Origin of the sequence: Rathayibacter sp. AY1F3, assembly GCF_002931975.1 — a bacterium.
GTDB lineage: Bacteria > Actinomycetota > Actinomycetes > Actinomycetales > Microbacteriaceae > Rathayibacter.
In genome coordinates this window covers 1-54,700 of sequence record NZ_PSVF01000018.1, presented here as the reverse complement: position 1 = coordinate 54,700, position 54,700 = coordinate 1, and the positions used below count along the sequence as shown (strand labels likewise).

Here is a 54,700-nt window from a genome sequence, read left to right as displayed (position 1 = left end):
GACCGGAGCCGGCGTGTCCTCCGGCTCCTCCTCGACCGGGGTCGTCTCCTCGGGAGCCGGGGCGGTGGTCTCGGCCGGCGCCGGCTCCGAGGCTCCCGCGATCAGGGCCTCGAGGTCGGCGCGGACGACGTCGACCTGCGCCTGCACCGTCGCTGCGCGGTCGGAGCTGACGGAGTCCTCGGCGAGCGCGGCGTCCAGCGCCGACTGCAGCGAGGCGAGCTCGGTGAGAGCGCCCTGGTAGTCGTCGGCCGAGGCCTTCTCGGCGACGGCCACCACCGCGTCGTCGAGGGTCTGGGCGGTGCCCTCGTCGATGCCCTGCGGCGCGGAGGAGCATCCGCTCAGCAGCAGGACCGAGGCGAGCACGGCGCCGGCGGCGCGCAGTCGGAGGCCCCTCACGAGCGGATGCTCTCGCGCAGCTGACGGAGGTGGTCGCCCAGCTCGCCGTCCACCTGCGGCAGAGGCGACTGGGGACCGTCGATCAGGATGATCGCGAGCCCGACGGCGACCGCGACCAGCGCGAGCACCAGCACGATCAGCCACGGGCTCGGGCCGCGGCGCCGCGGAGGGGCCGCCGCGGGGCGGAGCGGAGCCGTGCGCGGCGACGGAGCGGTCTGCGGCGCCGGAGCGGTCCGCGGTGCCGGTGCGATCCGCTCGGTCGCGGTGAAGCGCTGCGTCGGAGCGATCGCCTCCGTGGCCGGGTACGCGTCGGCCGCGAGCCGGCGGGTCGGGTCGAGCGCCTCCGTCCGCGTGATCGGCTCGGTCTCGGCGAGCGGCTCCGTCGACATCACCCGGGTGGCGGGGACGTCGGGGACGACGATGGCCGCCGGCGGGGAGTCGCGCCGCGGATCGATCAGGCGGCGCGCCGACTCCGCCACCTGCAGCGCGGCGGGACGCTCGCCGGGCTCGCGCCGCGTCATCGCGGTCAGGAGCGAGGTCCAGCCGCTGCCGAGCGACTCCGACACCTCGGGGTCGCGGAGCAGACGGGCGAGCGTGACCTCGATCGCCGAGCCCGTGAACGGGCGGCGGCCGGTCAGCGACTCCAGGAGCACCAGGCCGAGGGAGTAGATGTCGCTCGCCGAGGTGACCGGGTCGCCGTGCGCCTGCTCGGGGCTGAGGTAGGCGGCGGTGCCGATGAGGGTGCCGGGCGCGGTGATCCGCGTCGCGTCGATGAGGGAGGCGATGCCGAAGTCGGCCAGCTTCGGGCGGAACTCGCGGCTCGTCAGCGGGCTCGGGACGAGCAGCACGTTCGACGGCTTCACGTCGCGGTGCACGACTCCGGCCGCATGGACCGTGTGCAGGGCCTCGCCGAGGTCGCCCGCCATCGAGGCGACGTCGTTCGGCGCGACCGGGCCCTCGGCGAGCCGCTCGGACAGGCTCGGGCCCTCGGCGAGCTCCATCACCATGTAGGCCTGGCCGTTGGTGTCGTCGCCGCCGTCGTGCGCGTCGTAGAGGGTGACGAGGGCGGGGTGATTGAGCGCCGCGAGCAGCCGGATCTCGGACGCCTTGCGCTGCAGGTCCTGCGCGTCGTCGATGCCGGGGGCGAACATCTTCAGCGCGACGGAGCGGCCGAGGACGCCGTCTCGCGCCCGGTAGACCGTGGCCATGCCGCCGCGGCCGATGAGCTCCTCGATCGTGTACCGGCCGTCGACCGTCGTCCCGACGATGCGGGTGTCGCCTGTCCGGTGGGATGCCACGGGTCCTCCTCGCGGTCGGCGGCGGGTGTGCCGCGCCCCCCGGTGCGACCGTCGACCCAGGGTAGTACGTCGACCCTGCACGCCGCCCTCCCCCGGCCGGGCTGTCAAGCGGGTGCCCCCGCGCGCGCCCCGACGTAGCGTCGGAGGTCCCGACGAAAGGCGACGACATGGACCAGGACCGCACGGAGCAGGACGACCAGGGCTCGACCATCGGCAAGCCGGACGGGGCGGCGCCCGCCACCTCCTCCGAGAGCGAGACCATCGAGAAGGACATCTCGGAGTCGCCCGGCAGCGAGCGCGAGACCGAGGCCAAGCAGGACTCGGATCCGGCGGAGAGCCGCACCGAGGTCTCCGGCTCCGCCGAGGTGAAGGCCGTGCCCGGCACGGGCGGCCCGGACGACGTGGGCGACGTCGAGGTCGACCCCGACGAGGTCTCGCTGAACGGCAAGCCGTTCCCGGGTCACGCCGGCACGAAGTAGGACGCCCGGGAGGGGCGGGGCCGCGGCTCCGCCCCTCCCGTGCTCTCCGGTCCACCCACCACCGGTCGTCCGCCCTTTCCGGAGGTTCCGCGGACCGCGCGGATCGTCCCGCGCCTGTCAGGCGAGCGGCGTCAGGCGATCGGCGTCAGCAGGCCCGGGTCGCGGCGGTCGACGGTGCGGGAGTTGTTCACGCGGCGGTCGACCGGGTGGGCCGTGACGGTCGAGGCCATCGCGACGGACGCCCGGTCGAGGGTGGCGAGCATCTCCTCGGCGGAGGCGAGCGGAGCCGGGTCGAGCCAGGAGTCGCGCACGTCGGGCGTGAGGAACACGGGCATCCGGTCGTGCACCTCGCCGGAGGCGTCGCGCGCCTCGCGGGTGATGATCGTGAAGGAGACGCGCCAGTCGTCGCCCTCCTTGCGGGCCGTGTAGAGGCCGGCCGCGGCGAGGATCGGCTCCTCGCCCTGCAGGAACCAGGGCTGCTTGCCGTCGGCGCGGGTCTCCCACTCGTAGTACCCGCGCATCGGCACGATCGCGCGCTGCTTGGCGAACGCCCCGCGGAACAGGCCGTTCGTCGCGACCGACTCGAGGCGCGCGTTGATCGGCGAGGGCCCCCTGCCCTTCGACCAGGACGGGGTGAAGCCCCAGGACGCGAGCTCCAGCTCGCGCTCCCGCTCGCCGTCGTGGAGCCGCTCGCGCACGATCGGCGCGACATCGGTGGGAGCGACGCTGTAGTCGGGCGCCCAGTCCTCGGCGCGCCCGCCCGCGGCGACGAACTCGCGGATCAGCTCATCGGTCTCGGAGTCCATCGCGAAGCGGCCGCACATGCGGGACAGGCTACGCCGCACCTCCGACGCCGCGCGAGGCGCCCGGTCCGACCACCCGGGACTTCGCGGACCAGAAGCGCATCAGCGCGCCGGCGAGGATCGAGCCCAGCGCACCGGCGGCGAGATCCCCGAGCGTGTCCTCGTAGCCGACGAAGATCGAGGAGTCGATGAAGCGGTGCCCCGCCCACTCGCCCCACTCCCACAGGACGCCCGCCGTCGTCCCGAAGCAGGCGCAGAGCACGACCGCCGGGAGCAGCGGCCCGCGATCGCCCGCGACGGCCGGCACGACTCCGGCCCGCGCGGCGACGATGTAGGCCACCGCGGCGATCAGCCCGTTGAGCACGCAGTGCACGACCAGGTCCCACTGCGGCCACGCCTCGTACAGGCCGAGGACGCTGCTCCAGGACGCCACGAGCAGCGCGAGCCCGAAGAGGGCGTCGAGCGCCGGACGGATGCCGAGGAAGCGCGGCAGAACCAGCCCGATCGCCGCGAGCGCGAGCACCGCCACATCCACCAGGTCCCAGCCGATCGCGGCCGCCACGATGCTCGCCGCCCCGATCGCGCGGATGCCGTCGGCCGTCCACTCCCCGCGGGTGCGCGGGGGCTCGAGGAAGGTCTCGACGAGGGCGGAGCCGCTCACGGGTTCGTGAAGCGCAGCACGGCCTGGACCGGCTCGTGGTCGGAGGGCGCCGCTCCCCCGTAGCGGACGGCGTTGATCCCCGCGGAGACGACCTCGAAGGCGCCCTCGCTGACGAGCAGCCAGTCGATCCGCTTGCCCGGCGCCGGCGCGCGGTAGTTCGAGAAGGTGCTCCACGAGTGGGTGAGGTGCTTCTCCGCCGTCTCCCACGCGTCCGCGAGGCGGCCCTCCTCGAGGATCGTCCGGTAGGGGACGGTGTCGACGTCGGTGTTGGTGTCGCCCATCACGATCGCGGGGCGTCCGAGCTCGAGGACGCGGCGGGCGATCAGCTCGGCGGAGCGCTGGCGCGAGCGCCGCGAGATGTGGTCGAAGTGGGTCGAGACCACGGTGAGCTCGCGGCTGGTCGCGTGATCGGTCAGCTCCGCGATCACGGCGGTGCGCGGGATGCGGTTGCCCCAGCTGCGCGAGCCGGCGACGTCCGGGGTGTCCGAGAGGGCGATCTGGGTCCAGTGCCGGACGGCGTAGCGGCTGCGGTCGACGAAGAGCATCACGCGCTCGCCGCCGCGGTCCGCGTCCCGGCCGAAGCCCATCGCCTCGAAGGAGGAGCCCAGCGCCTCGTGCACGGCGGCCGACTGGTCCGGCAGCGCCTCCTGCACGGCGAGGATCGAGGGGCGCTCCTGCTCCAGCACCCGCTGGACGAGCGGGCGGCGCCGGTCCCACTGGTCGACGGCGCGGGAGGTGAGGCGCGGCATGCGGCGGCGGATGTTGTAGGTCATCACGTGCAGATCGGGCGCCTCGGTCGGGCCGATCAGAGGCGTCGCGTCGGTCATCACTCCACCCTACGGGGGCGGATCGAGGTGCCACGGAGGCTTGCGGTGACCGCTCCCGGCCGCTCTACTTCGGACATGCCCCTCTCCCAGGACCTCACCGCTCTCGCCGACGAGCGCTTCGTCTCGCTCACCACGTTCCGGAAGTCCGGGGACGCCGTCTCGACCCCGGTCTGGATCGCCCGCGACGGCGACGAGCTGATCGTCACCACTCCCCGCCGCAGCGGCAAGGTGAAGCGCCTCCGCAACGACGCGCGGGTGACCCTCGTCCCGTGCGACCGCCGCGGCCGCGTCTCCGACTACGCGGTGCCGGTCGAGGCCGCCGCGGAGATCGACGCCGACCCCGGCGAGGTCGAGCGCCTGGGCCGCGTGTTCCTGGCGAAGTACCGGCTCGAGTACCGCGTGTTCCTCCTGATCGAGGGCCTGGTCACCCGGGCCGACCGCACCCGCGTGATGCTCCGCGTCTCCGACCGCTGACCCGGCTCCGCCCTACACCCCCGGAGGCTCCCGCCGGAAGGCCTGGGGGCCGCCGGACCCGGGGTCTACCGTGGGGCGATCGCCGGTGCCCCTGCGCGCTTCCCGCGCGCGCTCCGGCGGCAGTCAGAAGGAGCACGCAATGAGCATCGGAGCAGGGATCTTCCTCCTCGTCGTCGGCGCGGTCCTCGCCTTCGCGGTGGACGTGCAGGTGTCCGGGATCGACCTGAAGCTGGTCGGCTACATCCTCATGGCGGCCGGAGCGGTCGGCCTGATCCTCGGGCTGGTCCTGCTGACGCGCCGCCGCCAGGCCGTCTCGACCACGCGCTCGGCCGTCGACCCGGCCAGCGGCGAGCAGGTCACCCGCCGCTCGAGTGAGAGCGACGGCCCGCTGATCTGATCGGCGGAACGACGAAGGGCGGGACCTCGCGGTCCCGCCCTTCGTCGTTCACGGCCCTACTCGGCGGGCTCGTCCGGCTCGCCGCCGGAGACGGTGTCGGTGTCGCCGCCACCGGAGGAGGTGTCCGTCCCGGTGCCGTCGGGGAGGTCCTCGGTCTTCTCGGTGTCCTCACCCGTGGTGCGGTCGGTGCTCATGGCGCTCTCCCTTCGCGTCGGCGACCTGCCGACCCTCCCACTCTGCTCCGCCCGCGCCTCGCGGGGCAGGGGGTAGCGGAGGCGGAGGGCGGCGTGGAAGGCGCCTACTCCTCGACGACGATGGTGGTGATGACCGGGTTCCGGCGGTGGCGGCGGGTCAGCCAGCGGCCGAGGGTGCGCGTGATCAGCGCCTCCATGGCCTCGAGCTCGACCGGCTTGCCCGCGGCCTGCAGGACGGCGTCGTCGATCGCCTTGCTCGCGTTGGCCTTCCAGCCCGGCTCCTCGACGAAGCCGCGGGTGAAGAACTCGACCGGCTCGCCGAGCGTGCCGCGGTCGAGGTCGGCGATGGCGAGGACCGTGATGGCCCCCTCCTCGGCGAGGACGATGCGGTCGTTCATCGCGTCCTCGGTGGCGACGCCCATCGTGGTGCCGTCGACCAGGATCTGGTCGGCCGGGATGCGCCCGCTGATGCGCGAACGGCCCTTCACCAGGTCGATCGAGACGCCGTCCTCGATGACGAAGACGTCCTTCTCGTCGATCCCGGTGCGCGTCGCGATCGCCGCGTTCGCGGTGAGGTGGCGCCACTCGCCGTGCACGGGGAGCACCGCGGTGGGGCGCAGGATGTTGTAGCAGTAGGCGAGCTCGCCCGCGCTGGCGTGACCCGAGACGTGCACCTTGGCGTTGCCCTTGTGCACGACGGTGGCGCCCCAGCGGGTGAAGGCGTTGATGATCCGGTAGATCGCGTTCTCGTTGCCGGGGATCAGCGAGCTGGCCAGCAGCACGGTGTCGCCGGGGCCGATGTCGATGATGTGGTCCTTGTTGGCCATGCGCGAGAGCGCCGCCATCGGCTCGCCCTGCGAACCGGTGCAGATCATCACGATCTCGGTCGCGGGGAGCTTCTCGAGCACCTTCATGTCGACGACGAGGCCGGCCGGGATCTTGAGGTAGCCCAGGTCGGCGGCGATGCCCATGTTGCGGACCATCGAGCGGCCGACGAAGGCGACCTTGCGGCCGTGGCGCTGCGCGGCGTCGAGGACCTGCTGGATGCGGTGCACGTGGCTCGCGAAGCTGGACACGACGATGCGGCGCGGCGCGGTGCGGAACACCTGGTCGATCGCGGGGGCGAGGTCGCCCTCCGAGATCGCGAAGCCGGGGACGTCGGCGTTCGTGGAGTCGACCAGGAACAGGTCGACGCCCTCGTCGCCGAGGCGCGCGAAGCCGGGGAGGTCGGTGGTGCGCCCGTCGAGCGGGAACTGGTCCATCTTGAAGTCGCCCGTGTGCAGCACGAGGCCGGCCTCGGTGCGGATCGCGACGGCGAGCCCGTCCGGGATGGAGTGGTTCACGGCGAGGAACTCGAGGTCGAAGACGCCGGCGTCGATCCGGTCGCCCTCCTTCACCGGGCGCGTGCGCGGCGTGATGCGGTGCTCCTGCAGCTTCGCGCTGATCAGCGCGAGGGTGAAGGTCGAGGCGATGATCGGGATGTCGCCGCGCTCCTTGAGGAGGTACGGCACGCCGCCGATGTGGTCCTCGTGGCCGTGGGTGAGGACGATGGCCTCGATGTCCTTCAGGCGCGAGCGGATCGCGGCGAAGTCGGGGAGGATCACGTCGATGCCGGGCTGGTTCTCCTCGGGGAAGAGGACGCCGCAGTCGACGATGAGCAGCTTGCCCTTGTGCTCGAAGACGGTCATGTTGCGGCCGATCTCGCCGAGGCCGCCGAGCGGAGTGATCCGCATGGCGCCCTTCTCGAGGGGCTTGGGCTTGGGGAGCTCGAGGTGGTGGCGGGCGGGCTTGGCGGTTCTGGCGTTTCTCATGCGGTTCTTCCGGGAGGGAGTGGCTGGACGCGGGCGCGCGGCTCAGGGTCCGACCGCGCGCCCGGTCGGGCCGCGGTGATGTGTCGCTCCGGCGCTGTGAGCGCTGTCGGGAGCGGGTGGAGGTGTGCGGGACGGGGCCGGGCGGGGCCGCTCTCAGCGGGCGGTGCCGTCCGTGCGGCGCGCTCTCGCGCACCGACCGTCCCGTACATCCTGCCAGCGTTCCCTGGGTCGCGGGTCCAGGAGGCGGGATCCGGGCCTCGCAGGCGCTCAGGCGCGCGCGTCCTCCGGGGTCTCGGCGGCCTCCTCCGCCGCGCGGAGCACGCGCAGGGTGTTGCGTCCGGCGAGGTCGAGCAGCTCCGCGTCGCTCCAGCCGCGGTCGGCCAGCTCGGCCAGCAGGCGCGGGTAGCCCGAGACGTCGCCGAGCCCCTCGGGCAGGTCGGCGACGCCGTCGAAGTCGCTGCCGAGGCCGACGTGCCGGGACCCGACGGCCTCGCGGGCGGCGTCGACGTGGTCGGCGACCTGCGCGACGGTGACGAGCGGCGCCGGATGCGCGCGGCGCCACTGCTCGAAGGCGGCGAGCGCGGCGGGCTCGGCCACCGGGAACGCGGCCCGGTTCGCCCGCGCGGCGTCCTCGGGCGCCTCGGCGGGGCGGGGGGCGCGGGGCCAGGGCATCGACGTGGTGATCCCGAGCCCGGCGCGGGCGGCGTCGGCCTCGGCCGACCAGTCGGCGAAGGCGCGCGAGACGAACTGCGCGACGAAGGCGATCTGCAGCACTCCTCCGTTCGCGGCGAGCGCCGCGAGGGCCCGGGCGGAGACGTTGCGCGGATGCGCGGCGACGTCCGCGACTCCGGAGTGGGAGTAGAGGACGGGAGCGGAGGTGGCGGCGAGCGCGGCGAGCTGGGTGCGCTCGGAGGTGTGCGAGAGGTCGACGACGACGCCGAGCCGGTTCAGCTCGTGGACGACGGCCACCCCGTCCGCCGTGAGCCCGCCCTCGACCGGGGTGCCGGTGGCGGCCTCCGCCCAGTCGAGGGAGCTGTTGTGCGTGAGCGTCATCGTCCGCACGCCCAGCCGGGCGAGCATCCGGAGCACGCCGAGGGAGGAGGCGACGGAGTGGCCGCCCTCGATCCCGAGGAAGGAGGCGATCCGGCCGGAGGCGACCGCCTGCTCCGCCTCCCGCACCGTGGTCACGATGCGCAGGTCGCGCGGGTGGGCGGCGGCGAACCGGTACGCGGCGTCGATCTGCTCCAGCGTCGCGGCCACCGCGTCGCCCTCGCTCTGCAGCGCCGAGACGAAGACCGACCAGACCTGCGCCGAGACGCCTCCCGCGCGCAGCCGCGGCAGGTCGGTGTGGAACTCCGGGCGGGGCCGGTCGAAGCCCTCGACGCGGTACCCCTCGTAGCGCCGCAGCCCGCAGAGCAGGTCGTTGTGCGTGTCGAGCAGCACCTCGCCCTCGAGGAGCCGGCGGAGGCGCTCGGCGCTCACGCGTCGTCGTCGGTGGGGATCGGCCCGACGCCGCGCCAGCGGGAGAACACCAGGGTCGTGTAGGTGTCGGCGACCACCGGGTCGGAGGTGACGCAGTCGAGGACGAAGTCGCTCAGCTCGTCGGGGCTCGCGGCGACCACCTCGATCAGGTAGTCGTCCTCGCCCGCGACCAGCCACAGGTTCACCACCTGGGGCAGCTTCGACATCGCCTCGGCGAAGCGGGCGTTCTCGGCTCGGGAGTGCTCGCGCAGCTGGACGCGGAGGATCGCGCGGATGCCCTTGCCGAGCAGGCGCGCGTCGACCTCGGCGTGGAAGCCCGAGATGACTCCGCTCTCGATCAGCGCCCGCACCCGGGCCAGCGAGGAGGAGGGCGCGAGGCCGATCCGGTCGGCCAGCTCCTTGTTCGGGATGCGCCCGTCCTGCACCAGGACGTTGATGATCGCGCGGTCGACCTCGTCGAGCCGGACCGGCCTAATTATGTTCGGCAAGGGAGACACCTTTCGCGGGGGTGAGCCGCTTCTGTGCGGCCAGAGTAGGAATCGCTGTACAGGATACAGACCGTTTGCCTCAACGGGCATCGACGTGCAGACTTTCTGCGAGATCACCGAACGCATGCGCCAGTCCCCTCGATGACGCCGCACCCTCCCGACTCCCCCGAGTCTCCCGATGCACCACACACGAAGGGGTACCTCCTCCCATGAAACGGCTCCCGAAGCTCCTGATGGCGGCGGTCGCGATGACCGCGGCCGTCGGCCTGCTGTCCGCCTGCGGCACCGACGCGACGTCGTCGAGTCAGGCCGGCACGTCCTCCCACGTCCTCACCGTCGGCAAGCTGCTCCCCCTGCAGGCCGTCGATCCGCACAAGGTGAACGACGGCATGTCGAACGAGGTGCTCACCGCCGTCTTCGACGGCCTCTACACGCTCGACGCAGACGGTCAGATCGACCCGCTGATGGCGGAGAGCGTCGAGAAGTCCGACGACGGCCTGACCTACACCTTCACGATCCGCGACGCGTCGTGGAGCAACGGGACGCCGGTCACCGCGCAGGACTTCGAGTACTCGTGGAAGCGCCTGGTGAACCCGGCCACCGCGGCCCCGAACAGCAACGAGGCGGTCGCCGCGGGCATCAAGAACGCGAACGAGATCGTCAACGAGGGGATGGACTACACCCAGCTCGGCGTCACGGCGCTCGACGACAAGACCCTGCAGGTGCAGCTCGCCGCGGACGTGCCCTACTTCCAGGCGCTGCTGGTGCGGCCGGCGTTCCTCCCGGTGAACCAGGCCTACCTGGAGAGCGTGGGCGACACCTACGGCCAGACCCCCGAGACGACGATCTACAACGGGCCCTTCGTCTGGGACTCGTGGGACTTCGCGAACAACTTCTCGGTCGCCAAGAACGCCGACTACTGGAACGCCTCCGGCATCGACCTGGACGCGATCAAGTGGCAGGTCGTGAAGGACTCGCAGACCGCGGCGCTCCTCCAGGAGAGCGGCGACCTCGACTTCACCGAGATCTCCGGAAGCCTGATCGACCGCTACACCGACTCCCCCGAGCTGACCACGGCGCTCGAGGTGCACATGTGGTACTTCTACCCCAACCTCCAGAACCCGGCGCTCGCGAACGAGGACATCCGCACCGCGCTGGCCACCTCCTTCGACAAGGAGGCGCTCGCCGACGAGGTGCTGAAGAACGGCGCCCAGCCGGCCGACTACTTCGTCGGTCAGAACCTGGCGGTCGGACCCGACGGGAAGCAGTTCCGCGACACGGGCGGCAGCTACCTCGCCTACGACCTCGACGCGGCGCAGGCCGCCTGGACGAAGGGCCTCGCCGCCCTGGGCACCGACTCCGTGAGCCTCACGCTCTCGTACTGGGACGACGAGGCCTCGATCGCGCAGGCCGAGTACGTCGCCTCGCAGTGGGAGGCGAACCTGCCCGGTCTGAGCATCGAGCTCACCAGCCAGCCCAAGGCGACGGCGAACGAGCAGGCCACGGCCGGCGACTTCGACCTCTACCTCTTCCGCTGGGGCCCCGACTACAAGGATCCGATGGCGTTCCTGGAGCTGCTGTCCTCCACCTCCGCCCGCGACTTCGGCGGCTACGCGAACCCGGAGTACGACTCGATCATCGCCGCGGCCCGCACCGCCGACATGCTCTCCCAGCCGGAGGCGCGCTGGCAGAGCCTGCACGACGCGGAGGACATCCTGATGGGCGACGTGGCGGTGATCCCGACCGTGCAGAACGGCATCGCGATGCTGATCAACCCCGCCGTGCAGGGCATGGAGGTCCGCAACGTGAGCCTGACCTGGAACTACCGCCTCGTCACGAAGGACGACTGATGCGCACCACCCCCCGAGAGGAGACGGCACGATGACCGCGACGAGGACCCTGCGCGAGCTGATGGAGTCCGGGAGCGTCCTGGCCCCCTGCGTCTTCGACTGCTCCTCCGCCCGAGCGGTCGAGCTGGCCGGCTTCGAGGCGATGCTGCTGAGCGGATCGGAGGTGTCGATGTCGATGAAGGGCATCCCCGACCTCGGACTGCTCTCGCTGGAGGAGCTCCTCTGGGCGGTGGAGCGGATCGTCGACATGTCGCCGCTGCCGCTCGCGGTCGACATCGAGGACGGCTTCGGCGCCAGTCCCCTGCAGGTCTACGAGACCTGCAGGCGGGTGGCCAAGGCCGGCGCGATGGCGGTGCTGATGGAGGACGAGTTCGAGCCCGGCTACGCCCGGGACGTCTCGGCCGACAACATGATCCCCCGCGAGGAGTACTACGCGAAGGTGCGGGCCGCCGTCCGCGCCGTCGAGGGCACCGACTGCATGGTGATCGCGCGCAGCAACTACGGCAGCGCGAACCTGGAGGAGGGCATCCAGCGGATGATCGACTGCGTCGCCCTCGGAGCGCACGCGACGGTCGTGGTCAACGTCACGACCCTCGCGGACGCCGCCGAGGTGGCCCGCCGGGTGCCGGGGCTGAAGATGTTCGCCGACATCAACGCCAAGCGCGGCCTCGAGCAGATGTCGTTCGCGCAGCTGGCGGAGCTGGGCTTCCAGCTGGTCACGATGCACTTCACGATGAAGGCGTCCATGGCCGGGATGATCGAGGCCGGCCGGGCGAACCTCGCCGAGATGGGCAACACCTACTCGAACGAGCTGATGCCGGAGGAATACCCGGGCCACAGCGGCATGGCGTTCTTCGCCGCGCAGGAGCTGCTCGACCTCGAGTCGGAGTTCTCGGGCCGCGTCCAGTCGTTCAACGACCCGCGGACCGTGCACACGGCCCCGGCCGGCTGAGCGCGCCCGCACCACTGCAGGGCCGTCCGCCCGCGCCTCGAGCGCGGCGGGCGGCCCTTCGTCGTGCGCGGGACGCGCGGGGCGCGGCGCCGAACATCGTTCGGCCGAGAGCCCTCACTGCCGCACGCGGCCGAATCCGCTTCGGTAGCAGCGTTGCTCTGGCGCTTCTGTTCGGCTGACTTGCCGCTCACCCGCGTTCTATGCAGACTTAAGCCACTACCACCGAACGACCGAGGCTCCGAAGCCGGATCAACGAAAGAGACTCACTCCCATGACTGAACTGGCACAGACGAGCGGAACCGCCACGATCGGCTCCTCTCAGCCCGACTTCGTCGAGATCGACGGCTTCACGCTCACGATCGAGGACATCGCCCTCGTCGCCCGCGGGCTCTCGGACGGCACGTTCCCCGAGGTCGTCCTCAGCGACGAGGCCCGCCGGGTCACGAACGAGGCCCGCGCCTACGTCGACGAGCACTTCCTCGCCCCCGACGCCCCCGCCATCTACGGCATCAACACCGGGCTCGGCCGGCTGATGGACGTCCGCGTCCCGGCCGAGGACCAGGCCCGCTTCCAGCGCCTGGTCATCAACTCCCACTCCGCCGGCGTCGGCGAGCCGCTCCCTCTCGACGAGACCCGCGCGCTCCTGCTGCTGCGCACCAACGCGATCGCCAAGGGCATGTCGGGCGTGCGGATCGAGTGCATCGACCGCCTGATCGCGATGCTCAACGCCGACGTCCTCCCGGTCATCCCGGGCCAGGGCTCGGTCGGCGCCTCGGGCGACCTCGCCCCCCTCGCGCACATGGTCAGCGTGATGGTCGGCCACGAGAAGGCCGAGGCCTACCACCGCGGCGTGCGGATGCCCGCCGTCGAGGCCCTCACGGCCGCCGGGCTCGCCACCGAGTTCGAGCTCAAGCCCAAGGACGTCCTCGCCCTGATCAACGGCTCGACCATCTCGCTCGCCACTGCCTGCCTCGCCCTGCACGACGCGTGGAGCCTCACCCGCCAGGCGGACGTGGCCCTCTCGCTCTCGCTCGAGGCGATCCGCGGCGAGCTCGACGCGTTCGACGAGCGCATCCACCTCGCCCGCAACGCCCCCGGCCAGGTCGACGTGGCCGCGAACGTCCGCGCCCTCACCGCGGGCAGCGAGCGCACCGTCGAGGAGGCGCGCCGCCTCCGCCTCCCGGACGAGCAGCGCGTCGGCGGCGTCTACAAGCCGCGCGTGCAGGACGCCTACTCGCTGCGCTGCGCGCCGCAGGTGCACGGCACGACCCGCGAGTCGCTCCTGTTCGCGCAGACGCTGCTGGTGCGCGAGGCCAACGCCGCGACCGACAACCCGCTGGTGCTCCCGGACGGCGAGGGCGGCTACGACGTCCTCTCCGGCGGCAACTTCCACGGTGAGCCGATCGGCGTCGCGGCCGACCTCATCGCGATCGCGGTCGCCGAGATCGGCGCCATCTCGGAGCGCCGCTCGTTCCGCCTCACCGATCCCAACCTCAGCTACGGCCTGCCGCTCAACCTCGTCGGCGGCCAGCTCGGCCTCAACACGGGCTTCTCGATCGTGCACTGCGCGGCGGCCGCCATCGCCTCCGAGAACAAGGTGCTGTGCTTCCCCTCCGTCGTCGACTCGATCCCGACGAAGGCGAACCAGGAGGACCACGTCTCGATGTGCACCTTCTCCTCGCGGAAGGCGCGCAGCATCATCCACAACACGCAGGTGATCCTCGGAGTGGAGTTCATCCTCGCTACCCAGGGCATCGACCTCGCGTCGCCGCACCTGGAGGACCGGGCGCTCGGCGAGGGCAGCACGGCCGCCTACGAGGCGGTCCGCTCGATCGTGCCGATGACCCGCGAGGACATCTACCAGTCGGAGCAGATGATCAACGCGCAGGCGATGGTCGTGCTCGGCACCGTCCTCACCGCCGTCGAGGCGCGCATCGGAGCCGTGCGGTGACCGCGGGCGGGACGGTCGTCCACGGCCGCGTCGTCACGCCGGGCGCCGTGATCGAGGACGGGGCGGTGGTCGTCGAGGACGGCCGTATCGCCGCCGTGCTCGGCGGACGCGAAGCGGCGCGCGCCCTCGCGGAGGCCTCGGTCGTGATCGGCGGCGCGGGGATGCTCGTCCTGCCCGGCGCGGTCGACGCGCACGTCCACGCCTTCTCGGAGCCGGCCGAGACGTTCACCGGCGCGACCTCGGCCGCCGCCGCGGGCGGGGTGACCACGATCCTCGACATGCCCTACGACGCGGGCAGCCCGGTGAACACGGCCGCCGCCGTCGTCGCCAAGCGCGAGCGCCTCGAGCGCGAGGCCGTCGTCGACGTCGCCCTGCACGGCACGGTCCGCCCCGGGGACGGCGCGCGGGATGTGGCCGGGATGATCGACGAGGGCGTCTGCGGATTCAAGGTCTCGCTGTTCGAGACCGACCCGATCCGCTTCCCCCGCATCCCCTCCGACCAGCTGCTCGAGGCCTTCGCGATCATGGCCGAGCGCGGCGTCCGCGTCGGCGTGCACGCGGAGGACGGCGAGATCATCGGCGCGCTCGTCGCGGCGGCGAGGGCCGCGGGCCGCACCGCCCCCCTCGACCACGTCCGCAGCCGCCCGCCCGTGTCCGAGACCTCCTCGGTGGCGCTCGGGCTCGAGCTCGCCTCGGCGGCCGGCGTGCCCTTCCACATCTTCCACGCGAGCCTCCCCGGCACCGTCGAGCTCGTGACGGCGAGCGCCGCCCGCGGGCTCGACGCGACGCTGGAGACCTGCCCGCACTACCTCGTCCTCACCGAGGACGACATGGAGCGGCTCGGCGCCCTCGGCAAGATCAACCCGCCGCTGCGCACCGCCGAGCACGCCCGCGGGATGTGGGAGGCGCTCGCCGACGGCCGCATCGGCCTGGTGACCTCCGACCACGCGCCGTGGCCGCTGGCGAAGAAGAGCGCCGACGTGATCTTCGACAACGCCTCCGGAGCGCCCGGCGTGCAGACCCTGCTGCCGATCGTGATCGGCGCCGGCTACCTCGGCGGCCGCCTCTCGCTGCTGCGCGCCGCCGAGGTCCTCGCGACGAACCCCGCCCGCGCGTTCGGTCTCGGGCACCGCAAGGGCGCGATCGAGGCGGGCCTGGACGCGGACTTCGCCGTCGTCGACCCGTCCGGCACGACCGTGATCGACGACACCCCGATGCTCTCGACCGCCACCTGGAGCCCCTACGCCGGGATGTCCTTCCCCGGCCGCCTCGAGACCACCGTCGTCCGCGGCACCCCCGTCTTCAGCCGGGCAGAGGGCCTGCTCGCGGAGCCGGGCGACGGACGCTTCGTCGCGAGGGCCGCCTGATGGGCGAGCAGTCCCTCCGCGCCTTCGTCGACGCGCTGCCCGCCGACGAGCTCGTCACCCTCGAGCGCACCGTCGACGCCCGCTTCGAGCTGGCGAGCGTGCTCGCGCTGCTGGACCGCGGCCCGGCCGTGCGCCTGACCTCGGTCGCCGGCTCGGCCCACCCGGTCGTCGGCAACGTGCTCTCCAGCCGCGAGCGGATCGCCCGCGCCGTCGGCTGCCGCGTCGACGAGCTGCTCGACCGGCTCACCGCCGCGGTCGCCGACCGCACCCCGGTGCGCGTGGTCGAGGACGCTCCGGTGCAGGCCGTGCGCCTGCCCGCCGCGTCCGTGTGGGAGGAGGTCGTCGCTCCGGTCTGGTTCGAGAAGGACTCCGGCGGCTACCTCACCGCCGGGCTCATCGTGGCGTTCGACCCGGTGACCGGGCACCGCAACGCCTCCTACGCGCGGATCAAGCCGCTCGACGCGACCACCGGCTTCGTCGGGATCGCGCCGAACCACCACCTCACCGCGCTCTCGCGCTCGGCCGCGGCCGTCGGCGGGCTCCCCGTCGCCGTGGTCCTCGGCGCGCACCCGGCCGTGCAGCTCGCCGCCTGCTGCTACCTCGCCCTGGGGGACGACGAGCTGGAGCACGCCGCCCACCTGCTCGGCGAGGAGGTGCGGGTCGCGCGGGCCACGACGAGCGACGTGCTCGTCCCCGCCGATGCGGAGATCGTGATCGAGGGGATCCTGCACGCCGACCGGCCGGTGCACGAGGGCCTCGTGAACGAGTACCACGGCATGTACGAGGACTACGGCGACGGGATCACCCTCGAGGTCACCGCCGTGACCCGCCGCGAGTCCCCCGAGGTCCAGGTGATCCTGCCCGGCCTCTCCTCGGAGCACAGCTACATCGCGGCGCTGCCCATCGCCGCCGGCATCCGGCACGCGCTGCGGAACGTCGGCTGCGACATCGTCGACGTGGCGGTCACGCACTCCGGCGGCGGCCGGGTCGACGTGGTGGTCGCGATCGCGAACGGCCGTCCGGGCACCGCCAAGCGCGTGATGTTCGGCGCTTTCGCGGCCGTCAGCATGGTCAAGCAGGTCACCGTCGTCGACTCCGACGTGGACGCCTGGGACATGGAGCACGTGCACTGGGCCCGGACGAGCCGGATGCGGTGGGACCGCGACCTGATGCTGGTCGACGGGGTCGCCACCGACCGCAACGTGCCGATGCAGGTCGGCGGCACCGTGACGAAGGTCGGGATGGACGCGACCCGCAAGGAGGGCGACCGCGCCCTCGGCGCCGAGCTGGCCGTCCCGCCCGGGGGCGTCCTCCGCCGCGTGCGCGACGCCCTCGTCGCCGACGGAGTCGCCCTCCGCCCCGCCGTCGTCGTGCACGGCTCCCTGGCCGACGACGGGGAGGACCCGCGATGACCCCCGACGTGCGCTTCCCCGACACCGGGCGGCTGGCCCTCGACCTCGACGAGATCGCCGGCCTCGTCGACTCCTCGCGCCCCGGCTGGAGCCGCGTGGCGATGACCGAGGTCGACACCGACTCCCGGCACTGGGTCGCCGAGCGGATGCGCTCCGCGGGCCTGGAGGTCCGGATCGACGGGATCGGCAACGTGATCGGCACCCTCGCCGGCACGGGAGCCGCCCGCCGCGCGATCGTGATCGGCTCGCACACGGACACGGTGGACGGCGGCGGGCGCTACGACGGCGTCGTCGGCGTGCTGGGCGCGATCGAGGTGGCGCGCCTGCTGCAGGAGTCGGGGATCCGGCTCCACCACGACCTGCGCGTCGTCGACTTCTACAACGAGGAGGCCAACCGCTTCGAGCTCTCCTGCCTGGGCAGCCGCGCGCTGGCCGGCTCCCTCACGGGCGAGCACCTCTCGGCGACCGACGACACCGGGCGCACCCTCGGCGCCGCCCTCGAAGCCGCCGGCTGGTCCGACCCGCTCTCGGGCACCCGCTGGAGCCCCGACGAAGTGCTCGGCTTCCTCGAGCTGCACATCGAGCAGGGCCCGGTCCTCGAGCGTGAGGGGCTGCCGCTCGGAGTCGTCACCTCGATCGCGGGCATCTCGCGGTTCCGCACCCTCTTCTCGGGCCGCCGCGACCACGCGGGCACCATGCCGATGGCGCTGCGGCACGACGCCGGCTGCGCCGCGGCCGGCGTGGTCCTCGCGGTCGAGCGCATCGCCTCCCGGGCCGCGGAGGCGGTCGGCACTGTCGGCTCCGTCACCTTCACTCCGGAGGCGACCAGCGTCGTCACGGAGAGCGCCCTGGTCACCGCGGAGTTCCGCAGCCCCGACCCCGGCTGGTTCACCCTGGCCCGCGAGCAGATCGCCGAGGCCGCGGTCTCCGAGGCGGCGGCGCGCGGCCTCGGCCACGAGGTGACGTGGCTGCCCTGGGAGCGCCCGACGGCCATCGACCCCCGCCTCGCGGACGGCATCGGCCGCTCCATCGAGCGCCTCGGCCACCCCGCCGCCCGCCTCTACAGCGGAGCCGGGCACGACGGGGTGCAGATGGCGAGACTGGGACCCATCGGCATGATCTTCATCCCCTCGCAGGACGGGCGCAGCCACTGCCCGGAGGAGTACACCGGGATCACGGACATCGCGGTGGGCGTGCACGCGCTCGCGCAGTCCGTGCTCACCCTCGACAAGGAAGGCCTCGCATGAACCGCACCCGCCAGGAGCCCCCCGGCCGCGTGATCGTCGCCATCACCGGCGCCTCCGGAGTCGGGATCGGGGTCCGCATCCTCGAGCTGCTGCGGATGGATCCGGGGCTGCGCAGCGACGTCATCGTCTCGAAGGCGGGCGCGATGACGCTCGACCAGGAGTGCGGCCTGACCCAGAAGCAGGTGGAGGCGCTCGCCGACACGGCCCACCGGCCCGCGCACATCGGCGCCTCCATCGCGTCGGGGTCCACGCCCGCCACGGCGATGGTGATCGCGCCCTGCACGATCAAGACCCTGAGCGGCATCGCCTACGGCCTCGCCGACAACCTGATCACGCGGGCGGCCGACGTCTGCCTGAAGGAGGGCGTGCCGACGCTCCTGATGGTGCGGGAGTCGCCGCTGCACCGCGGCCACCTCGCCGCGATGGACGCGGTGGCCCGCTCGGGCGGCATCATCGCGCCGCCGGTCCCCGCCTTCTACACGCGGCCCGCCTCGGTGGAGGAGATCATCGACTCCCTCGCCCGCCGCGCCCTGGTGCGCGTGGGGCTGACCCAGTTCCACGCCCGCTCCTGGGCCGGCATCCCCGAGGACGGCGAGCGCGCCGTGCTCGCCGAGGGGTCGAGCCGGTGACGAAATACGTCGCCACCCGGCTGCTCACCTCGGTCTTCACGATCGTCGCGATCGCGATCGTGATGTTCGCGCTGCTGCAGCTGCTCCCGGGCTCGCCCTTCAACAGCGAGAAGCTCGACGCGGTGCAGAAGGCGCTCCTCACGCAGAAGTACGGGCTCGACGAGCCGGTGCTGCTGCGGCTGGGCACCTACCTGGTGAACCTCGCCCGCGGCGACTTCGGCATCTCGTACAACCTCATCCCGGACTTCCCCGTCTCGGAGATGCTCGGCAGCCGGCTGCCCGTCACGATCCGCATCGGCCTGCAGGCCCTCGTCCTCGGCGTGGTGCTGGGCCTGCTGATCGGCATCGTCTCGGCGATCCGCCCGCGCGGCTGGTTCGACAACCTCTCGACGTTCGTCTCGGTGATCGCCTTCAGCGTCCCGTCGTTCGTCATCGCGCTGCTGCTGGTCTACTTCGTCGGCTTCGAGTGGAAGCTGCTGCCGATCCGGTACTCCGAGTCGGACCCCTTCACCTCGAGCGTGCTGCCGACGATCTCGCTCGCCGCCTACGTGATGGCGGTGACCGCACGCTACGCCCGCTCCGAGATGCTCGACTGCCTCGAGAGCGACTACATCCTCCTGGCGAAGGCGAAGGGCATCGGCCCCTCCAAGGTGATCGGCCGGCACGCGCTGCGCAACACCCTGGTCTCGATCATCACGGTGCTCTCGCCGCTGCTGATCGGCCTGATCACCGGCTCCGTCGTCATCGAGCAGATCTTCGGAGCGCCGGGCCTGGGCCAGCTGCTGCTCACGGCGATCCAGAACGTCGACTACAACATCGTCATCGCGATCAGCCTCGTCTACAGCATCATCTACATCCTCGTGATGCTGCTCGTCGACGTGCTCTACGGACTGATCGACCCCCGCATCCGACTGGCAGGACAGGCAGCATGAGCGACCGCGTCTCCCCCACGGCCGGCCTCGACGCCGGCGTCCCGCCCGAGGGCCTGCGCCTCGTCTCGCCGGGCGACCGGCCCGCCGGCCCGCCGACCACCTCCACCCGCATCATCCGCGGCGGCGGCCGCGACATCGTCCGGCGCTTCCGCGGCAACTGGCCCGCGATGGTCGGCCTGGTGCTGCTCGTGGTCATCGTCGTGCTGAGCCTGGTGGTCCCCTTCTTCCCCGCGGCCGGAGGAGGCGCGGACGTCGGCTCGCGCTTCCTCCCGCCGCGCGTGCCGCTGCTCGAGGGCCTCGGGATCCTCGACGGCACCCGCGACGGCCAGGACGCGTACGCCGCGGCGGGCCTGCCGCCCGGCACCTACTTCCTCTTCGGCACCGACGAGCTGGGCCGCGACGTGTGGTCGCGGGTCTGGAGCGGCACCCGCGTCTCGCTCCTGATCGCCGTGATCGCCTTCGCGATCGACGTGGTCATCGGCATGACCTACGGCCTGGTCTCGGGCTACTTCGGCGGTCGCACCGACTCGGCGATGCAGCGCGTGGTCGAGGTGCTCTCCGGCATCCCGCAGCTGGTGATCGTGACGCTCTTCGTGGTCGCCGTCGGGCCGGGCATCGGCGCCATCGTCTTCGGCCTGCTGCTGAGCAACTGGCTGGCGATGAGCCGCGTCAGCCGCGCGCAGGCGCTGCGCCAGAAGACGGAGGAGTACGTGCTCGCCTCGCGCACCCTCGGAGCGCGGGACAGCCGGATCGTGTTCGTCGAGATCCTCCCGAACATCATCGGCCCGATCGTGACGATGAGCATGTTCTCGATCCCGTCGGCGATCTTCACCGAGTCGTACCTGTCGTTCGTGGGCCTGGGCGTCCAGGCGCCGATGGCCTCGCTCGGCTCGCTCGTCAGCGTCGGCTACAAGTCGTTCCTCTCCTATCCGTTCCTCGTGATCGTCCCCGTGGTCGTGCTGGGCCTGCTCATGGTGGCGTTCACGCTCGTCGCCGACGGGCTGAAAGAGGCCACCGATCCGCGACTGTCCCACTCGAGAGGCCACTGACATGACCGAGAGCAGCACGGGCACGACCCGTCAGGACACGGCCGGACCGGAGCGCGGCAGGGTCCTCCTGTCGGTGCGCGATCTGGCGATCTCGTTCGACAACGAGGGCGGCAGCGTCGAGGCGATCCGCGGACTGGGCTTCGACCTGCACGAGGGCGAGGTGGTCGCGATCGTCGGCGAGTCCGGCAGCGGCAAGTCGGTGACGGCGCGCGCGATCCTCGGCCTGATGGCCCGCAACCAGCGGATCACCGCGGGCAGCATCGAGTTCTCGCACCGGAGCGACGACGGCACGGTGACCACGAAGGACATCGCGGCGATGCCCGAGTCGGCGATCCGCCGTGAGATCTGCGGGCGCCGCATCGCGATGGTGTTCCAGGACGCCCTGACCTGCCTCGACCCGACGATGTCGGTCGGCAAGCAGGTGATGGAGGGGATCCAGGAGCACTTCGGGTTCGGCCGTCGCGAGGCGCGCGCCCGGGCCGTGGAGCTGCTCGGCGAGGTCGGCATCGACGATCCGGAGCGGCGGTTCAAGCAGTACCCCCATCAGCTCTCCGGAGGCATGTGCCAGCGGGTCAACATCGCCATCGCGCTGTCGTGCAACCCGGACGTGCTGATCTGCGACGAGCCGACGACCGCGCTCGACGTGACGATCCAGCTGCGGATCCTCGAGCTGCTGAAGCGCCTGCAGGCGGACCGCGGGCTCTCGGTGATCTTCATCACCCACGACCTCGGAGTCGTCGCGACCGTCGCCGACCACGTCAGCGTGATGTACGCCGGACGGATCATCGAGCAGGGCACCGCCGAGCAGGTCTTCTACGACCCGCGGCACCCCTACACCTGGGGCCTGCTCTCCGCGATGCCGGACCTGACCACCGACTCCCCCGAGCTGTTCGCCATCCCCGGCAGCCCGGCGAGCCTGGTGAACCGCGCGCCGGGCGACCCCTTCGCTCCGAGGAACCCGTTCGCGCTCGAGATCGACTTCGTCGAGGAGCCGCCCCTCTTCGACGTGGGCGGCGGACACCGGGTCGCCTCGTGGCTCTGCCACCCCTCCGCTCCCCCGGTCGAGATGCCGGCGCCGCTGCGCGCCAAGATCGACGCCATGCTCGCCCCCAGTGAAGGACCGACCCCGTGACCGCACTCGCTCCGACGCCCGACTCCGCGCCCGCCCTGCTCTCGGTGCGCGGCCTCACCCAGGTGTTCCGGCTGGGCCGGCGGCACCACGTGACCGCGATCGGCGGCGTCGACTTCGAGATCCGGCGCGGCGAGACCTTCGGGCTGGTCGGCGAGTCCGGCAGCGGCAAGTCCACGATCGGCCGCTCGATCATCCGGCTGATCGACCCGACCGACGGCCAGGTCGTGCTCGCGGGCCGCACGATCAGCGGCCGGCTCGACGCCGCCCAGCGCGACCACCTGCGCTCCAGCATCCAGATGATCTTCCAGAACCCGATGTCGAGCCTCAATCCGCGGAAGACCGTCTTCGACATCGTCGCGCAGGGACTCACCACCCAGCGCCGGTACTCCTCGGCGGCCGAGCGCGACGAGAAGGTCTACGCGATCCTCGAGAAGGTCGGCCTCGACCGCTCCCACGCCGACCGCTACCCGCACCAGTTCTCGGGCGGCCAGCGGCAGCGCATCGGCATCGCCCGCGCGCTCGTGATGCAGCCCGACCTCGTGATCGCGGACGAGTGCGTCTCGGCGCTCGACGTCTCGATCCAGGCGCAGGTCGTGAACCTGATGCGCGCGCTCCAGGAGGAGCTCGGCACCGCGTACCTCTTCATCGCCCACGACCTCGCGATGGTGAAGTACATCTCCGACCGGATCGGCGTCATGCACAAGGGCCACCTGGTCGAGACGGGCACGACCGCCGAGATCTTCTCCGGCCCCGTGCACCCCTACACCCGCTCGCTGCTGCGCGCCGTGCTCTCGGCGGACCCGCGCGCGATGCGCCGCCGCGCCCCCTCCGAGCCGTACGACCCGGTCGCGCTCAGGATCGACTACTCGGCCGGGAGCGTCCACGAGCTCTCGCCGACCCACCGCGTCCTGGCGACCCCGGAGGAGCTGGCGGCCTGGCGCGCGTGACGGCCGCCCGGCGTCAGGACTCGTCGGCCTCGAACCGCAGGGGCCGGTCGGCCACCGGCAGCCCGGAGTCGCGCACGGCCGCCTCGATCGCGGCGTGCCCGCCGTCGGGCGCGACGATCCGCAGGCCGTCCTCGGTCGCCCAGTAGGCGGTGACGCCGTGCTCCCCGACGAGGGTCGTGAGCAGCGCGGCAATCCGCTCCTGCTCGCCGGGACCGACGGTGATCGCGGCCCACGGGCCGGAGATCTCGACCGGGGCGCCCCGCTCCGCGCCCGCAGCGTCCCGCAGGTCCTCCGCCGCCCGGACGATCGGGAGCAGCGCGGGCAGCCCGCCGGAGACGTCCTCGAAGGAGTCGAGGGCGAAGGACCCCTCGCGGAGCGACGCGTGCAGCTCCAGGTCGCGGCCGAGCCCGTCGATCCGCTCGAGCAGGGCCGACGCGTCGACGGCGGGAGCGGGGCACGCGGCGGTCGGCTCCTCCGCGCCCGCGAAGGAGAGGGTGTTCCCGCCTGCGGACGTCGCCCGGAACGACCACAGCACCGGATCCGCGTACTCGGTCGCGCAGGCCGCCGCGAGGGCGTCGGCGAGCGCCGGCTCCTCGACCGCGACCCCGACCCAGGAGGTCGGCGGGCCGAACGCCGGCGCCTCGACCCAGCGCTCGGCGCCGTCGAGGGAGACTCCGGGCACCGCGGCGACCTCGCTCGTCAGACGGTCGAAGCCGGCGTCGGGCCGTGCGAACGGCGTCTCGTCGATCGTCCAGACGAGGAGCGTCAGCCCGCCGGCGGCGAGGGCCGCGGCGAGGACGCCGGCGACGGGGAGGAGGAGGCGACGGGACACGCCCCCATCCTCGCTCCCCTCCTCCGCGGCGTCACGTGGACATCGGGTGAACGGACGGTGCGCCGGCGACGACGGCTCCCGCCCGCGGCCCGGCCCGCGCCGCTACTGCCCGGCGCCCATCCCGCCGTCGATCCGGTACTGGGCGCCCGTGATGAACGAGCTCTCGTCCGAGGCGAGGAAGAGCACCAGCGCGGCGATGTCCGAGGCCTCGGCGTAGCGTCCGAGCGGGATCCCGGCCTCGTAGGCGGCACGCTGCTTCTCGGCGTCGCCGCCGCCCGCCTCGATCGAGCGCATCATCCGCGTGTTCACGGGCGACGGGTGGATCGAGTTGACCCGGACGCCGGTGCCCGCGACCTCGAGGGCCGCGCTCTTGGTGAGCCCGGCGACCCCGTGCTTCGAGGCGACGTAGGGGCTGAGGCCCGGGGCGCCGTCGAGCCCGGCGACGGAGGAGGTGTTGATCACGCTGCCCCGCCCCTGCTCGATCATCCGCGGCAGCACGGAGCGGAGCCCGAGGAAGGCACCGCGCAGGTTGATGCCGATGACGCGGTCGAAGTCCTCGGGGGCCGTGTCGACGATCGACGCCACCTTCCCCTCGATGCCGGCGTTGTTGAAGAAGACGTCGATCCCGCCGAAGGCGTCGACGGTCGCGCTCACGTAGCGGTCGACGTCGTCGGGGTCGGAGACGTCGGCGCGGACGGTGAGGACGCGCCCCTCCGCCTCGAGGCCCGCGGCCGCCTCGTCGAGCGCCGACTGGTCGATGTCGACCAGCACGACGCGGGCTCCGGCGTCCAGGAGCGCGCGGGCGGTCGCGAGGCCGATGCCCCCGGCGCCGCCGGTGATGATCGCGGTGCGGTCGGTGAAGTCGGTCATGGTGATTCCCTTCGTCGTCCGTGGTGCGGGGCGGCGGCGGTGCCGGCCCGCTCCCAGCACGCTAGGCGGCGGCCGACCGCCTGCCACGGGGGTCGACCTCCGCGGGGGTCAGGGGTTAACGGCGCAGTCCCGAGACGAGCGCGAGGAGCCCGTCCATCGACTCGACGACGAGGGGCGGGAGGTCGCCGCGCTCGGCGACGAAGGCGATCGGGGTGGTCGCGACGACGTGCCCGGCGAGCTCGCCGTCGACGTGCACGACCAGGAGGCCCGCCCCCTCGGCCTCGGGGGTGCCGACCACGACCTCCCGCTCGCCGAGGAAGCCGGTGCGCGGTTCCCTCCGGGCGGTGCGGATCCACGCGGGCAGCGGCTCCTCGGCGACGTACCTCGAGAGCGCATCCTCGAGCGACGGGCAGGTCACGTCCTCCTGCGGCAGCCCGAGGCGGTGCGCCTCGAAGCCGCCGTCGACCGGCGTGATGAAGCCGAGCACGGCCTCCGGCTCCCGCGGGTCCTCGGTGCGGGCGCGGACCCGCCAGCCGTCGTCGCCGACCGGGTCGAGCTCCACGTCGTCGACGGTCGCGGGCAGTGCTGTGCGGATCACGGGTGGTCCTTCCTCGAGGGACCGTCCAGTCCACCGGACGGCGGAGGGCGCGTCACCGGGGTTGACGACGGTCGCACCACCCGCATCGAGCACGCCCGCTCCGGACGCGTCCGACTGCTCCCGCTCCGGCACAAGGCCCAGCGCGCGGGCCGCCGTCTCCGCTTGACTGGGGGCGACGCGCCGACCCTCGGCGCACCCGGGAGGCGACATGGCGAACCACCGTTTCGAGCTGCGGTCCGGCCGCGGGATGGGCGTCTCGGCGGCGGGCGATCCCGTCGCCGACCGGCTGGTGGTGTTCTGCCACCCCACTCCCGGAGCGGGCGGCTTCGACCCCGACCCGACCGTCACCGGTCCGTGGGGCCTGCACCTGCTGATCCTCGACCGCCCCGGCTACGGCGCCTCGGACCCGGTCGACGCCGCTCACGGCCGCGTCGAGGACCGCGCGGACGACCTCGCCGAGTACCTGCGCCGCTCCGAGCGCACCGCCCGCATGGTCGAGGGCGCCCGCTTCGGCAGCGTCGGCGTGGTCGGCTGGGGCTCCGGCGGCGCGTTCGCGCTCTCGCTCGCGGCACGGCACCCCGACCTCGTGGACCGCCTCGCGCTGGTCGGCACCCCCGCGCCCCCGCAGGCCGGCGTGATCGTGCACCCCACCAGCGCGTGGGAGCGGCGCGAGACCCTCCGCGGGGAGGACGCCGACGCGATCGCCGCCGCCCTCCCGCAGACGCAGCCGGGCCTGGACGCGCTCGGGATCGACTCCGACGACCCGGTGCTCGCCACCCACGGCGGACTGCGCAACCGGCTGGAGCGGATGCTCTCCGAGGGCTGGCGGCAGGGCCCGAGCGGCGCCGCGACCGACCTCGCGGCGCTCCGCGACGGCTCCTGGGCCGACGACCTCGACCGGGTGACCGCCGAGACGCTCCTGGTCCACGGCGACGCGGACCCGGTGGCGAGCGCCGAGGACGGCCGCTGGTACCGCGGCCGCCTCGCGCGGGCGCGCACCGTGACCGTCGACGGAGCCGGCCGGCTGGCGCTCGTGCGCGAGTGGCGCCGGATCCTCGACCACGTCGCTCCGCTCGAGCGCGGGGCGGAGGGCCGATGAGCCGCCTGGGCGCGGGCCCGCTCGTGCTCGTGTCGGCGATGGCGGTCTCGGGAGTCGTGCACCTGGTGCACCCGCGGACCTTCGACGCGGTCGTCCCGCGGGGGATGCCCGGCTCGGCGCGCGGATGGGTCCTCGTCTCGGGAGCGGCGGAGCTGGTCTGCGCGGCCGCGACGCTGCACCCGCGGACCCGCGCGGCCGGCGGTCTCGCCTCCGCCGCCCTGATGGCCGCCGTCCTCCCCGGCAACGTGCAGATGGCGCGGGACGCCCGTCGGCCGCGGACCCGGGCGATCACGCTGCTGCGCCTCCCGCTCCAGATCCCGCTCGTGCTCTGGGGTCTCCAGGCGGCGCGCGGCCGCTGACGCAAGCCCGCGCGGGCGCCGATCGCCCGCTGCTACCGTCCAGGCATGACCGACCAGAGCGCGGACGACCGCCACGACCAGCTGACCAGCGCCCCGAAGGCGACGGAGGCCGACGCGGCCCCCCGCATCGAGGTCTCGACCACCGAGGCCGGCGATACCCGCATCGACATCCGCGAGGACGCCGCCGTGCGACCGGGCCGTGTCGACGAGAACGGCGACGAGCTCGACGAGAGCCGCGACGATGCCTGAGCGCCGCCGTGCCGCGCTCGTCTACAACCCCGTCAAGGTCGACCTGGAGTCGGTGAAGGCCGCGGTGAAGCGCGCCGAGGAGGCCGCCGGCTGGGAGGAGACGCTCTGGTACGAGACCTCCGTCGAGGACCCCGGGGCCGGTCAGACGAAGGAGGCCCTCGCCGCGGGCGCCGACGTCGTGATCGCGGCCGGCGGCGACGGGACGGTCCGCGTCGTGGCGGAGGCCCTCCGAGGCTCCAACGCCTCGCTCGCGCTGCTGCCCTCCGGCACCGGCAACCTGCTCGCGCGCAACCTGAACCTCACGCTCGACGACATCGACAACTCCCTGACCGTCGCGTTCTCCGGACAGGACCGGGCGATCGACGTCGGGATGATCGACATCGAGACCTCCACGGGCCGCGACCGCCACGCCTACGTCGTGATGGCGGGCCTCGGGATCGACGCGAAGATGCTCGCCAACACCGACGACGACCTCAAGAAGCGGGCCGGCTGGCTCGCCTACGTGGACGCGCTGCGGAAGGCCCTGCTCGACAAGAACCAGCTCGAGTTCCGCTACCGCCTCGACGGCTCGAAGACCCGCAAGGTGCGCGCGCACACGATCATCGTGGGCAACTGCGGCGCCCTGCCGGCGAACATCCTCCTGCTGCCGGACGCGGCCGTCGACGACGGCGAGTTCGACATCGTCCTGCTGCGCCCCGAGGGCTTCTTCGGCTGGGTGCAGATCATCTTCAAGGTGGTGTGGGAGAACGGCGTGCTCCGCCGCAGCGGCATCGTCGGCAAGAAGCTGATGGGCCTGACCAAGGAGGTGTCGGCCCTGCGGTACGTGAAGGGCCGCGACCTCACGGTCCGCCTCGAGCACGCGCAGGAGATCGAGCTCGACGGCGACCCGTTCGGCTCGACCTCGGCGTTCCGCACCTGGATCGAGCCCGGCGGGCTGACGGTGCGCGTCCCGGCCTAGCGCCGGCGGCGGCCGGGCGGATCCGCCCGGTCCGCCTCCCGCCGGGAGAGAGGATCGTCATCCCTCCCGGCGGAGGCGTCTGCTCCGAGCAGGGCGGTGCAGTGCGGCTTCGGGTACCGCACCCCATGCACCTGCATGAACACGGCGACTGTAGTGCGGAATCCGTCGCCGCCGCAACGATCCGCGGGGCACCGGCGGCTCGAATGGGTAATTCCACCGTGCGATGCTCCGCGGCCGCGACGGATTCCGCAGCTGACTCACCCCGGCAGGAACGGGATCGCCCGTCCGTCGATCGACGGGGCTTCTCCTCGGCACGGCGCCGACACGCGCACGAAACGCCCGCCCGCTAGCGTGCGGACATGACATTCCGTGCGTCAGCCGCGCTCAGCGCGCTCGTGGCCTCCTCCCTCCTCCTCGCACCCGCCGCCATCGCCTCCCCCGCCGCCCGCGCGGGCGCCGTCGACGGGGGCACCAGCGCCGGCGATCCGTACTTCCCCGGCCTCGGCAGCAGCGGCTTCGACGCCCTCACCTACAGCCTCGTCCTGAAGTACGATCCGGCGACCCGGGCCCTCGGCGGCAGGGCCGTGGTCACCCTCGCGCCCCAGAAGGACCTGCGCTCGCTCTCCTTCGACCTGACCGGCCTCACCGTCTCGAAGGTCACCGTCAACGCCGGGGGCGCCCGGTTCTCGCAGTCGGGGGACGAGCTGACCGTCACGCCCGCCCGGACCCTCCGGAAGGGCCTGCCCGCGCTGGTGAGCATCGACTACGCCGGGACCACCGGGAACCCCGTCGACGGCACCGGGGCCCCCTTCGGCTGGTGGTCGACGGACGACGGCGCCCTGGTCGCCAGCGAGCCGGACGGCGCCTCGACCTGGTACCCCGTCAACGACTCGCCCGCCGACAAGGCGCGCTACACCTTCAGCATCACGGTCCCGGAGGGCCGGACGGTGGTCGCGAACGGCCTGCCGGTCGGCTCCCCCACCACGTCGAAGGGGTGGACGACCTCCCGCTGGGTCGAGACCAGCCCGATGGCGAGCTACCTCGCCATGGTGAACATCGGCGACTACGACCTGGTCCGCTCCACCCAGGGCGGCGTGACGACCATCGACGCGATCGACCGGGACATCACCGGCGACACCCGCGCCCGCACCGAGGCGGCGCTCGCGAAGCAGGGCGCGATCATCGACTACTTCTCCTCCGTCTTCGGCCCGTACCCGTTCCGCTCGGCCGGAGCCGTGGTCGACGACGAGCGGATCGGCTACGCCCTCGAGACCCAGGGCCGCTCGTTCTACTCCGGCGGCGCGGACGAGTCGACCGTCGCGCACGAGACCGCGCACCAGTGGTACGGCGACAGCGTCACGCCGGAGACCTGGTCCGACATCTGGCTGAACGAGGGCTTCGCGACCTACGCCGAGTGGCTCTGGGAGGAGCACACCGGCGGCGCGAGCGTCACCGAGTCCGCCGCCCGGGTCGCCGCCGCTCCCGCCGACGACCCGTTCTGGTCGACCGCCGTCGCCGACCCCGGAGCCGCGGGCCTCTTCGACGCGCCCGTCTACGCCCGCGGCGGCCTGACGCTCGTCGCCCTCCGCGACCGGATCGGCGCGGACGCGTTCGGCGTGCTGCTGAAGCGCTGGGCCTCCGAGAACCGCTACTCGAACGCGACGACCGCCGACTTCCAGGCCCTGGCCGAGAACGTCTCCGGCTCCGACCTGGCGGACTTCTTCGACACCTGGCTGCGCACGCCGGAGAAGCCCGCCGGTCTCTGACCCCCGCATCGCCGCGGCGCGGGCGGGGTGTCAAGGAGGGACGGCAGGTCGGCCCGAGCCGATACCGTCCCTCCATGGGCTTCTTCGACCGCAACGACTCCTCGACCAGCGCCGCCGCGCCGCAGCCGAGCGCACCCGATCCGCAGCGGCGGGTCTGGAGCGACGGCCTCGGCCGGTTCGCGACCCGCTGCCTCCAGGTGGTCATCGTCCTCCTGCTCGCCTCGGTGCTCGTCTTCGCGATGACGCAGCTCACACTGGTGCTCATCCCCGTGATGATCGCGCTCATCCTCGCCGCGGCGATCCACCCGGTCCTGGCGTGGATGCGGCGCAAGGGCGTGCCGTCGATCCTCGCGACCTGGCTGGCGCTGATCGGGCTGCTCGCGGTCCTCGGCGCGGTCGGCTGGCTGATCACGGTCGCGGTCCGCAACCAGTGGGACGAGCTGGTCAGCAGCGCCTCCGACGGCATCACCTCGCTGCAGGACTACGTGCAGCACCTGCCGTTCCAGATCACCGACGAGCAGATCGAGTCCGCCCGCCAGTCGGTCGTCGACTTCCTCACCTCCAGCTCGTTCGGCAACGGCGCGCTCGCGGGCGTCTCCGCAGCGGCGAACTTCATCACCGGCCTCGTGCTGATGATCGTGGTGCTCTTCTTCTTCATGAAGGACGGCCCGAAGATCTGGGAGTTCCTCCTGCGCCCCTTCACCGGCTCGGGCTACGAGCGCGCCAAGCGCGTCGGGCACAAGACGGTCGACGTGCTGGGCGGCTACGTCCGCGGAACGGCGACCGTCGCGGCGGTCGACGCGATCGGCATCGGCGTCGCGCTGGCGATCATCCAGGTGCCGCTGGCGATCCCGCTGGCCGTCATCGTCTTCCTCACCGCGTTCATCCCGATCGTCGGAGCCACGGCCGCGGGCATCCTCGCCGCTCTCGTCGCCCTGGTCGCCAACGGCCCGGTCGCCGCGCTGATCGTGATCCTGGTCGTCATCGGGGTCAACCAGCTCGAGGGCAACTTCCTCCAGCCGGTCGTGATGGCGCGCTCGCTGAAGCTGCACCCGCTGATCGTCCTGATCGCCCTGACCGTGGGCACCGTCCTCGCCGGCATCGTCGGCGCCGTGCTGGCCGTGCCGATCGCGGCCGTCGTCTGGGGCATCGTCTCGATCTGGAACGGACCCTCCGACCCCGCCGAGCCCGCGCGGCAGAAGCGCGCAGAGACGGTCTGAGGCCGCGGGGTCCTCGAGCGCGCGTCTAGCGCTCGACGATCCCGTCGCGCAGCGCCTGGCGGCGGAGCGAGATCTTCGTGCTCACGGCGATCCCCTCCGCCCGGTACTTGCCCCGGGCGCTGCGCAGCGAGCTCCGCGCAGCGTCCAGGGTGATGCCCAGGAGCGTCGCGACCTGCTTCAACGGCATCCCGTCGACGAAGAGGCGGACGATCTCGCGCTCGCGGTGCGTGAGGGTGCCGGGACGGTCCGCCCCCAGCAGTTCCCGCGTCTGCGCCGTCAGGAAGCGCTCGTCGCGCGCCGCCGCCCGGATCGCCGCGAGGATCGTCTCGGTCCGCTCGCTCTTGACCACGTAGCCGTGCGCCCCGGCCTCGAGCGCCCGGCTGATCGTCCCCGGCTCGGAGTGCGTGCTGATGATGACTGTGGCGGCGCCGGCGGCCGCGATGATCCGGATCTTCATGGCGAGGTCGAGCTCGTCGCCGAGGTCGATGTCGAGCAGCACCACGTCGGTCGGGAAGGCCGGGTGAGCGAGCAGGTCCGTCCAGGTGCCGGCCGTCGCCGCCACGCGGATGTCCGTGCCCGAGCGGCGGATCCACTCCGCCAGCGCCGCCAGCAGGATCGGGTGGTCGTCGAGGATGGCCAGCGTGATCGCGGGCTCGTCGCTCATGTCGTCGTCCTCCTCCGGGGCCGGTGGGCGACGAGGATCCTCGTCGCGCCGTGGTCGGTCGTCGTGCGGTACTCGCCGAGCTCGCTGAGGATGCCCCAGACCGAGCGGTCGAGGTCGCGGGTGCGGATGCCCGCGGCGACCAGGGCGAGCTCCACCCCGCCGCCCTGGCCCGGCTCCAGGCGGACGGCGAGCGGAGTCCTCCCCGCGGGGGCGGTGAGCAGCCAGAGCACCGAGAGCAGGCGCGAGCGGTCGAGCGGGGGCAGCAGCGCGGCGGCACCTCCGGGATCGTCCACCGCGACCGCGGAGGACAGCAGCGCCGACTCCTCCACGGCGATGCGCAGCCAGGTGCGGTCGTGGCTGCGGGCGAGCGCCACCCGGAGCTCGTCTCCCAGCACGCGCGCCCGCTCGCCCAGCTCCTCGTCCAGGAGCCCGGGCGTCCGGACCCGTTCGAGGAGCTCCTCGATGCGCGCGTCCACCTGGGTGAACTCGTCGCCGTCGGCCGCGTGGACGGTGCTGTCGGCCAGGCTCCGGTCGAGCGTGCGCCGCACGTACTGGTCGAGCGCGGTCAGCACGACGACGCACACGGCCGCCGGCGCGGTGGCGAGGAGGACGTTGCCCACCGCGAGGGCGGCGCCTCCGTCGCCGAGCAGCGCCTGGCCGACGAGTCCGAGCGCCGCGAGCGCGACCAGGACCACGAGGGCGAAGAACGAGCGCGAGAGCGGCTGGAAGGTGATCAGCGCGATCACGCCCGCGCCCACTCCCACGCAGACCGACGGGTAGTACATCGGTGCCGGAGTGGGCAGCGCGTGGTCGGCGAACTCGAGCAGCAGCGCGATCACGTCGACGCCGAGGACGCCCGCGAAGGCCCGGCGCGGCAGCTCGCCGTGGCGGCGCAGGGCGATCGCGGCCCCCGCCGCGCTCGCGGCGATCACGAGCAGCCAGGAGAGACCGCTCACCCAGGTCGCGGACCGGGCGTCGAGGGACCAGAGGTACGAGATCAGTCCGCGGATGTCGAGCATCACCGCCATGGTGAGGAAGCCCAGCCCGAGGTAGCTCCCGCTCAGGCGGTTCGGCCGCGTCAGGCGCTCGCGGATGCTCCACAGCGCTCCGGGGCTCCGATCCGCCGCGCGGACCAGCTCGAGGAGCGTCCCGTCCTCCGGCCCCTCCTCCTGCCGCGTCCCGCTCACAGCGGCACGCTCAGCAGCGGCACGCTCAGCAGCACGGTCGCGCCGGATCCCGGCGCCGAGAAGACCCGGACCGTGCCGCCCACCGCCTCGACGCGGCCGACGACGGACTCCGCGAGGCCCAGGCGCCCCGGCGGCACCGCGGCCGGATCGAAGCCGCGCCCCTCGTCCGTGACGACGACGCGGAGCGAGCCCGCCTCCTCCGCGACGCTCACGTGCGCCAGCGCTGCCCCGGAGTGACGGCGCACGTTCTCGAGGCACTCCCCGGTCGCGCGCACCAGGGCGTCGAGCACCTCCGCACGGATCCGCGGCTGGGCACCGCCGTGCCAGCGCACCTCGACGCCGACCTCCGCCGACCGCCGACCGAGCGCGGCGAGCGGCTCGGGCAGCCGGACGCCGGAGGCCGGCTCCGGCTCGTCCACCGCCTCCACACCGCGCAGGAGCGCGAGGTCGGCGGCCGCCCGGTCGCGCAGCACCGGAGCCGGCACTCCCTCGCCCCGATGGGCCACGAGCGTCAGGGTCGCCAGGATGGTGTCGTGCATGAGCCGCGCGTCGGCGCGGTGCCGCGACTCGGTCTCGCTGGAGCGGCGCTCGGCGTCTTGGGCCCTCCGGAGACGGGCCGTGCCGACGTGGGCCCGCGCGACGCTGCCCGCGAGCCAGCGGGCGGCCGTCAGCAGCAGGGCCCAGCAGACGACGATCGAGAGGAGGACGAACGGCGCGCGCCCGGACGCCCCCGTCGTCGCCGCCCCGAGGACCAGGACCGGGAGCAGCGCCAGGACCGCGGCCCAGGGCAGGCCCCGCCAGGCGCCGACGGCGAGCATCGCGCACGGCAGCGCCATCGAGGTGAGCATCGTGATCCCGCTCAGGATGGCTCGGAGGGAGGCGTCGACGTCCGGCGAGAGGAACGCGACGAGCGCCGCGACGTCCAGCGCGAGCCCGAGGGCGACCGCCCTCGCCCCCGTCGCGACGGACCGGCTGGGCGCGAGCTGCACGAGCGCCGAGACGACGAGCAGCGCGGCGCTCGGCACCACCGTCAGCAGCTGGGCCGGAGTCAGGGCGAGCAGGTGCAGGGCTGAGGCGGCGGTGAGCACCCCGCCGGCCCGCCGAGCGCAGAGCACGCCGACCTCCCGCTGCTCGCGCAGCAGCACCGCGGCGTCGGCGGTGGGGTCGGCGCGTTCCGAGTCGTATCGTGGCACACCGCGACCCACTCCAGCGGGCCTTCCGGCCGTCCAGCGCACGCGGATCGGCGCGCCGTATGACGCGGGCGGTCGCGCTCGGGGGCCGTGATCCCGTAGAGTCGAGACATCTCCTGGGCGATCGCCCGAATTCCACGGCTGAGAAGTCGCACGACGACGAAGAGACTCAGCCCCTGATAGAGACCGCACCGACCGAGAGCATCGTCCTCGGTCGTCCGGTTCGAACGCCCGCCTCGCACGTGGGTACCGCCCTTCACAGGACGCCGCGGAAGCCGCGCCGTTCCTCGTTCGACCCCCGCTCCACCGGCTCGCCCGGTCCGCGGGACGTTCTCCCCCGCAGAGCCGCCCTCCCCCGGAGGCGCGAGCTCAGCCCCTAGACGACCCGGACGACTCCGGCAGACGCGTGTTTCACCCGCGGAGGCCGAGTCGAGCGGGTACCGCACACTCGTGCGGACTCTGACGACGCCGGCCCCGGTCGGCGTCATTAACACATAAGGAAAAGAAATGCCTACTGGCACCGTTAAGTGGTTCAACTCCGAAAAGGGCTTCGGCTTCATCGCTCCCGACGACGGAGGCGCCGACGTGTTCGCGCACTTCTCCGCCATCGCGAAGCAGGGCTACCGCGAGCTCGTCGAGAACCAGCACGTCGAGTACGACGTCGAGCAGGGCCGCAAGGGCCCGCAGGCCGCGAACATCCGCGGCGTCGGCGAGTAATCTCCGACTTCCGACGCCCCGTCGACCAGGATCCCCGGATCCGGTCGGCGGGGCGTCCGTCGTTGACGGGGTGATTCCGCCCCGCCGGCGGAGGCGAAAGCCGTGTCACCCCTCCGGGCCGCAGGATCGGTATCCTCTCCGTGGCGGCTCCCGAGCTCACGGAGCCCGCGACGCCGTCCGGGACTCCGGCGCGTCGGCACCACTTCACGGCGGAGACAATGGGACGACTGATCTACGGACCGCAATCACTCGAGATCGACTTCGAGGACCGGCTCCTCGCGCACCTCAAGGTCGCGATGTTCACCAAGATGCGGCGGAACGAGTCGTTCAGCCTCTCCTGGAGCGAGCCGGAGTCGTCCGGCTACGGCCGCAGCTCCGTCTGGGTGCACCCGACGACTCCGCTGCACTTCCGGTTCCACGGCAGCAAGCGGCCGTCGCTGAACCGCCTGTGGATCGAGCAGTTCATCGCGAGCGCGAACAACACCGGCGAGATGACCGTGGTGCCGGAGCCGGCCGAGGGCTCCTGACCCGCGACGCTCCTCAGACCACGAGCGGCCGGGCCGTGTGCACGAGCTCCTCGTGCGGCAGGGCCCGGAGGCGCTCGGCGATCTCGGCACGGGCGCCTGCGTCGACCGAGGCCCGGGCGTGCTCCTGCGGCCGCAGCGGCGTAAGGGTGACCAGGTCGGCGTGACCGGTCGCCAGGTCGAGCCGCTCGGGCAGGCCGGGGCTGCGCAGGCCCAGGAGGACACCGACGGTGCCCTGCTCATCGGTCCAGGCGGGCGGCGCCGCGACGTTCGCGAGCCGCGCCGTGTCGAGGGAGCTGCGGCAGCACACCCCCTGGAGGGCGGCCCGTCGGGCGGCCTCGTACAGCAGGCGGAAGTGCCAGTGGTTCCAGAGCTCGGCGGTGGGGACGCCGCGGACGGCGGACGTCTCGAGGCACAGCTCGAGGCCGAGACCTGTGCCGGGATGCGCGAGCCGGTCGAAGGGATCGCTCAGCCCGTCGGTAGCGAGCACCACGGAGGCGCCGCGGTCCACGCGCAGGAATGCACGGTGATCGGTGGGCCAGCGCGCGCCGCCGCGGACGCCGGGATCCTCGGTCGAGACGACGACGGTGCGATCGAGCGCACCCACTCCGCGCCAGGCGTCGGCCCGGTCCTCCGCCACCGCCTCGGCCAGCGCCCGCCTCTCGTCCTCGGTCCATCGGACCTCACGAGTGCGGTTCAGGAACAACGACATGGGACTCCCCGTCCGCGCGACCGGCGTGCCGCGCTCCCGGAACGCTACGGCGCCCACCCCTGCTCCTCCTCCGAGCAACCGGAACGCCAGCTGTGTTTGTTGCGCGGCGGTCCCCGCCCGCCGCGGCGCGGTCGGCTCCCAGGAGTGGCCGGGCAGGTGGAGCGGGTCGCGACCGGCTACGCCGAAACGCTGGAACGCGTTTCGACGGTTCGCCTCACGGCGGTGTTCACTCCCGCGGCGGTCCCCGCCCGCCGCGGCGCGGTCGGCTCCCAGGAGTGGCCGGGCAGGTGGAGCGAGTCGCGACCGGCTACGCCGAAACGCTGGAACGCGTTTCGACGGTTCGCCTCCGGCGGTGGTCGTTACCGCGGCGGTAGCCGGCCGCCGCGGAAGGAGGCTCAACCCAGCGGGTTGATGCCGTTGGTGCGCCAGCGCTCGTCGGCGAGCTGGCCGGGGGTGCCTGCGCTCGCGTTCTCGCCCAGGGGCTCGCCGCCCTCGACGGCGTCGGCGCCGAGCGCGGTGCCGGCTCCCTCGGCGGTGCTGCCGGGGGGAAGCAGGCCCTCCTCGTCCTCGCGGGGGCCGACCTCGTCCTCGGGGGCGTTCTCGGAGCCGCTCTCGCTCATCGGGTCGTAGCCGTGGTCCGGGTCGCGGCTCTCGTCGGCCGTCGTCTTCTCCTCGACCTCGGCGTCGGCGGGACGGACGTCGTCGGCCTTCTCCGCATCGGTGGAGGGGGTGGCCTCGAAGCCTGCGAACTCGGGGCTGTCGTCTGCGCTCATGGCCGCCACGGTAGCACCGGGCCCGCGGGCACCGGAGGGGGTTCCGCCGGGCTCCCGCGACGCCTCCGCTCAGCGGCCACGCCCTAGGCTCGGGGGGCTGGCACGGACGACGGGAGCGACATGCGACGACTCGGGTACGACAGGTTCGGCGGGCCCGATCTGCTCTCGTGGCGGGAAGCGCCGGTGCCCATGCCGGGTCGCGGCGAGGTCCTGGTGCGCACGCGCGCGGCGAGCATCAACGCGACCGACGAGAAGATCCTGTCCGGCTCCGCGCGGATCATGGCCGTCGGCCGCTCCCGTCCCTACGGGTTCGGCCTCGACATCGCCGGCACCGTCGAGGCGCTCGGCCCGGGGTCGCACTCGGTCGCGATCGGCGACCGCGTGGTGGGGATGACCCGCGACGGCGACGCCTTCGCCGACGCGTCCATCGCGCGCAGCCGCTCGCTCGTCCCGATGCCCGACTCCCTCGGCTTCGTCGAGGCCGTCACGCTCGCGATGTCGGGCGGCACCGCGGTGGGCCTGGTGGACGCACTGCACGTGCGCGCCGGCGAGCGCGTCCTCGTCAGCGGCGGCTCGGGAGCCATCGGCGATCCGACGATCCAGCTGCTGGTGCGGGCCGGCTGCACGGTCGCGGCCACCGGCTCGGCCGCCTCCGCCGACCTCCTCCGCTCGCTCGGCGCCGAGCCGCACGACTACCGCGCGCTCGACCTCGGCGTGCTGGGCGGCCGCTTCGACGTGGTCGTCGACGTCTCCGGCCACCTGCCGGTCGACGACGCGGCGATCCTCCTGGCCGAGGGCGGGCGCATCGCGACGCTGGTGCCGAGCGGTCCGGCGCTGGTCTCGCAGGCGACGGGCCTCGTCCGCCGCGACCGCCCGCGGGTGCGCAACATGATCGTGGTGGCGACGGCGGAGCGGATCGGGCGCGCGGTCTCGCTCGCCACCTCCGGCGAGCTGCGGCCCCGGCCGGGCGCCGTGCATCCGCTGGGCGACGTCGTCGACGTGCTGTCGCGCCGAGCGACCGGCGCCGACCGCACGATCGGCAAGATCGTCTTCACCGCCGACGACTCGGCTCCGCTGAGCTGACCTCCGGCTCCTCCTCCTCTGCCGGGCGGCCGAGCGAGAGCGTGGCCAGGAAGCCGACGGCGAGGAACCCGGCGGCGGCGAAGGCCGCGTAGCGGGTGCCGTCCGAGAACGCCTCGCCCGCCGCCCGGGCCGCGTCGGCGGTGGCCGGTGAGGCGGCCAGCCCCGCGATCGCCGCACCGGAGGAGTCGACCACCGCGTCGACGGTGCTCGCGACCTGCTCCGCGGGGAGGCCCTGCTGCTCGAGGGAGGTCGTAAGGACCCCCGCGGTCGAGGTGTAGAGGATCGTCCCGAGCACGGCGATGCCCAGCGCCGAGCCGACCTGCCGCGCGGTCGACTGCGTACCCGAGCCCTGCCCGCTGAGCTCGACGGGCACGTCCCGGAGCACGACCCCGGTCAGCTGCGCCGTCGCGAGGCCGACGCCGAAGCCGTAGACGGCGAGGAACGGGACGAGGGCCCACCACGGAGTGGAGTCGGAGACGACCAGGCCGATGCCCGCGACGCCGACGATCTCGGCCGCGAGGCCCACCCGCACGATCAGCACCGGCGCGACCCTGTTGCCGAAGGCGCCGGCGAAGCCCGAGGCGACGAAGGAGCCGAGCGCGAGCGCGAGGAGCACCAGGCCGGTCTGCACGGCCGTGTAGCCGAGGACGCTCTGGAGCCAGATCGGCAGCGCCAGGATGATCCCGAACTCGCCGAGGGAGACGATCATCGCGGCGAGGTTGCCGTTGCGGAACGAGGCGAGGCGGAAGAGCCCGATCGCGAGCATCGCCGAGCGCCCGGCGCGCTCGCGGGCCCGCGCCCAGAGGACGAAGGCGACCCCGGCGAGCACCGCGACGGCGAACGCGATCGGGACCGGCGAGAGGCCGAGCGGCCAGCTCCAGCCGCCGACGCTCAGGCGCTCGTCGACGCCCCACCAGCCGAGGGTGCGCCCCTCGATGAGGGCGAACACCAGGGAGGCGGAGGCGATGATCGAGAGCGCGGCGCCGACGAGGTCGACCCTCCGCCCGTCGGGCTGCCGCGACTCGTCGACGAACAGCAGCGCTCCGACCACGATGATCACGCCGAGCGGGATGTTGATGCCGAACGCCCAGCGCCAGGAGAAGTCGGTGGTGAGCCAGCCGCCGAGCAGCGGGCCGACCGCGGTCATGCCGCCGATGGTCGAGCCCCAGACGGCGAAGGCGATGGCGCGCTCGCGCCCGCGGAAGGTGGCGTTGATCAGCGAGAGGGTCGTCGGCAGCACCATCGCTCCTCCGACGCCCTGCACGACCCGGGAGAGGATCAGCAGGTCGCCGGTCGGAGCGAGGGCCGCCGCGACGGAGGAGAGCGCGAAGAGCGAGACGCCGACGATCAGCATCCGCCGCCGGCCCCAGCGGTCGGCGAGGGTGCCGAAGACGAGCAGGAGCGCGGCGAACACGAGCGTGTACGACTCCTGCACCCACTGCACCTGGGTCGAGGTGATCCCGAGATCGGCGACGATCGACGGGATGGCGACGTTGACGATGGTCGAGTCGACGATGATCGTCGCCACTCCGAGGCTGATGACGACCAGCCCGATCCACTTGCGGTTGCGCACGACGCTCTCCTCCGACGATTTAGTAAGCCAGCTGACTATATGCCCGCGGAGGGCGCCGTGTCGAAGGGAGGGCCTGGAAGATTAGCGGGAGGCGGGCGCGGCGACAAGGGCGCGAAGCTCCCGGAGCCGCCCGGTCAGGATGGACGCATGCCCGCATCCCCCCGTTCCTTCCCGTATCCCCTCGGCGTCTCCCTCCGCGGCGACGCCGGCGCCGACGTCGCCGTCTACTCCGAGACCGCGGACAGCGTCGAGGTCTGCCTCTTCGACGAGTCCGGAGCAGAGACCCGCGTCGCCCTCACCGAGCGGACCGGCCACGTCTTCCACGGCCTCGTCCCCGAGATGGGCATCGGCACCCGCTACGGACTGCGCGTCGACGGCCCCTGGGACCCCGCCAACGGCCTCCGCCACAACGCCGCCAAGCTCCTCCTCGACCCGCACGCCACTGCGATCGAGGGCTCGTACACCTGGTCCGAGGACGTCTTCGGCCAGTTCTACGAGGACGCCGACTCCCGCAATGACGCCGACTCCGCGCACGCGGTCCCCCGCTGCGTCGTCACCGACCCCGACTCCTTCGACTGGAGCGGCGACACCGCGCCGCGCATCCCGCTCGAGGAGACCGTCGTCTACGAGGTGCACGTGAAGGGCTTCACGAAGCTGCACCCCGACGTGCCCGAGGACATCCGCGGCACCTACCGCGGCCTCGCGCACCCCGCCGCGATCAAGCACTTCACCGACCTGGGCGTGACCTCGGTCGAGCTGCTCCCCGTGCACCAGTTCGTGCAGGACTCGCACCTCGAGGAGAAGGGCCTGCGCAACTACTGGGGCTACAACTCCCTCGGCTTCTTCGCGCCGCACAACGAGTACTCGCACGCCGGGGACGACGGCTCGCAGGTCGACGAGTTCAAGGCCATGGTCAAGGCGTTCCACGAGGCCGGCCTCGAGGTCATCCTCGACGTGGTCTACAACCACACCGCCGAGGGCAACGACAAGGGCCCCACCCTCTCGTTCAAGGGCATCGACAACGGCTCCTACTACCGACTGGTGGAGGAGGACCGCGCGAACTACTTCGACACCACCGGCACCGGCAACAGCCTCAACGTCGCGCACCCGGCCGCGCTCGGCCTGATCATGGACTCGCTGCGCTACTGGGTGAGCGAGATGCACATCGACGGCTTCCGCTTCGACCTCGCCACCACCCTCACCCGCCAGACCGGTGAGGCCGAGGTGCACAGCGCCTTCCTCGACCTGATCGCGCAGGACCCGGTGCTCGCGCCCGTCAAGATGATCGCCGAGCCGTGGGACACCGCCGGCTACCAGGTCGGCGGCTTCCCCGCGGACTGGTCGGAGTGGAACGGGAAGTTCCGCGACGACGTGCGCGACTTCTGGAACGGCGCCGACTCGGTGCTCGGCACGACCGCGCAGCGCGTCCTCGGCTCCCCCGACGTGTACGAGGCCGACCGCCGCTCGCCGGTCTCCAGCATCAACTTCGTCACCGCGCACGACGGCTTCACCCTCGCCGACCTCACCGCGTACTCGCGCAAGCACAACGCGGCCAACGGCGAGGACAACAACGACGGCGAGAGCGACAACCGCTCCTCCAACAACGGCGCCGAGGGCCCGACCGAGAACGAGGCGGTCAACGAGCGCCGCGACCGCATGCGCCGCAACTTCCTCGCGACGCTGCTGCTCTCGGCCGGCGTGCCGATGATCCTGGGCGGCGACGAGATCGCCCGCACGCAGGGCGGCAACAACAACGCCTACTGCCAGGACGACGAGATCTCGTGGTTCGACTGGGAGAACGCGGACCGCGAGCTGATCGCCTTCACCCGCGAGCTGATCGCCCTCCGCGCCGCGGAGCCGGCGCTGCGCCCGAAGTGGTTCCGCCGCGCCCCCGGCGACGGCGGCCCCGACACGGTCGACATCCTCCGCTCCGACGCGCAGGGCTTCGCCGACGAGGACTGGGACAACCCCGACGCCCGCTCGATCACGTTCGTGTTCGAGCACGAGGGCAGCGCGAGCTTCGCCCTGCTGCTGAACGCGGCGGAGAACGGCGTCGAGTTCACCGTTCCCGAGGCGCCCGGCGCCGAGTGGACGCTGGCCGCCTCGAGCGACCCGGAGCAGGTCGTCGAGGGCGAGGTCACCACGCTGATCGTCCGCGACGGCTCGTTCACGCTGCTGCGCTCGGCCTCCTGATGACCGGCCGGACCCCGCGGCTCCTCCGCTTCGGCGGGCGCATCGCGGGGTTCGGCACGTCCTCGGGCACGAGGATCGTGCTGGGCCTCTGGGTGGACACCCCCTTCGGCCCGTTCGCGGACGCGATGGTCGAGGACGGCGACGGCCACCGCCTCCTGATCGCACCGACCCGCGAGGTCGCGGACTTCATCGGGTCGACGTACGCGTTCGACGAGGTGCGGATCGCGCCGGTGTCGTGGCGGAGGATCGCGGGCGGCCTGTCCGTCTCGGCCGGACCGCTCGCGGTGCGCCTGGAGCTCGGCGGTCTCACTCCGCTCGGCCGGCTGCTGCGGATCGTTCCGCGGCCGCTCGCCGAGCACCCGGCATGGCTGACCGCGATCTCGCCGGTCGCCTCCCTGCTCGTCCGCGGGGTCGGCACGGCCGGGTCGGCCGGGCACGGACGCCGCGAGTACTACGGCGTGCGGGCGATCCGCCGCGTCGAGGGCGTCCACGCGGTGCTGGCGGAGGAGGACCTCGGCCCGTTGCGCCCGCTCTCGCCGCCCGTGCGGTTCGGCTTCTCGTCGGCGCCCGCCGCTCCGGCGATCGTCGACGTCACCACCACCATCGCGCTTCCGCGCGAGGGGACCACCGCGCTCCGGCGCGACCGAGAGAGAGGAGCCGCCTCGTGAAGAAGGGCGACAAGATCAGCTGGAACACCTCGCAGGGCGAGACCCACGGCGAGCTGGTCGAGAAGAAGACGAAGGAGTTCCAGTTCGAGGGGCAGAAGTTCAACGCCTCGGACGACGAGCCCTACTGGATCGTGCAGAGCGACAAGACCGACGCGAAGGCCGCGCACAAGGAGTCGTCGCTGACGAAGAAGTGAGCGGGCGCAGGCCGAGCGGCTGCGGGCCGGGCTCCGGATCGACTCCGGGGCCCGGCCCGCGCCCGTCTCACGCGATGCGGATGAGCTTCTTGTTCACGAACTCCTCGAGGGCGGGGCGGCCCATCTCGCGGCCGGTGCCCGAGCGCTTCACGCCGCCGAAGGGCAGCTCGGCCGCGTCGCCGAGGACGAGGTTGATCCAGACCATCCCCGCGTCGATCCGGTCCGCCAGGCGCAGCGCCTGCTCCTGGTCGGTCGTGTAGAGGTAGGAGCCGAGGCCGTAGGGGGTGTCGTTCGCGAGGGCGATCGCCTCGTCCTCGTCGCGGACGCGGTAGAGCGCGGCGACGGGGCCGAAGAACTCCTCGCGGTAGGCGTCCATCTCGGGCGTGACGCCCTCGAGCACGGCGGGCGGGAAGAAGTTGCCGGTCACCTCGCCGCTGGCGCGGACGGTGGCCCCCTGCTCGCGCGCGGCCGCCAGCTGCGCCTCGAGTCGCTCCGTCGCGGCGGAGGAGGAGAGCGGGCCGAGGAGGGTGCCCTCCGCGAACGGATCGGCCGGCTGGGCGCGGGTGAACGCCTCCGTGAACTTCTCGGCGAACGCGTCGTACAGCTCGTCGATCACGATGAAGCGCTTCGCGGCGTTGCAGGACTGGCCGTTGTTGTCCAGGCGCGCGGCGACCGCGTCCTCGACCGCCTTGTCGAGGTCGTCGGTCGACAGGAGCACGAACGGGTCGGAGCCGCCGAGCTCGAGCACGACCTTCTTCAGATGGCGGCCCGCGAGCTCCGCGACGGCCGCGCCGGCCCGCTCGGAACCGGTGACGGAGACGCCCTGGACCCGGGGGTCGGCGATGACGGTCGCGGCCTGCTCGTTCGTGGCGTAGAGGTTCACGTAGACGCCGGCGGGCGCACCCAGCTCCTCGGCCGCGGTGCGGAACATGTCGGCGATGGCGGCGGCCGACTCCGGGCACTGCGGCGCGTGCTTGAGCAGGATCGTGTTGCCCGCGACCACGTTCGGGCCGGCGAAGCGGGCCACCTGGTAGTAGGGGAAGTTCCACGGCATGATGCCCAGCAGCACGCCCAGCCCGGCGCGGCGGATCAGCGCGGAGCCGGTGCCCTCGGCGAGCTCGATCGGCTCGTCGGCGAGGAAGGCCTCGCCGTTCTCGGCGTAGTAGCGGTAGATGTCGGCGGCGAAGCCGACCTCGCCCTGCGCCTGGTCGAGCGGCTTGCCCATCTCGCGGACGATGATCGCCGCGAGCTCGTCGGCGCGCTCGACGTGCAGCTCTGCCACGCGGGCGATCAGCGCCGCGCGGGTCGCGACGGGCACGGTTCGCGACCACGAGGAGTAGGCGTCCTGCGCCGAGCCGATCGCCGCGGTCAGCTCGGCGTCGCCGAGGGTCGGGTACTCGCGGAGGGTCTCCCCCGTGGCCGGGTCGATCACGGCGTAGTGGGTGCTCATGCGGGCTGTGCTCCTTCGCGCTGGGGGGCCGGTGCGGTCGCGCCGTCCTCGTCGATGATCTCCTGTGCCAGGCGCCTGCCGACGCGGATGGCGCCGTCGACGTGCTGGTAGCCCTCGGCGGCGAGGTCGCTCGTGCCGAAGCGGAGCGGACCCACCGGCTCCAGCTGCAGCGCGCCGTACCGGGTCAGCCCGCCCAGGTCGAAGCTCGCGGCGTACGCGCCCTGCGTCCACTCCTCGGATGCCCAGTCGCTCTCGTAGTAGACGACCGGATCGAGCGCGGCCGGGCCGAAGTAGGCGGCGAGCGAGTCGAGGATCGCGGCCTTCCGCACCGCCTCGTCGAGCGCGAGCACGCGGTCGGCCTTCTCGTCCGAGACGAAGCCGACCAGGGTGCCGCGCTCCTCCCCGTGGTTCGAGTTGTCGTAGGCCTCGTGCACGAGCGAGTGCGGGCTGAACGCGGTGCCGGAGAGGCCGTCGGCGCGCCAGAAGGGCGTGGCGTAGGTGGCGTGCACCTTGATCACGAGGCCGAGCGACTGGTGCTGCAGGGCCTGCTGCCGCAGGCGCGGGAGCGGCGGGTCGAACGAGATGCGGCCGACGAGGTTCGGCGGCACGGCGACGATCGCGCGGCGGGCGCGGAGGACGACGCCGTCGGCGCGCACCTCGACCCCGTCGTCGCCGTAGCGGACGGAGCGGACCGGGTGCCCGAGCAGGACGCGCTCGGCGCCGAGGCGCTCGGCGAGCCGCTCCGGGACCTGCTGGAGGCCGCCGATCACGCGCTTGTCGAGGATGAAGTCGGCGTCGACCAGGTTGCTGAAGCTCCCCGCGCTCGCGGCCATGAGGAGCGCCTGGAGGAGGGAGAAGGCGTGCGCCGGCTTGGTGAGCATGGCGTCGGCGAGGAAGAGGGCGATGTTGGCCCATGCCTCCTCGTCGTCGCTCTGCTGCTCCAGCCATGCGGCGAAGGTGATGCGGTCGTAGTCGCGGGCGAGCGGGTGCGTCCACGGCGCCGCCGGATCCGTCTCGGCGACGAGGCGGTCGAGCACCTCGATCAGGCGGGAGATCTCGGACTCGGTGCGCTCGCTCCCCGGGAAGATGTCGCCGGTGAAGCGGCGGGCGGAGCCGTCGGCGCCGATGTAGACGCTCTCGCCCTCGCGGTAGCGGGAGTAGGTGCCGAGGCCGAGCTCGTCGAGGGTCTCGAGGAGCGCCGTCTGGTCCGGCGAGACCCACTGGCCGCCGAGCTCGAGGAGCTGCCCGTCGACCACGCGGGTCTCGAGCCGACCGCCCACCCGCTCGCGCGCCTCGACGACGACGACGTCGAGGCCGTGCTGCTGCAGCCGGAGCGCCGCGGTGAGTCCGGTGGCACCGGCTCCGATCACGACGACGTCGTGCTCGCTGGGGGACATGACTTCTCTTTCCGTCGGTGATCGCGGGAGTGGACGCGCGAATACGGACGATCCTGTCACAGAAGCGGAGGAGAACGTCAGTGAGTGCGCCCGATGGAGGGTGGACTCGAAGCGCCCTCGACCGAACTACATAGGCGTGCTATATTGTTTCTCGTGCCCGATCCCAGTGCCCCCGTGCGTCTCGCCTCCGCCGCCACCGCCCTCACGCGGTTCGCGGGCCGGGCGAGCGGCGCGACCGGGCTCGGCGCGCAGTCCGGAGCCGTCTGGTCGACGCTCGCCGAGCTGCGCACCGCCTCCCCCTCCCGCCTCGGCGAGCTCGCCGAGCGGGTCCGCGTCACCCAGCCGACGATGACCGGCATCATCGCCCGGCTCGACGAGGCCGGCTGGATCCGCCGCGTCCACGACGCCGGCGACGGCCGCGCCTGGCTGATCGAGGGCACTCCCGCCGGCTTCGACGCCCTCGCCGAGCACCGGCTCCGCCTCGAGGCCGCCCTGGCCCCGCTGTTCGAGGACCTCGACGAGGACGACCGCCTCGCCCTCGAGCGCGCCGCGACCCTCGTCGAGGCCCGCGTCGCCCGGATCGCCGGCACCCCCGTCCCCTCCTCCCCCGAGAAAGGCTCCACGCCGTGACCACCTCCCCCCACTCGCCCGCCCAGGGCTCGATCCTGAAGCAGCCGCTGGCCGTCTGGGCCGTCGCCTTCGCCGCGGTGATCGCCTTCATGGGGATCGGCCTGGTCGACCCGATCCTCCCGGCCATCGCCGAGAGCCTGCAGGCGACTCCGACCGAGACCTCGCTGCTCTTCACGAGCTACCTCGTCATCACCGGCGTCGTGATGTTCTTCACCAGCTGGCTCTCCAGCCGCATCGGCGCCAAGAAGACCCTCATGATCGGCCTGGTGCTGATCGTGGTGTTCGCCGCGCTCGCCGGCACGGCGGGCAGCGTCGAGGGCGTCATCGGCTTCCGCGCGGGCTGGGGCTTCGGCAACGCCCTGTTCATCTCGACCGCCCTGTCGACCATCGTCGGCGCAGCGAGCGGAGGCTCCTCCGCGGCGATCGTGCTCTACGAGGCCGCACTGGGCATCGGCATCGCCGTCGGCCCGCTGCTCGGCGGGCTCCTCGGCAGCGTCTCGTGGCGCGGTCCGTTCTTCGGGACCGCCGTGCTGATGGCCGTCGGCTTCATCGCCATCGCGACGCTCCTGCGCGAGGACGGCCCCAAGCCCGCTCCGACTCCGCTCTCGGCGCCCTTCGCGGCCCTCAAGGTCCCGGCCATCCGCACGCTGGCGGGTGCCGCCCTGTTCTACAACATCGGCTTCTTCGTGCTGCTCGCCTACACGCCCTACCCGCTCGGGCTGGATGAGATGGGCCTCGGCTTCACGTTCTTCGGCTGGGGCCTGGGCGTGGCGATCACCTCCGTGTTCGTCGCTCCGCTGCTCACCCGGCGCCTCCCGCGCACCGTCGTGCTGCGCTCGGTGCTGCTTCTGCTCGCGCTCGACCTGATCGCCGGCGGCCTCGTGATCTCGTCCCGTGTCGGCCTGATCGTCTGCATCATCGTCGGCGGCCTGCTGCTCGGAGTCGTCAACACGGTGCTCACCGAGTGCGTGATGGAGGCGACCGACCTGCCCCGCTCCGTCGCCTCGTCCGCCTACTCCGGCGTCCGCTTCCTCGGCGGCGCGATCGCCCCGCCCGCCGCCTCCGCCCTGGCCGCCGCGATCTCGCCGGCCTTCCCGATGTACGCCGCAGCCGGAGCCGTCGCCGTCGCCGCGCTGATCGTGCTGCTGGGACGCCGCACCCTGGCCCGCGCCGACGCCCACGAGCCCGAGCCCGAGCTCGTCGAGGCGCAGGCGATCACGCTCGGCGAGTGACGCGCCCGGCAGGCTTCAGGGGCCCGCCGAGGGGTCACGAACGGTCGTCATCCGGGCAGGGTGACGGCCGTTCGTGACGCCTGGACGCGGTCGAGCGGGAAGGGCGCAGGATCCGACCTGTGGAGAACCGGTTCACGAGGATCGGGAGGCGGGACAGTGGCCGGATGCACGATCCCTCGCCCCTTCCGATCGGACTCCGCGGCCGCGCCTTCACCGTCGCTGACGCTCGCGCGAGCGGACTGAGCCGCGGGCGGCTCCGCAGCTCCGACCTCCACCGGCCCTTCCACGGGGTCCGCACCGCCGACCCCGACCCCGACCTGCGCCTGCGCGCGCAGGCGCTCCTCGCGCTGGTCGGTCCGCAGGCTCTCCTGAGCCACCTGACGGCGGCGCGGCTCTGGCCGCTCGACCTCCCGCCCGCCGCTGCGGACGAGCCGGTGCACGTCAGCGTCCGCCGGCCGGGACGCGCTCCCCGGCACCGGAACGTCGTCGGCCACGCCCTCGCCGATCCCGACGTCCGCCGCGTCCTGCGCCGCGGACTGCCCCTCACCGATCCGGCCTCGCTCTTCTGCCATCTCTCCGCGCTCCTCGAGCCGGACGACCTCGTCGCGGTGGGCGACGCGCTGGTGCGCACGCCGGTCGTCGGCGATCCGGCCGATCGACGGCCCTGGGTGCCGCTGCCCGACCTGCGGGAGCGCGTGTCGTCCTTCCGCGGTCGGGGCTCGGTGCGGCTCCGCGCCGCGCTCGCTCTGGTGCGGGACGGGGCGGACTCGCGGCAGGAGTCGCGGTTCCGGCTCGCCTCGGTGCGGGCGGGCCTCCCGGAGCCGGTGCTGCAGGAGCCGCTGTTCGACTCCGACGGGGTCTTCGTCGGGCGGCCGGACGGCTGGTACCCTGCGGAGCGGGTCGCGTGGGAGTACGAGGGCGACGGTCACCGCACCAGCAACCGGCGCTTCGCGCGCGACCTCGGCCGCTACGACGACCTCGCCTCGATCGGCGTCCGCGTCGTCCGCATCGTCGGCGCCGAGTTCGTCCCCCACCCCGAGCGCTCCGTCGAGCGCCTGCGACGAGCACTCGCCGAACGGTCCCCGCATCGACGACCGCCGAGGGGTCGCGAACGGTCGTCATCCGAGCGGGATGACGACCGTTCGTGACGCCTCACGGGAGGGCGCGCGCTCAGGAGTCAGGGCGCGACCTCGAAGAGGCGCGGGCGCAGCGCGGACGTGCGCGGGTCGGCGGCGCAGGCGGCGAGCGCCGCCGCGAGGACGCCGCGGGCCGGGTGCGGCTCGCGGACGTACACGTCGACGCCGGCGGGCGTGAACGGCGTCCGGGCGAAGCGGGTGAGGGCCCAGCCCGCCTCCTCGTCGGCGGCCACGAACGACCAGCGGCTGCGGGCGAGGAGGGTCAGCGGCTCGACGCCGCGCCAGCGGAAGCCGGACGGATCGTGCGGGTCGGGGGTGTCGATCCCGACCACGTAGTGCGAGCGCGTGCGGCCGCGCCAGCTGACGACGTCGCCGATCCCGCCGGTCGGGAGCGGCGCGTACGTGATCGCCACCCCCGACCGCGAGCGCCAGAGCGGCAGCGAGGAGCCCCGGACGAACCAGGTGCCGCTCGCGAGCGCCCGGGCGTCGATCATCGGAGGGCGTGCTTGATGTTGGTGCGGGCCAGCGCGACGGCCTCGCCCGCTCCTCCGTTCATCACGATCTTCGAGACCGCCAGCGCGAAGCCCTTCACCTGCGCGCCCGTGATCGTGGGCGGGAGCGAGAGGGCGAGCGGATCCGTCACCACGTCGACGAGGACCGGGCCGCCGTCGGCGAGAGCCGAGCGGAGGGCCTCCTCCACGTCGCGCGGGTCCTCGACGCGGATGCCGCGGATGCCGATCGCCTCCGCCACCTTCGCGTAGTCGACCATCGGCACGTCGACAGCGAAGTCCGGGAAGCCGTCGACCAGCATCTCGACCTTCACCAGCCCGAGCGTGGAGTTGTTGAACACGACGATCGTCACGGGCAGCCGGTAGGCGGCGACCGTGACCAGCTCGCCCATCAGCATCGAGAGCCCGCCGTCGCCGCTCAGCGAGACGACCTGGCGCCCCGGGTGAGAGAGCTGCGCGCCGACCGCCTGCGGCAGCGCGTTCGCCATCGAGCCGTGCATGTACGAGCCGAGCAGGCGCCGCTTCCCGTTGGGGGTGATGTAGCGGGCCTGCCAGACGTTGCCCATGCCGGTGTCGGCGGTGACGATCGCGTCCTCGGAGAGCAGGCCGTCGAGCGTGGACGCGACGAGCTCGGGGTGGATCGGGCTGCGCGTGCCGACCTCGGTGTACTTCCCGACGACTCCGGTGACCAGCTTCTCGTGCTTCTTCAGCGTCTTGTCGAGGAAGCGGTGGTCCTTCCGCTGCACGAGCGGGGTCAGCGCGGTGAGGGTCGCCGCCACGTCGCCGTGGACGGGGTGCGCGACGCTGACGCGGCGCCCGAGCTTCGAGGCGTCGCTGTCGACCTGAGCGATCACGACCTTCGAGGCGTCGGGGAGGAACTGCTCGTAGGGGAAGTCGGTGCCGAGGAGGAGGAGCAGGTCGGCGTCGTGCATGCCGGCGTGCGCCGCTCCGTAGCCGAGGAGGCCCGTCATGCCGACGTCGTAGGGGTTGTCGTACTGGATCCACTCCTTGCCGCGCAGGCTGTGCCCGACGGGCGCGCCCACCAGCTCGGCGAAGGCGACGACCTCGTCGTGCGCGTTCTGCACTCCGGCGCCCGCGAAGATCGCGACGGTCCGCGCCTGGTCGATCGCGGCCGCGAGGGCGCGGACGTCGGCGTCGGCGGGGACCAGGACGGGCGTCGACGGCAGCACGAACGCGGGGAAGCCGTCCACCGCTTCCAGCTCGGCGATGTCGCCGGGGAGGGTGACCACGGCGACTCCGCGGAGCGCCACCGCGCTGCGCATCGCGGCGTTGACGACCCGCGGGGCCTGGGCGGCGGTCGAGATCAGCTCGCGGTAGTTCGAGCACTCGACGAAGAGCCTGTCCGGGTGCGTCTCCTGGAAGTAGGACGAGCCGATCTCGTTGCTCGGGATGTGGCTCGCGATGGCGAGCACCGGGGCGGAGGAGCGGTGCGCGTCGTAGAGGCCGTTGATGAGGTGCAGGTTGCCGGGGCCGCAGCTGCCGGCACAGACGGCGAGGCGCCCGGTGAGCTGCGCCTCCGCGCCGGCGGCGAAGGCGGCCGCCTCCTCGTTGCGCACGTGGATCCAGTCGATGCCTCCCTTCTCGGAGCCGCCGCTGCGGCGCACCGCGTCGACGATCGGATTCAGCGAGTCGCCGACGATCCCGTAGATGCGGGAGACGCCGGCGTCGATGAGCTGAGCGATGAGCTGGTCTGCGACCGTCTTCTGAGCCATGACCCCATTCGACCGGACCGGGCTGAGCGTCCGCTACTCCGGAAAGTGGAGATCCGGATCGAGTGCATCCCCCTCGGGACGGATGCCCTGCACCCCTAGCCTGGGAGCCGTCACAGGAACACCTCCGTGCAGCAGATCCCGGGAGTCGTCATGAACCGCCGCAGAACCGCCCTCGTCCTGGCCGCCGGCGCAGCCCTCACCCTCGGCCTGACCGGCTGCTCGGGCCTGAACGGCCTGATGGGAGGCGAGACCCGCGACGACGAGACCGGGGAGATCACCGAGGGCGGGACGACCGACGTCTTCCAGCTGCGCGTGGGCGACTGCCTGAACGGCGAGCTCAGCGAGGAGGCGACCGAGGTCACCGATGTGCCGACCGTGCCCTGCACCGACCCGCACGTCTACGAGGTGTTCCAGAACCTGACGATGGCCGACGCCGACGAGTACCCGGGCGAGTCCGTCGCGACGGAGCAGGCCGAGACCGACTGCGTCACGGCGTTCGAGTCGTTCACCGGGATCGGCTACCAGGACTCGGCGTACGACTTCAGCTACTACTACCCGACCGCCGAGAGCTGGGGCACGGGCGACCGCACGATCAACTGCATGATCACCGACCCGAACGGGCCGAGCACGGGCACGCTGGCGGGCGTCGCGGCCTGATCGCGATCCCCGCGCGCGGCGGTGCCGGTCCCGCCGAGCGCTCCGCGCGCGGCCGGTGTCAGTCGCGGTCGCGCGCGGGGAACAGGCGCAGCAGCAGGCCGGAGCCGATCCAGACCACGGCGATCCCCGCGACGAGCCAGGAGGCTCCGAGGCCGGACGCCGCTCCCGCCAGCACGGCGCCGACGGCCGCGGCGGCGGAGCGCAGCCCCGCGCCGATCGTGAACACCTGCGAGCGGACGGCGGCGGGGCTCTCCTGGTCGCGCAGCAGCAGCATCGCGGCGTTCGAGGGGGCCGTGAAGACGCCGGCGACCGCGAAGGCGGCGACCGCCACGACGATGCCCAGGTCGGGGACGGCGACCAGGAGGACGGCGCCGGTCGCGATGTAGGCGGCGCCCATGGTCCACGCCGGCGGACGGCGGGTCCAGCGGCGGGCCGCCACGGCGAGGGCGCCGAGCAGGCCGCCCACGGCGAAGGCGGTCAGGATCCACGCGGCGGCGTCGGTGCTGCCCAGCCGCTCCACCGAGAGGCTGATCGCCGCGACTCCCGCCGCTCCGCCCGCGACCTGGCTGAGGGTGCCCGCCGAGGTGACCACCGCGATCGGACGGTGCCGCACGAGGTGGGTGACGCCCGCGACGATCGTCCGCAGCACGCCGACGGTCGGCGCCGGACGGGCCTCCATCGCCAGGCCGAGCGACCCGACGACGCCGATGAGGGCGAGGACCGCCATGGCGAGCATCGCGGTCCGCGCTCCCCCGACTCCGACCGCGAGGCCCACGATCGCCGGCCCGCTGATCGAGGCGACCGTGTACGAGAGCGAGTCCTGCGCGTAGGCGCGGCGCGGCTCCGGGATGGCGCTCGTGACGAAGCTCGACATGCCGCCCATGTAGACGGGCGTCGCGAGCCCCGCGAGGAGCAGCAGCACCACGATGAGCGGCGTCGGCACCTCGCCGAGGAAGGCGGCGACCGCGAAGGCGACGGCGGTCGTGAGCGCGGCGCCGACCAGGAGCCGGCGGGGGCGGCAGACCCGGTCGAGCACCGTGCCGACGAGCGGCGCGGCGATCACGGCGGGGAAGAGCGCCGCTCCGGTCAGGGCACCGCCGAGCGCGACGTCGCCGAGACGCTCGACGGCGAGGACGGGGAGGGCGACGACCATGCCGGCGCTGGCCAGGCGGAGGGGGATCGACGCGGCCTGGTAGCTGACCGCGCTCATGCGGGACCGGGGATCGACATCACCTCCGATGGTGCCACGGCTTTGGAGCGGGGTCGTTCGGAGAGGCAGGCCACCGGCCTCTGAGCGGCCTGCGGCGGCGCGCCCTAGGCGATCGGCGTCCGCGCCGCGAGCTCGGCCGCCGCCGCGACACCCAGGCGCCAGGGCGCGCCGTGGCCGGGGAGGAGGGTCCGCGCCCCGGTCCCGGCGAGGACCCGCAGCGAGTCGAGGGACTGCGCCGTGTCGGCGGTGGCGGCGCGCGCGACCAGGTGCGGGCCGGTGCGCGCGGAGTAGGGGTCGAGCGTGACCAGCGCGTCTCCGCCGATCACCGCGTCGCGCTCGGGCAGGTGCAGCGAGACGTGCCCGTCGGTGTGCCCCGGAGTCGCGAGCACGCGGGGCGACCCGGGCACGTCGAGCACCGCTCCGGCGGTCAGCGGCAGGGTCCCGTGCACGGGCGGCACCGCGAGCGCGCCCGCACGGGCCATCGCTCCGAGCACCGGGATCGCGGAGGGGTGCAGCAGCGGGTACACGAACGGCGTGCGCTGGCGGCGGTAGGAGTAGGGCTGCGCGGCGAGCGGCTGGTCGGCCGCGTGCAGGTGCACGGGGACGCCCCGCCGGACGAGGCTGCGGGCGACGCCGAGGTGGTCGAAGTGCGCGTGGGTCAGCACGAGGGCGTCGATGTCGCCGAGCGAGCGGCCGAGCACCTCCAGCGCGCGGACCAGGTGCGGCCACGTCCTCGGGAGTCCGGCGTCGACGACGGTCAGCCGGCCGGCCTCCTCGATCAGGTAGAGGTTCGTCCAGGCGTGCTCGAGCCGGTGCACTCCGGGTGCGACGTCCCGGTGCAGGCTCGCGCCGCCCCCTCGCCGCTGCTGCCGGCCCTGCTGCTCGCGCTGCTGCTGCTCCATCGTGCTCCCGCCCCTCCGGGCCCGCGCCCGATCGCGACGACGCTACGAGCGTCTGCGACGGATCGGACAGGGCGTTGACGGCGGGGGTCCGCGTCGTGCAGGGCTCAGCGGCGCCGCCCGCGGAGGGCGAGCTGCACCGCGGCGAGCAGGAGGAGGACCGCGAAGAGGATCCCGGACACGCGCGCCGGCAGGAGGAAGGAGAGCGCCACTCCGGCGAAGGAGAACGCCGTGGCGGTGAGCCCGACCACGAGACCCGCCCGCACGTCGAGCAGGCCGCGCCGGGCGTTCGCGATCGAGCCGGTGACCGCCGTCGGGATCATCGCGGCGAGCGAGGTGCCCTTGGCCAGGAGGTCCGCGAGCCCGAAGGCGCCGACCAGGACCGGCACGGCGATCGCTCCGCCGCCGATGCCGAAGAGGCCGGAGGCGACGCCCATCCCGATGCCGAGCCCGGCGAATCCGGGCCACACGCCCCAGCCCTCGGCGACGTCGCCGGTGTCGTTCGAGCCGAACACGGCCATCCGCACCGCCGCGGCCACGAGCAGCGCCACGAACATCCAGCGCAGCACGCCGAGGGGCAGCCGCGCGAGCAGCCAGGATCCGGCCACCGCCCCGAGCATCGCCGCGGCCGCGATCACCGCCGCCGGGACCCAGGCGACCTGACCGGCGAGGGCGTAGCCGAACGCTCCGGCGACCGAGGTCGGAGCGATCGCGAGCAGCGAGGTGGCGGAGGCGCGGCGCTGGTCCATCCCGGCCCACGCGATCAGCATCGGCACCATCACGATCCCGCCGCCGACGCCGAACGCGCCCGACAGGGTCCCGCCGACCGCGCCGATCAGGGCCAGGACGAGCAGGGCGCGCGGGCGCATGCGCGCGGCCGTCCGATCGGGGAGGGGCGCCTGCGGGGCGGTCGCGTCGGTCACGGCTCCATGCCACCACAGCACCGGGCCGAGGGCGAATCGACGGGCGTCGACCGCGTTCCTGAGAGGACCGGCCCGGCCCGGCCCGCCTCTCTGGCAGTTGCCTGGGCGGGCCGGATCCGACCGTGACGTTCGGCGTCGACGGAGCGTCCTACCTGCATACCCCGCCTGATCGAGCGATCGGGCCCCGAGCGAAAGAGGAGACCATGGCCGAGACCACCGCGACCACCACCCGTCAGACCAGCACCGGATCCGGACGCACCGTGATCGAGGACGGCGTCATCGCCAAGGTCGCCGGCATCGCCGCGCGCGAGGTCCCGGGCGTCCACGCCCTCGGCGGAGGAGCGGCCCGAGCGATCGGCGCCATCCGCAACGCGATCGGCAACGACGACCGCGGCCAGGGCGTCAAGGTCGAGGTCGGCGAGCGCCAGGTCGCCGCCGACATCACCATCGTCGCCGAGTACCCCGCGCCGCTGCAGAAGGTCGCCGAGGACGTGCGCTCCGCCGTCGCCGACGCCATCCAGCACATCGCCGGCATGGAGGTCGCCGAGATCAACGTGACCGTCCAGGACGTCCACATCCCCGAGGACGACACCCAGGAGTCCGACCCGCGCGTCGTCTGACCCGTTCCCCCCGCACCGACGCCCCGGGCCGGACGGCACCGGGGCGTCGGTGCGGGGGGAACGGGTCAGACGACGCGCGGGTCGGACTCCTGGGTGT

Annotated in this window: 56 protein-coding genes (1 of these 56 cut by a window edge); 31 read left to right on the top strand and 25 right to left on the bottom strand. The window is 73.1% G+C overall.

What is annotated here, in order from left to right:
• Together C5C39_RS11845 and C5C39_RS11840 are read right to left on the bottom strand one after the other, a co-directional pair.
• Positions 1-396 carry the 5' portion of a hypothetical protein gene (locus C5C39_RS11845; protein ID WP_104353451.1) on the bottom strand. 366 nt of this gene lie to the left of the window's left edge, so the window shows 396 of its 762 coding nt (coding positions 1-396); the start codon lies at positions 394-396; the stop codon falls past the left edge of the window.
• On the bottom strand, positions 393-1,694 hold the full coding sequence (locus C5C39_RS11840) for a serine/threonine-protein kinase (protein ID WP_104353450.1): 1,302 nt from the start codon (positions 1,692-1,694) through the stop codon (positions 393-395). Before C5C39_RS11840 ends, C5C39_RS11845 begins: the two co-directional genes overlap by 4 nt.
• Positions 1,695-1,861: 167 nt before the next feature.
• Here C5C39_RS11840 and C5C39_RS11835 point away from each other — a divergent pair, with 167 nt between their 5' ends.
• Complete coding sequence (locus tag C5C39_RS11835) at positions 1,862-2,173, top strand: hypothetical protein (RefSeq protein ID WP_104222919.1); 312 nt, start codon at positions 1,862-1,864, stop codon at positions 2,171-2,173.
• Between the two features lie 131 nt (positions 2,174-2,304).
• Here C5C39_RS11835 and C5C39_RS11830 read toward each other — a convergent pair whose 3' ends face one another.
• The 3 genes from C5C39_RS11830 to C5C39_RS11820 are packed head-to-tail and all read right to left on the bottom strand — an operon-like array spanning position 2,305 to position 4,464.
• Positions 2,305-2,997: an SOS response-associated peptidase gene (locus tag C5C39_RS11830; RefSeq protein ID WP_104353449.1), complete on the bottom strand. Its 693-nt coding sequence runs from the start codon at positions 2,995-2,997 to the stop codon at positions 2,305-2,307.
• Positions 2,998-3,007: 10 nt separating this feature from the next.
• A complete protein-coding gene (locus C5C39_RS11825) occupies positions 3,008-3,637 on the bottom strand; it encodes a hypothetical protein (protein WP_104226114.1) in 630 nt (209 codons plus the stop codon).
• Positions 3,634-4,464, bottom strand: coding sequence for an endonuclease/exonuclease/phosphatase family protein (locus C5C39_RS11820; protein WP_104353448.1), 831 nt, complete (start codon positions 4,462-4,464; stop codon positions 3,634-3,636). The genes C5C39_RS11825 and C5C39_RS11820 overlap by 4 nt, the downstream gene beginning before the upstream one ends.
• A gap of 75 nt (positions 4,465-4,539) precedes the next feature.
• On the opposite strand from C5C39_RS11820, the gene C5C39_RS11815 reads away from it, so the two are divergent.
• Positions 4,540-4,938 (top strand): PPOX class F420-dependent oxidoreductase, encoded by a 399-nt coding sequence (locus tag C5C39_RS11815; protein ID WP_104238818.1) that lies wholly within the window; start codon positions 4,540-4,542, stop codon positions 4,936-4,938.
• A gap of 139 nt (positions 4,939-5,077) precedes the next feature.
• Entirely contained in the window at positions 5,078-5,335 is a 258-nt protein-coding gene (locus C5C39_RS11810) for a DUF6458 family protein (RefSeq protein ID WP_104222924.1), read from the top strand.
• 56 nt (positions 5,336-5,391) lie between these two features.
• Here the strand turns inward: C5C39_RS11810 and C5C39_RS17520 are convergent, their stop codons facing one another.
• The 4 genes from C5C39_RS17520 to C5C39_RS11795 form a co-directional block, all read right to left on the bottom strand.
• Positions 5,392-5,529: a hypothetical protein gene (locus tag C5C39_RS17520; RefSeq protein WP_159940924.1), complete on the bottom strand. Its 138-nt coding sequence runs from the start codon at positions 5,527-5,529 to the stop codon at positions 5,392-5,394.
• A gap of 104 nt (positions 5,530-5,633) precedes the next feature.
• Positions 5,634-7,340, bottom strand: a complete 1,707-nt coding sequence (locus C5C39_RS11805) for a ribonuclease J (protein WP_104222925.1) — start codon at positions 7,338-7,340, stop codon at positions 5,634-5,636.
• A gap of 267 nt (positions 7,341-7,607) precedes the next feature.
• A complete protein-coding gene (locus C5C39_RS11800) occupies positions 7,608-8,822 on the bottom strand; it encodes a dipeptidase (protein ID WP_104353447.1) in 1,215 nt (404 codons plus the stop codon).
• Entirely contained in the window at positions 8,819-9,310 is a 492-nt protein-coding gene (locus C5C39_RS11795) for an Lrp/AsnC family transcriptional regulator (RefSeq protein WP_208543320.1), read from the bottom strand. The genes C5C39_RS11800 and C5C39_RS11795 overlap by 4 nt, the downstream gene beginning before the upstream one ends.
• A gap of 209 nt (positions 9,311-9,519) precedes the next feature.
• Here C5C39_RS11795 and C5C39_RS11790 point away from each other — a divergent pair, with 209 nt between their 5' ends.
• The 11 genes from C5C39_RS11790 to C5C39_RS11740 all read left to right on the top strand — a co-directional run bounded on the left by C5C39_RS11790 (position 9,520) and on the right by C5C39_RS11740 (position 22,778).
• Positions 9,520-11,160: a peptide ABC transporter substrate-binding protein gene (locus C5C39_RS11790; protein ID WP_104353446.1), complete on the top strand. Its 1,641-nt coding sequence runs from the start codon at positions 9,520-9,522 to the stop codon at positions 11,158-11,160.
• A 31-nt stretch (positions 11,161-11,191) separates the two neighbouring features.
• Complete coding sequence (locus C5C39_RS11785; RefSeq protein WP_104238814.1) at positions 11,192-12,112, top strand: oxaloacetate decarboxylase; 921 nt, start codon at positions 11,192-11,194, stop codon at positions 12,110-12,112.
• A 271-nt stretch (positions 12,113-12,383) separates the two neighbouring features.
• Positions 12,384-14,063 carry a histidine ammonia-lyase gene (gene hutH, locus C5C39_RS11780; RefSeq protein WP_104238813.1) on the top strand — a complete coding sequence of 560 codons (1,680 nt, stop codon included), beginning with the start codon at positions 12,384-12,386 and terminating at the stop codon, positions 14,061-14,063.
• On the top strand, positions 14,060-15,430 hold the full coding sequence (locus C5C39_RS11775) for a dihydroorotase family protein (protein ID WP_104353445.1): 1,371 nt from the start codon (positions 14,060-14,062) through the stop codon (positions 15,428-15,430). The genes hutH and C5C39_RS11775 overlap by 4 nt, the downstream gene beginning before the upstream one ends.
• A complete protein-coding gene (locus C5C39_RS11770; protein ID WP_104353444.1) occupies positions 15,430-16,842 on the top strand; it encodes a UbiD family decarboxylase in 1,413 nt (470 codons plus the stop codon). Before C5C39_RS11775 ends, C5C39_RS11770 begins: the two co-directional genes overlap by 1 nt.
• Positions 16,839-18,089, top strand: a complete 1,251-nt coding sequence (locus C5C39_RS11765; protein ID WP_104353443.1) for a M20 family metallo-hydrolase — start codon at positions 16,839-16,841, stop codon at positions 18,087-18,089. The genes C5C39_RS11770 and C5C39_RS11765 overlap by 4 nt, the downstream gene beginning before the upstream one ends.
• The gene (locus C5C39_RS11760) at positions 18,086-18,718 is read left to right on the top strand and encodes a UbiX family flavin prenyltransferase (RefSeq protein ID WP_104238809.1); all 633 of its coding nucleotides are present in this window, start codon (positions 18,086-18,088) and stop codon (positions 18,716-18,718) included. Before C5C39_RS11765 ends, C5C39_RS11760 begins: the two co-directional genes overlap by 4 nt.
• Positions 18,715-19,650: an ABC transporter permease gene (locus C5C39_RS11755; RefSeq protein WP_104238808.1), complete on the top strand. Its 936-nt coding sequence runs from the start codon at positions 18,715-18,717 to the stop codon at positions 19,648-19,650. The genes C5C39_RS11760 and C5C39_RS11755 overlap by 4 nt, the downstream gene beginning before the upstream one ends.
• Entirely contained in the window at positions 19,647-20,699 is a 1,053-nt protein-coding gene (locus C5C39_RS11750) for an ABC transporter permease (protein ID WP_104353442.1), read from the top strand. The genes C5C39_RS11755 and C5C39_RS11750 overlap by 4 nt, the downstream gene beginning before the upstream one ends.
• Position 20,700: 1 nt before the next feature.
• Entirely contained in the window at positions 20,701-21,831 is a 1,131-nt protein-coding gene (locus C5C39_RS11745) for an ABC transporter ATP-binding protein (RefSeq protein ID WP_104353441.1), read from the top strand.
• Positions 21,828-22,778 (top strand): ABC transporter ATP-binding protein, encoded by a 951-nt coding sequence (locus C5C39_RS11740; RefSeq protein ID WP_104353440.1) that lies wholly within the window; start codon positions 21,828-21,830, stop codon positions 22,776-22,778. Before C5C39_RS11745 ends, C5C39_RS11740 begins: the two co-directional genes overlap by 4 nt.
• Positions 22,779-22,791: 13 nt before the next feature.
• Here the strand turns inward: C5C39_RS11740 and C5C39_RS11735 are convergent, their stop codons facing one another.
• From C5C39_RS11735 to C5C39_RS11725, 3 genes are all read right to left on the bottom strand, one after another.
• Positions 22,792-23,610, bottom strand: a complete 819-nt coding sequence (locus tag C5C39_RS11735; protein WP_104353439.1) for a hypothetical protein — start codon at positions 23,608-23,610, stop codon at positions 22,792-22,794.
• A 102-nt stretch (positions 23,611-23,712) separates the two neighbouring features.
• On the bottom strand, positions 23,713-24,480 hold the full coding sequence (locus C5C39_RS11730; protein ID WP_104353438.1) for an SDR family NAD(P)-dependent oxidoreductase: 768 nt from the start codon (positions 24,478-24,480) through the stop codon (positions 23,713-23,715).
• 115 nt (positions 24,481-24,595) lie between these two features.
• Complete coding sequence (locus C5C39_RS11725; RefSeq protein ID WP_104351197.1) at positions 24,596-25,078, bottom strand: hypothetical protein; 483 nt, start codon at positions 25,076-25,078, stop codon at positions 24,596-24,598.
• 208 nt (positions 25,079-25,286) lie between these two features.
• Here C5C39_RS11725 and C5C39_RS11720 point away from each other — a divergent pair, with 208 nt between their 5' ends.
• From C5C39_RS11720 to C5C39_RS11695, 6 genes are all read left to right on the top strand, one after another.
• Positions 25,287-26,177, top strand: a complete 891-nt coding sequence (locus tag C5C39_RS11720) for an alpha/beta fold hydrolase (RefSeq protein WP_104261538.1) — start codon at positions 25,287-25,289, stop codon at positions 26,175-26,177.
• Entirely contained in the window at positions 26,174-26,536 is a 363-nt protein-coding gene (locus C5C39_RS11715) for a hypothetical protein (RefSeq protein WP_104353437.1), read from the top strand. Before C5C39_RS11720 ends, C5C39_RS11715 begins: the two co-directional genes overlap by 4 nt.
• A 45-nt stretch (positions 26,537-26,581) precedes the next feature.
• Entirely contained in the window at positions 26,582-26,785 is a 204-nt protein-coding gene (locus tag C5C39_RS11710) for a multidrug transporter (protein ID WP_104222930.1), read from the top strand.
• Positions 26,778-27,743 (top strand): diacylglycerol kinase family protein, encoded by a 966-nt coding sequence (locus C5C39_RS11705; RefSeq protein WP_104353436.1) that lies wholly within the window; start codon positions 26,778-26,780, stop codon positions 27,741-27,743. The genes C5C39_RS11710 and C5C39_RS11705 overlap by 8 nt, the downstream gene beginning before the upstream one ends.
• 359 nt (positions 27,744-28,102) lie before the next feature.
• Positions 28,103-29,509 carry a M1 family metallopeptidase gene (locus C5C39_RS11700; protein WP_104257996.1) on the top strand — a complete coding sequence of 469 codons (1,407 nt, stop codon included), beginning with the start codon at positions 28,103-28,105 and terminating at the stop codon, positions 29,507-29,509.
• Positions 29,510-29,583: 74 nt separating this feature from the next.
• Positions 29,584-30,729, top strand: coding sequence for an AI-2E family transporter (locus tag C5C39_RS11695; protein ID WP_104233055.1), 1,146 nt, complete (start codon positions 29,584-29,586; stop codon positions 30,727-30,729).
• Between the two features lie 25 nt (positions 30,730-30,754).
• Here C5C39_RS11695 and C5C39_RS11690 read toward each other — a convergent pair whose 3' ends face one another.
• Genes C5C39_RS11690 through C5C39_RS11680 form a run of 3 tightly spaced genes read right to left on the bottom strand, consistent with a single transcriptional unit; the run spans position 30,755 to position 33,773 of the window.
• Positions 30,755-31,393 (bottom strand): response regulator, encoded by a 639-nt coding sequence (locus C5C39_RS11690; protein ID WP_104353435.1) that lies wholly within the window; start codon positions 31,391-31,393, stop codon positions 30,755-30,757.
• Positions 31,390-32,580, bottom strand: coding sequence for a hypothetical protein (locus C5C39_RS11685; protein WP_104353434.1), 1,191 nt, complete (start codon positions 32,578-32,580; stop codon positions 31,390-31,392). The genes C5C39_RS11690 and C5C39_RS11685 overlap by 4 nt, the downstream gene beginning before the upstream one ends.
• Positions 32,577-33,773 carry a sensor histidine kinase gene (locus C5C39_RS11680; protein ID WP_104353433.1) on the bottom strand — a complete coding sequence of 399 codons (1,197 nt, stop codon included), beginning with the start codon at positions 33,771-33,773 and terminating at the stop codon, positions 32,577-32,579. Before C5C39_RS11680 ends, C5C39_RS11685 begins: the two co-directional genes overlap by 4 nt.
• Before the next feature lie 504 nt (positions 33,774-34,277).
• Here C5C39_RS11680 and C5C39_RS11675 point away from each other — a divergent pair.
• Positions 34,278-34,487: a cold-shock protein gene (locus tag C5C39_RS11675; protein WP_055786246.1), complete on the top strand. Its 210-nt coding sequence runs from the start codon at positions 34,278-34,280 to the stop codon at positions 34,485-34,487.
• 218 nt (positions 34,488-34,705) lie between these two features.
• Complete coding sequence (locus C5C39_RS11670) at positions 34,706-35,014, top strand: hypothetical protein (protein WP_104226101.1); 309 nt, start codon at positions 34,706-34,708, stop codon at positions 35,012-35,014.
• 13 nt (positions 35,015-35,027) lie between these two features.
• Here C5C39_RS11670 and C5C39_RS11665 read toward each other — a convergent pair whose 3' ends face one another.
• Together C5C39_RS11665 and C5C39_RS11660 are read right to left on the bottom strand one after the other, a co-directional pair.
• Positions 35,028-35,723: a hypothetical protein gene (locus C5C39_RS11665; protein ID WP_104238971.1), complete on the bottom strand. Its 696-nt coding sequence runs from the start codon at positions 35,721-35,723 to the stop codon at positions 35,028-35,030.
• Positions 35,724-36,118: 395 nt separating this feature from the next.
• A complete protein-coding gene (locus C5C39_RS11660; RefSeq protein WP_146083927.1) occupies positions 36,119-36,496 on the bottom strand; it encodes a hypothetical protein in 378 nt (125 codons plus the stop codon).
• Between the two features lie 120 nt (positions 36,497-36,616).
• Here C5C39_RS11660 and C5C39_RS11655 point away from each other — a divergent pair, with 120 nt between their 5' ends.
• On the top strand, positions 36,617-37,579 hold the full coding sequence (locus C5C39_RS11655; RefSeq protein WP_104267194.1) for an NADP-dependent oxidoreductase: 963 nt from the start codon (positions 36,617-36,619) through the stop codon (positions 37,577-37,579).
• Here the strand turns inward: C5C39_RS11655 and C5C39_RS11650 are convergent.
• The gene (locus C5C39_RS11650; RefSeq protein ID WP_104353431.1) at positions 37,548-39,152 is read right to left on the bottom strand and encodes a DHA2 family efflux MFS transporter permease subunit; all 1,605 of its coding nucleotides are present in this window, start codon (positions 39,150-39,152) and stop codon (positions 37,548-37,550) included. The genes C5C39_RS11655 and C5C39_RS11650 overlap by 32 nt on opposite strands.
• Before the next feature lie 147 nt (positions 39,153-39,299).
• Here C5C39_RS11650 and glgX point away from each other — a divergent pair, with 147 nt between their 5' ends.
• Genes glgX through C5C39_RS11635 form a run of 3 tightly spaced genes read left to right on the top strand, consistent with a single transcriptional unit; the run spans position 39,300 to position 42,207 of the window.
• Positions 39,300-41,345 carry a glycogen debranching protein GlgX gene (glgX, locus tag C5C39_RS11645; protein WP_104353430.1) on the top strand — a complete coding sequence of 682 codons (2,046 nt, stop codon included), beginning with the start codon at positions 39,300-39,302 and terminating at the stop codon, positions 41,343-41,345.
• Complete coding sequence (locus tag C5C39_RS11640; protein ID WP_104353429.1) at positions 41,345-42,013, top strand: hypothetical protein; 669 nt, start codon at positions 41,345-41,347, stop codon at positions 42,011-42,013. The genes glgX and C5C39_RS11640 overlap by 1 nt, the downstream gene beginning before the upstream one ends.
• The gene (locus tag C5C39_RS11635) at positions 42,010-42,207 is read left to right on the top strand and encodes a DUF2945 domain-containing protein (protein WP_056866275.1); all 198 of its coding nucleotides are present in this window, start codon (positions 42,010-42,012) and stop codon (positions 42,205-42,207) included. The genes C5C39_RS11640 and C5C39_RS11635 overlap by 4 nt, the downstream gene beginning before the upstream one ends.
• 67 nt (positions 42,208-42,274) lie before the next feature.
• Here C5C39_RS11635 and C5C39_RS11630 read toward each other — a convergent pair whose 3' ends face one another.
• Both C5C39_RS11630 and C5C39_RS11625 read right to left on the bottom strand, forming a co-directional pair.
• Positions 42,275-43,657 (bottom strand): NAD-dependent succinate-semialdehyde dehydrogenase, encoded by a 1,383-nt coding sequence (locus C5C39_RS11630; RefSeq protein WP_104226095.1) that lies wholly within the window; start codon positions 43,655-43,657, stop codon positions 42,275-42,277.
• Complete coding sequence (locus tag C5C39_RS11625) at positions 43,654-45,054, bottom strand: NAD(P)/FAD-dependent oxidoreductase (RefSeq protein WP_104353428.1); 1,401 nt, start codon at positions 45,052-45,054, stop codon at positions 43,654-43,656. Before C5C39_RS11625 ends, C5C39_RS11630 begins: the two co-directional genes overlap by 4 nt.
• Positions 45,055-45,207: 153 nt before the next feature.
• Between C5C39_RS11625 and C5C39_RS11620 the strand changes: the two genes are divergently transcribed.
• The 3 genes from C5C39_RS11620 to C5C39_RS11610 all read left to right on the top strand — a co-directional run bounded on the left by C5C39_RS11620 (position 45,208) and on the right by C5C39_RS11610 (position 48,064).
• Positions 45,208-45,684: a MarR family winged helix-turn-helix transcriptional regulator gene (locus C5C39_RS11620; RefSeq protein ID WP_146084654.1), complete on the top strand. Its 477-nt coding sequence runs from the start codon at positions 45,208-45,210 to the stop codon at positions 45,682-45,684.
• On the top strand, positions 45,681-46,916 hold the full coding sequence (locus C5C39_RS11615; RefSeq protein ID WP_104225140.1) for an MFS transporter: 1,236 nt from the start codon (positions 45,681-45,683) through the stop codon (positions 46,914-46,916). The genes C5C39_RS11620 and C5C39_RS11615 overlap by 4 nt, the downstream gene beginning before the upstream one ends.
• A 164-nt stretch (positions 46,917-47,080) precedes the next feature.
• Positions 47,081-48,064 (top strand): hypothetical protein, encoded by a 984-nt coding sequence (locus tag C5C39_RS11610; protein WP_104353427.1) that lies wholly within the window; start codon positions 47,081-47,083, stop codon positions 48,062-48,064.
• A gap of 29 nt (positions 48,065-48,093) precedes the next feature.
• On the opposite strand, the gene C5C39_RS11605 is transcribed toward C5C39_RS11610, so the two are convergent.
• Together C5C39_RS11605 and C5C39_RS11600 are read right to left on the bottom strand one after the other, a co-directional pair.
• Positions 48,094-48,546 carry a hypothetical protein gene (locus C5C39_RS11605; RefSeq protein WP_104225142.1) on the bottom strand — a complete coding sequence of 151 codons (453 nt, stop codon included), beginning with the start codon at positions 48,544-48,546 and terminating at the stop codon, positions 48,094-48,096.
• Positions 48,543-50,294: a pyruvate dehydrogenase gene (locus C5C39_RS11600; protein ID WP_104226089.1), complete on the bottom strand. Its 1,752-nt coding sequence runs from the start codon at positions 50,292-50,294 to the stop codon at positions 48,543-48,545. Before C5C39_RS11600 ends, C5C39_RS11605 begins: the two co-directional genes overlap by 4 nt.
• A 126-nt stretch (positions 50,295-50,420) precedes the next feature.
• Between C5C39_RS11600 and C5C39_RS11595 the strand changes: the two genes are divergently transcribed.
• Positions 50,421-50,951, top strand: a complete 531-nt coding sequence (locus C5C39_RS11595) for a septum formation family protein (protein ID WP_244230582.1) — start codon at positions 50,421-50,423, stop codon at positions 50,949-50,951.
• Between the two features lie 58 nt (positions 50,952-51,009).
• Here the strand turns inward: C5C39_RS11595 and C5C39_RS11590 are convergent, their stop codons facing one another.
• The 3 genes from C5C39_RS11590 to C5C39_RS11580 all read right to left on the bottom strand — a co-directional run bounded on the left by C5C39_RS11590 (position 51,010) and on the right by C5C39_RS11580 (position 53,983).
• A complete protein-coding gene (locus C5C39_RS11590; protein WP_104353426.1) occupies positions 51,010-52,161 on the bottom strand; it encodes an MFS transporter in 1,152 nt (383 codons plus the stop codon).
• Between the two features lie 104 nt (positions 52,162-52,265).
• Entirely contained in the window at positions 52,266-53,063 is a 798-nt protein-coding gene (locus C5C39_RS11585; protein WP_104225146.1) for an MBL fold metallo-hydrolase, read from the bottom strand.
• 104 nt (positions 53,064-53,167) lie between these two features.
• On the bottom strand, positions 53,168-53,983 hold the full coding sequence (locus C5C39_RS11580; protein ID WP_104233037.1) for a sulfite exporter TauE/SafE family protein: 816 nt from the start codon (positions 53,981-53,983) through the stop codon (positions 53,168-53,170).
• Between the two features lie 203 nt (positions 53,984-54,186).
• Here C5C39_RS11580 and C5C39_RS11575 point away from each other — a divergent pair, with 203 nt between their 5' ends.
• Positions 54,187-54,603 (top strand): Asp23/Gls24 family envelope stress response protein, encoded by a 417-nt coding sequence (locus C5C39_RS11575; RefSeq protein ID WP_104283097.1) that lies wholly within the window; start codon positions 54,187-54,189, stop codon positions 54,601-54,603.
• The last annotated feature ends 97 nt before the right edge of the window (positions 54,604-54,700 follow it).

What these genes read in the sequence shown, in the direction of transcription:
- C5C39_RS11710 (WP_104222930.1), top strand. Translation starts at nt 26,582, where the DNA reads ATGACCGACCAGAGCGCGGACGACCGCCACGACCAGCTGACCAGCGCC.
- C5C39_RS11600 (WP_104226089.1), bottom strand. Translation starts at nt 50,294, where the DNA reads ATGGCTCAGAAGACGGTCGCAGACCAGCTCATCGCTCAGCTCATCGAC.
- C5C39_RS11730 (WP_104353438.1), bottom strand. Translation starts at nt 24,480, where the DNA reads ATGACCGACTTCACCGACCGCACCGCGATCATCACCGGCGGCGCCGGG.
- C5C39_RS11835 (WP_104222919.1), top strand. Translation starts at nt 1,862, where the DNA reads ATGGACCAGGACCGCACGGAGCAGGACGACCAGGGCTCGACCATCGGC.
- C5C39_RS11625 (WP_104353428.1), bottom strand. Translation starts at nt 45,054, where the DNA reads ATGTCCCCCAGCGAGCACGACGTCGTCGTGATCGGAGCCGGTGCCACC.
- C5C39_RS11715 (WP_104353437.1), top strand. Translation starts at nt 26,174, where the DNA reads ATGAGCCGCCTGGGCGCGGGCCCGCTCGTGCTCGTGTCGGCGATGGCG.
- C5C39_RS11690 (WP_104353435.1), bottom strand. Translation starts at nt 31,393, where the DNA reads ATGAGCGACGAGCCCGCGATCACGCTGGCCATCCTCGACGACCACCCG.
- C5C39_RS11585 (WP_104225146.1), bottom strand. Translation starts at nt 53,063, where the DNA reads ATGGAGCAGCAGCAGCGCGAGCAGCAGGGCCGGCAGCAGCGGCGAGGG.
- C5C39_RS11575 (WP_104283097.1), top strand. Translation starts at nt 54,187, where the DNA reads ATGGCCGAGACCACCGCGACCACCACCCGTCAGACCAGCACCGGATCC.
- C5C39_RS11770 (WP_104353444.1), top strand. Translation starts at nt 15,430, where the DNA reads ATGGGCGAGCAGTCCCTCCGCGCCTTCGTCGACGCGCTGCCCGCCGAC.
- C5C39_RS11805 (WP_104222925.1), bottom strand. Translation starts at nt 7,340, where the DNA reads ATGAGAAACGCCAGAACCGCCAAGCCCGCCCGCCACCACCTCGAGCTC.
- hutH (WP_104238813.1), top strand. Translation starts at nt 12,384, where the DNA reads ATGACTGAACTGGCACAGACGAGCGGAACCGCCACGATCGGCTCCTCT.
- C5C39_RS11750 (WP_104353442.1), top strand. Translation starts at nt 19,647, where the DNA reads ATGAGCGACCGCGTCTCCCCCACGGCCGGCCTCGACGCCGGCGTCCCG.
- C5C39_RS11765 (WP_104353443.1), top strand. Translation starts at nt 16,839, where the DNA reads ATGACCCCCGACGTGCGCTTCCCCGACACCGGGCGGCTGGCCCTCGAC.
- C5C39_RS11695 (WP_104233055.1), top strand. Translation starts at nt 29,584, where the DNA reads ATGGGCTTCTTCGACCGCAACGACTCCTCGACCAGCGCCGCCGCGCCG.
- C5C39_RS11675 (WP_055786246.1), top strand. Translation starts at nt 34,278, where the DNA reads ATGCCTACTGGCACCGTTAAGTGGTTCAACTCCGAAAAGGGCTTCGGC.
- C5C39_RS11605 (WP_104225142.1), bottom strand. Translation starts at nt 48,546, where the DNA reads ATGATCGACGCCCGGGCGCTCGCGAGCGGCACCTGGTTCGTCCGGGGC.
- C5C39_RS11655 (WP_104267194.1), top strand. Translation starts at nt 36,617, where the DNA reads ATGCGACGACTCGGGTACGACAGGTTCGGCGGGCCCGATCTGCTCTCG.
- C5C39_RS17520 (WP_159940924.1), bottom strand. Translation starts at nt 5,529, where the DNA reads ATGAGCACCGACCGCACCACGGGTGAGGACACCGAGAAGACCGAGGAC.
- C5C39_RS11815 (WP_104238818.1), top strand. Translation starts at nt 4,540, where the DNA reads ATGCCCCTCTCCCAGGACCTCACCGCTCTCGCCGACGAGCGCTTCGTC.
- C5C39_RS11810 (WP_104222924.1), top strand. Translation starts at nt 5,078, where the DNA reads ATGAGCATCGGAGCAGGGATCTTCCTCCTCGTCGTCGGCGCGGTCCTC.
- C5C39_RS11670 (WP_104226101.1), top strand. Translation starts at nt 34,706, where the DNA reads ATGGGACGACTGATCTACGGACCGCAATCACTCGAGATCGACTTCGAG.
- C5C39_RS11760 (WP_104238809.1), top strand. Translation starts at nt 18,086, where the DNA reads ATGAACCGCACCCGCCAGGAGCCCCCCGGCCGCGTGATCGTCGCCATC.
- C5C39_RS11705 (WP_104353436.1), top strand. Translation starts at nt 26,778, where the DNA reads ATGCCTGAGCGCCGCCGTGCCGCGCTCGTCTACAACCCCGTCAAGGTC.
- C5C39_RS11720 (WP_104261538.1), top strand. Translation starts at nt 25,287, where the DNA reads ATGGCGAACCACCGTTTCGAGCTGCGGTCCGGCCGCGGGATGGGCGTC.
- C5C39_RS11820 (WP_104353448.1), bottom strand. Translation starts at nt 4,464, where the DNA reads ATGACCGACGCGACGCCTCTGATCGGCCCGACCGAGGCGCCCGATCTG.
- glgX (WP_104353430.1), top strand. Translation starts at nt 39,300, where the DNA reads ATGCCCGCATCCCCCCGTTCCTTCCCGTATCCCCTCGGCGTCTCCCTC.
- C5C39_RS11665 (WP_104238971.1), bottom strand. Translation starts at nt 35,723, where the DNA reads ATGTCGTTGTTCCTGAACCGCACTCGTGAGGTCCGATGGACCGAGGAC.
- C5C39_RS11830 (WP_104353449.1), bottom strand. Translation starts at nt 2,997, where the DNA reads ATGTGCGGCCGCTTCGCGATGGACTCCGAGACCGATGAGCTGATCCGC.
- C5C39_RS11660 (WP_146083927.1), bottom strand. Translation starts at nt 36,496, where the DNA reads ATGAGCGCAGACGACAGCCCCGAGTTCGCAGGCTTCGAGGCCACCCCC.
- C5C39_RS11590 (WP_104353426.1), bottom strand. Translation starts at nt 52,161, where the DNA reads ATGAGCGCGGTCAGCTACCAGGCCGCGTCGATCCCCCTCCGCCTGGCC.
- C5C39_RS11745 (WP_104353441.1), top strand. Translation starts at nt 20,701, where the DNA reads ATGACCGAGAGCAGCACGGGCACGACCCGTCAGGACACGGCCGGACCG.
- C5C39_RS11785 (WP_104238814.1), top strand. Translation starts at nt 11,192, where the DNA reads ATGACCGCGACGAGGACCCTGCGCGAGCTGATGGAGTCCGGGAGCGTC.
- C5C39_RS11630 (WP_104226095.1), bottom strand. Translation starts at nt 43,657, where the DNA reads ATGAGCACCCACTACGCCGTGATCGACCCGGCCACGGGGGAGACCCTC.
- C5C39_RS11610 (WP_104353427.1), top strand. Translation starts at nt 47,081, where the DNA reads ATGCACGATCCCTCGCCCCTTCCGATCGGACTCCGCGGCCGCGCCTTC.
- C5C39_RS11700 (WP_104257996.1), top strand. Translation starts at nt 28,103, where the DNA reads ATGACATTCCGTGCGTCAGCCGCGCTCAGCGCGCTCGTGGCCTCCTCC.
- C5C39_RS11790 (WP_104353446.1), top strand. Translation starts at nt 9,520, where the DNA reads ATGAAACGGCTCCCGAAGCTCCTGATGGCGGCGGTCGCGATGACCGCG.
- C5C39_RS11640 (WP_104353429.1), top strand. Translation starts at nt 41,345, where the DNA reads ATGACCGGCCGGACCCCGCGGCTCCTCCGCTTCGGCGGGCGCATCGCG.